General features: G+C 71.0%; 48 protein-coding genes and 1 tRNA gene (2 of these 49 running past the window's edge). 13 read left to right on the forward strand and 36 right to left on the reverse strand.

Annotation, left to right across the window (positions count from 1 at the left end):
* The 3 genes in view from QUG92_RS09115 to QUG92_RS09125 are tightly spaced (each overlapping or abutting the next) and all read left to right on the forward strand, a layout consistent with a single transcriptional unit that may run on beyond the window.
* Window positions 1–60: the end of a DUF3099 domain-containing protein gene (locus QUG92_RS09115; RefSeq protein ID WP_182047415.1), read on the forward strand. 432 nt of this gene lie to the left of the window's left edge; the window shows 60 of its 492 coding nt (coding positions 433–492); its start codon lies beyond the left edge, outside the window; its stop codon occupies window positions 58–60.
* Window positions 60–368, forward strand: a complete 309-nt coding sequence (locus QUG92_RS09120) for a hypothetical protein (protein ID WP_069710845.1) — start codon at window positions 60–62, stop codon at window positions 366–368. Before QUG92_RS09115 ends, QUG92_RS09120 begins: the two co-directional genes overlap by 1 nt.
* Window positions 365–1,357 (forward strand): SURF1 family cytochrome oxidase biogenesis protein, encoded by a 993-nt coding sequence (locus QUG92_RS09125; protein ID WP_289458797.1) that lies wholly within the window; start codon window positions 365–367, stop codon window positions 1,355–1,357. Before QUG92_RS09120 ends, QUG92_RS09125 begins: the two co-directional genes overlap by 4 nt.
* Before the next feature lie 71 nt (window positions 1,358–1,428).
* On the opposite strand, the gene QUG92_RS09130 is transcribed toward QUG92_RS09125, so the two are convergent.
* Window positions 1,429–3,027 (reverse strand): ABC-F family ATP-binding cassette domain-containing protein, encoded by a 1,599-nt coding sequence (locus QUG92_RS09130; RefSeq protein WP_182047417.1) that lies wholly within the window; start codon window positions 3,025–3,027, stop codon window positions 1,429–1,431.
* A 116-nt stretch (window positions 3,028–3,143) separates the two neighbouring features.
* Here QUG92_RS09130 and QUG92_RS09135 point away from each other — a divergent pair, with 116 nt between their 5' ends.
* Window positions 3,144–3,743 (forward strand): biotin transporter BioY, encoded by a 600-nt coding sequence (locus tag QUG92_RS09135; protein WP_069710843.1) that lies wholly within the window; start codon window positions 3,144–3,146, stop codon window positions 3,741–3,743.
* A 292-nt stretch (window positions 3,744–4,035) separates the two neighbouring features.
* Here QUG92_RS09135 and QUG92_RS09140 read toward each other — a convergent pair whose 3' ends face one another.
* The 5 genes from QUG92_RS09140 to sufB all read right to left on the reverse strand — a co-directional run bounded on the left by QUG92_RS09140 (window position 4,036) and on the right by sufB (window position 8,240).
* Window positions 4,036–4,365 carry a metal-sulfur cluster assembly factor gene (locus QUG92_RS09140; RefSeq protein ID WP_069710842.1) on the reverse strand — a complete coding sequence of 110 codons (330 nt, stop codon included), beginning with the start codon at window positions 4,363–4,365 and terminating at the stop codon, window positions 4,036–4,038.
* On the reverse strand, window positions 4,365–5,132 hold the full coding sequence (gene sufC / locus QUG92_RS09145; RefSeq protein WP_182047419.1) for a Fe-S cluster assembly ATPase SufC: 768 nt from the start codon (window positions 5,130–5,132) through the stop codon (window positions 4,365–4,367). The genes QUG92_RS09140 and sufC overlap by 1 nt, the downstream gene beginning before the upstream one ends.
* Before the next feature lie 61 nt (window positions 5,133–5,193).
* Entirely contained in the window at window positions 5,194–5,520 is a 327-nt protein-coding gene (locus QUG92_RS09150) for a non-heme iron oxygenase ferredoxin subunit (protein WP_083263608.1), read from the reverse strand.
* Complete coding sequence (sufD, locus tag QUG92_RS09155) at window positions 5,520–6,821, reverse strand: Fe-S cluster assembly protein SufD (protein WP_182047420.1); 1,302 nt, start codon at window positions 6,819–6,821, stop codon at window positions 5,520–5,522. The genes QUG92_RS09150 and sufD overlap by 1 nt, the downstream gene beginning before the upstream one ends.
* Window positions 6,822–8,240: a Fe-S cluster assembly protein SufB gene (sufB, locus tag QUG92_RS09160; protein ID WP_289458799.1), complete on the reverse strand. Its 1,419-nt coding sequence runs from the start codon at window positions 8,238–8,240 to the stop codon at window positions 6,822–6,824. It abuts the gene before it with no gap.
* A 255-nt stretch (window positions 8,241–8,495) separates the two neighbouring features.
* On the opposite strand from sufB, the gene QUG92_RS09165 reads away from it, so the two are divergent.
* The gene (locus QUG92_RS09165) at window positions 8,496–9,482 is read left to right on the forward strand and encodes a COX15/CtaA family protein (RefSeq protein ID WP_182047421.1); all 987 of its coding nucleotides are present in this window, start codon (window positions 8,496–8,498) and stop codon (window positions 9,480–9,482) included.
* A 276-nt stretch (window positions 9,483–9,758) separates the two neighbouring features.
* Here QUG92_RS09165 and QUG92_RS09170 read toward each other — a convergent pair whose 3' ends face one another.
* A complete protein-coding gene (locus QUG92_RS09170; RefSeq protein WP_069710838.1) occupies window positions 9,759–10,703 on the reverse strand; it encodes a heme o synthase in 945 nt (314 codons plus the stop codon).
* Between the two features lie 371 nt (window positions 10,704–11,074).
* Here QUG92_RS09170 and tkt point away from each other — a divergent pair, with 371 nt between their 5' ends.
* The 5 genes from tkt (at window position 11,075) to pgl (ending at window position 17,950) form a co-directional block, all read left to right on the forward strand.
* Complete coding sequence (gene tkt / locus QUG92_RS09175) at window positions 11,075–13,168, forward strand: transketolase (protein ID WP_182047422.1); 2,094 nt, start codon at window positions 11,075–11,077, stop codon at window positions 13,166–13,168.
* A 156-nt stretch (window positions 13,169–13,324) separates the two neighbouring features.
* Window positions 13,325–14,437, forward strand: coding sequence for a transaldolase (tal, locus tag QUG92_RS09180; RefSeq protein WP_289458800.1), 1,113 nt, complete (start codon window positions 13,325–13,327; stop codon window positions 14,435–14,437).
* Between the two features lie 196 nt (window positions 14,438–14,633).
* Complete coding sequence (zwf, locus tag QUG92_RS09185) at window positions 14,634–16,172, forward strand: glucose-6-phosphate dehydrogenase (protein WP_182047424.1); 1,539 nt, start codon at window positions 14,634–14,636, stop codon at window positions 16,170–16,172.
* The gene (locus tag QUG92_RS09190) at window positions 16,169–17,113 is read left to right on the forward strand and encodes a glucose-6-phosphate dehydrogenase assembly protein OpcA (protein ID WP_069710834.1); all 945 of its coding nucleotides are present in this window, start codon (window positions 16,169–16,171) and stop codon (window positions 17,111–17,113) included. The genes zwf and QUG92_RS09190 overlap by 4 nt, the downstream gene beginning before the upstream one ends.
* Before the next feature lie 66 nt (window positions 17,114–17,179).
* Entirely contained in the window at window positions 17,180–17,950 is a 771-nt protein-coding gene (gene pgl / locus QUG92_RS09195) for a 6-phosphogluconolactonase (RefSeq protein ID WP_289458801.1), read from the forward strand.
* 289 nt (window positions 17,951–18,239) lie between these two features.
* Here the strand turns inward: pgl and QUG92_RS09200 are convergent, their stop codons facing one another.
* From QUG92_RS09200 to polA, 15 genes are all read right to left on the reverse strand, one after another.
* Window positions 18,240–18,599: an RNA polymerase-binding protein RbpA gene (locus QUG92_RS09200; protein WP_069710832.1), complete on the reverse strand. Its 360-nt coding sequence runs from the start codon at window positions 18,597–18,599 to the stop codon at window positions 18,240–18,242.
* 2 nt (window positions 18,600–18,601) lie between these two features.
* Complete coding sequence (secG, locus tag QUG92_RS09205) at window positions 18,602–18,853, reverse strand: preprotein translocase subunit SecG (protein ID WP_058727797.1); 252 nt, start codon at window positions 18,851–18,853, stop codon at window positions 18,602–18,604.
* A 147-nt stretch (window positions 18,854–19,000) separates the two neighbouring features.
* Window positions 19,001–19,780, reverse strand: coding sequence for a triose-phosphate isomerase (gene tpiA / locus QUG92_RS09210; protein WP_289458802.1), 780 nt, complete (start codon window positions 19,778–19,780; stop codon window positions 19,001–19,003).
* A complete protein-coding gene (locus QUG92_RS09215) occupies window positions 19,777–20,994 on the reverse strand; it encodes a phosphoglycerate kinase (RefSeq protein ID WP_289458803.1) in 1,218 nt (405 codons plus the stop codon). Before QUG92_RS09215 ends, tpiA begins: the two co-directional genes overlap by 4 nt.
* A complete protein-coding gene (gap, locus tag QUG92_RS09220) occupies window positions 20,991–22,001 on the reverse strand; it encodes a type I glyceraldehyde-3-phosphate dehydrogenase (RefSeq protein ID WP_289458804.1) in 1,011 nt (336 codons plus the stop codon). Before gap ends, QUG92_RS09215 begins: the two co-directional genes overlap by 4 nt.
* 211 nt (window positions 22,002–22,212) lie before the next feature.
* On the reverse strand, window positions 22,213–23,193 hold the full coding sequence (gene whiA / locus QUG92_RS09225) for a DNA-binding protein WhiA (protein ID WP_069710828.1): 981 nt from the start codon (window positions 23,191–23,193) through the stop codon (window positions 22,213–22,215).
* Between the two features lie 76 nt (window positions 23,194–23,269).
* The gene (gene rapZ / locus QUG92_RS09230) at window positions 23,270–24,187 is read right to left on the reverse strand and encodes an RNase adapter RapZ (RefSeq protein WP_069710827.1); all 918 of its coding nucleotides are present in this window, start codon (window positions 24,185–24,187) and stop codon (window positions 23,270–23,272) included.
* Between the two features lie 116 nt (window positions 24,188–24,303).
* Window positions 24,304–26,439: an excinuclease ABC subunit UvrC gene (gene uvrC, locus QUG92_RS09235; RefSeq protein ID WP_289458805.1), complete on the reverse strand. Its 2,136-nt coding sequence runs from the start codon at window positions 26,437–26,439 to the stop codon at window positions 24,304–24,306.
* The gene (gene uvrA, locus QUG92_RS09240; RefSeq protein ID WP_289458806.1) at window positions 26,440–29,451 is read right to left on the reverse strand and encodes an excinuclease ABC subunit UvrA; all 3,012 of its coding nucleotides are present in this window, start codon (window positions 29,449–29,451) and stop codon (window positions 26,440–26,442) included. It abuts the gene before it with no gap.
* A 59-nt stretch (window positions 29,452–29,510) separates the two neighbouring features.
* The gene (locus QUG92_RS09245) at window positions 29,511–30,425 is read right to left on the reverse strand and encodes an SDR family NAD(P)-dependent oxidoreductase (RefSeq protein ID WP_289458807.1); all 915 of its coding nucleotides are present in this window, start codon (window positions 30,423–30,425) and stop codon (window positions 29,511–29,513) included.
* On the reverse strand, window positions 30,415–32,499 hold the full coding sequence (uvrB, locus tag QUG92_RS09250) for an excinuclease ABC subunit UvrB (RefSeq protein WP_182047875.1): 2,085 nt from the start codon (window positions 32,497–32,499) through the stop codon (window positions 30,415–30,417). The genes QUG92_RS09245 and uvrB overlap by 11 nt, the downstream gene beginning before the upstream one ends.
* A 55-nt stretch (window positions 32,500–32,554) precedes the next feature.
* Window positions 32,555–33,157 (reverse strand): dephospho-CoA kinase, encoded by a 603-nt coding sequence (coaE, locus tag QUG92_RS09255; RefSeq protein WP_289458808.1) that lies wholly within the window; start codon window positions 33,155–33,157, stop codon window positions 32,555–32,557.
* Window positions 33,158–33,247: 90 nt separating this feature from the next.
* Entirely contained in the window at window positions 33,248–34,717 is a 1,470-nt protein-coding gene (rpsA, locus tag QUG92_RS09260) for a 30S ribosomal protein S1 (RefSeq protein WP_069710823.1), read from the reverse strand.
* A 187-nt stretch (window positions 34,718–34,904) separates the two neighbouring features.
* Entirely contained in the window at window positions 34,905–36,584 is a 1,680-nt protein-coding gene (locus QUG92_RS09265; protein ID WP_289458809.1) for a DUF885 domain-containing protein, read from the reverse strand.
* A gap of 49 nt (window positions 36,585–36,633) precedes the next feature.
* Entirely contained in the window at window positions 36,634–39,306 is a 2,673-nt protein-coding gene (gene polA / locus QUG92_RS09270; protein ID WP_289458810.1) for a DNA polymerase I, read from the reverse strand.
* 43 nt (window positions 39,307–39,349) lie between these two features.
* Here polA and QUG92_RS09275 point away from each other — a divergent pair, with 43 nt between their 5' ends.
* Window positions 39,350–39,775 carry a PaaI family thioesterase gene (locus tag QUG92_RS09275; protein WP_069710820.1) on the forward strand — a complete coding sequence of 142 codons (426 nt, stop codon included), beginning with the start codon at window positions 39,350–39,352 and terminating at the stop codon, window positions 39,773–39,775.
* 4 nt (window positions 39,776–39,779) lie between these two features.
* Here the strand turns inward: QUG92_RS09275 and QUG92_RS09280 are convergent, their stop codons facing one another.
* The 7 genes from QUG92_RS09280 to QUG92_RS09310 all read right to left on the reverse strand — a co-directional run bounded on the left by QUG92_RS09280 (window position 39,780) and on the right by QUG92_RS09310 (window position 44,339).
* Window positions 39,780–40,250 carry a GNAT family N-acetyltransferase gene (locus QUG92_RS09280; RefSeq protein WP_289458812.1) on the reverse strand — a complete coding sequence of 157 codons (471 nt, stop codon included), beginning with the start codon at window positions 40,248–40,250 and terminating at the stop codon, window positions 39,780–39,782.
* 226 nt (window positions 40,251–40,476) lie between these two features.
* A complete protein-coding gene (locus tag QUG92_RS09285; protein ID WP_289458813.1) occupies window positions 40,477–41,082 on the reverse strand; it encodes an ANTAR domain-containing response regulator in 606 nt (201 codons plus the stop codon).
* A gap of 99 nt (window positions 41,083–41,181) precedes the next feature.
* A tRNA-Leu gene (locus QUG92_RS09290) sits at window positions 41,182–41,262 on the reverse strand.
* 41 nt (window positions 41,263–41,303) lie between these two features.
* A complete protein-coding gene (locus QUG92_RS09295) occupies window positions 41,304–41,861 on the reverse strand; it encodes an MOSC domain-containing protein (protein ID WP_182047350.1) in 558 nt (185 codons plus the stop codon).
* A complete protein-coding gene (locus tag QUG92_RS09300; RefSeq protein WP_182047349.1) occupies window positions 41,845–42,051 on the reverse strand; it encodes a hypothetical protein in 207 nt (68 codons plus the stop codon). The genes QUG92_RS09295 and QUG92_RS09300 overlap by 17 nt, the downstream gene beginning before the upstream one ends.
* A 60-nt stretch (window positions 42,052–42,111) precedes the next feature.
* A complete protein-coding gene (locus tag QUG92_RS09305; RefSeq protein ID WP_182047348.1) occupies window positions 42,112–43,659 on the reverse strand; it encodes a sensor histidine kinase in 1,548 nt (515 codons plus the stop codon).
* Window positions 43,656–44,339: a response regulator transcription factor gene (locus QUG92_RS09310; protein ID WP_289458814.1), complete on the reverse strand. Its 684-nt coding sequence runs from the start codon at window positions 44,337–44,339 to the stop codon at window positions 43,656–43,658. The genes QUG92_RS09305 and QUG92_RS09310 overlap by 4 nt, the downstream gene beginning before the upstream one ends.
* Before the next feature lie 146 nt (window positions 44,340–44,485).
* Between QUG92_RS09310 and QUG92_RS09315 the strand changes: the two genes are divergently transcribed.
* Both QUG92_RS09315 and QUG92_RS09320 read left to right on the forward strand, forming a co-directional pair.
* Window positions 44,486–45,034, forward strand: a complete 549-nt coding sequence (locus QUG92_RS09315) for a hypothetical protein (protein WP_289458815.1) — start codon at window positions 44,486–44,488, stop codon at window positions 45,032–45,034.
* Window positions 45,035–45,186: 152 nt separating this feature from the next.
* Complete coding sequence (locus QUG92_RS09320) at window positions 45,187–45,738, forward strand: HdeD family acid-resistance protein (RefSeq protein ID WP_289458816.1); 552 nt, start codon at window positions 45,187–45,189, stop codon at window positions 45,736–45,738.
* On the opposite strand, the gene QUG92_RS09325 is transcribed toward QUG92_RS09320, so the two are convergent.
* The 7 genes from QUG92_RS09325 to trpB all read right to left on the reverse strand — a co-directional run.
* Window positions 45,735–46,811 carry a VIT1/CCC1 transporter family protein gene (locus tag QUG92_RS09325; protein ID WP_289458817.1) on the reverse strand — a complete coding sequence of 359 codons (1,077 nt, stop codon included), beginning with the start codon at window positions 46,809–46,811 and terminating at the stop codon, window positions 45,735–45,737. The two genes, QUG92_RS09320 and QUG92_RS09325, sit on opposite strands and share 4 nt — an antisense overlap.
* Before the next feature lie 325 nt (window positions 46,812–47,136).
* The gene (pyk, locus tag QUG92_RS09330) at window positions 47,137–48,582 is read right to left on the reverse strand and encodes a pyruvate kinase (protein ID WP_069710813.1); all 1,446 of its coding nucleotides are present in this window, start codon (window positions 48,580–48,582) and stop codon (window positions 47,137–47,139) included.
* 141 nt (window positions 48,583–48,723) lie between these two features.
* A complete protein-coding gene (locus QUG92_RS09335) occupies window positions 48,724–50,181 on the reverse strand; it encodes a glutamate synthase subunit beta (protein WP_289458819.1) in 1,458 nt (485 codons plus the stop codon).
* Window positions 50,182–50,243: 62 nt separating this feature from the next.
* On the reverse strand, window positions 50,244–54,851 hold the full coding sequence (gene gltB, locus QUG92_RS09340; RefSeq protein ID WP_259346220.1) for a glutamate synthase large subunit: 4,608 nt from the start codon (window positions 54,849–54,851) through the stop codon (window positions 50,244–50,246).
* 268 nt (window positions 54,852–55,119) lie between these two features.
* A complete protein-coding gene (gene lgt, locus QUG92_RS09345) occupies window positions 55,120–56,115 on the reverse strand; it encodes a prolipoprotein diacylglyceryl transferase (protein WP_289458820.1) in 996 nt (331 codons plus the stop codon).
* Between the two features lie 202 nt (window positions 56,116–56,317).
* Window positions 56,318–57,121 carry a tryptophan synthase subunit alpha gene (gene trpA, locus QUG92_RS09350; protein WP_434533044.1) on the reverse strand — a complete coding sequence of 268 codons (804 nt, stop codon included), beginning with the start codon at window positions 57,119–57,121 and terminating at the stop codon, window positions 56,318–56,320.
* Window positions 57,118–57,671, reverse strand: partial view of a tryptophan synthase subunit beta gene (trpB, locus tag QUG92_RS09355; RefSeq protein WP_289458821.1) — the 3' end only. 661 nt of this gene lie beyond the right edge of the window; 554 of the gene's 1,215 nt are visible here — the last part of the coding sequence; the start codon falls outside the window, past its right edge — the gene reads right to left on this strand; the stop codon is at window positions 57,118–57,120. The genes trpA and trpB overlap by 4 nt, the downstream gene beginning before the upstream one ends.

The raw sequence follows: 57,671 nt of genomic DNA on the forward strand, positions 1-57,671 counted from the left end.
TGGCAGCGGAACGGTGACCGCTCCCGCGTCTGGTCCGCCAAGCCCCGGGCACGCCGCTGATGGGGGCGACGTTCGACCTGTTCACCGAGCCCGGTTCGACGCCGGTCTGCTCGCGCGCCGGCTGCACCAACACCGCTGAGTGGCGTGTCAACTGGCGCAACCCGCGCATCCACGCCATCGACCGCGTGAAGATCTGGGCCGCGTGCGAGGAGCACTGCGACTTCCTCGCCGACTACCTGCGTTCCCGCTCGTTCCCGGTCCGCGTGACCGGCATGCACGAGGACGTCGACCACCTCGACGACGTCCGTGCCCGCGAGGACGCCCCGAAGAACGACGTCGGGGTGCGCTCCAGCGGCACCGGACGATGACGGAGCAGTTCGACCCGAGCGCCCGCTACGGCCGGAAGCACGCCGCGAAGATCCAGCGTGCGGCGGCCGGCGACCGTGGTCCGACGGCGGTGCTCGACCGCGACGACGCTCCGGCTCCCGGAGGCGCCTCGGACCCGTTCGTCGGCTGGGGCTTCGTCCGCAGCCGTCGCTGGCTCGGCTACTTCGCGATCGCGGTCGCCTTCGCGATCGTCTGCACCCTGTTCGGCATGTGGCAGTGGGACCGCCGGAACGAGGCCGTCCGCCAGAACGAGCAGATCGCGCAGAACTACGACCACACCCCCGTACCCGTCGACCAGGCGCTCCCCCGGGCATCGAGCTGGAACGACGACCAGCAGTGGCTGCGGGTCGAGGTGACGGGCCGCTACGACGTCGCCGACCAGCTCCTCGTGCGCAACCGTGTGCACAACGGCCAGCCGGGCTTCGAGGTCCTCACCCCGCTCGTCACCGCCGACGGTCGGGCGTTCGTCGTGGACCGCGGCTGGGTGCCGACGGGCAACCGGCAGGACGCCCCGGACCACGTGCCCGCCCCGCCGAGCGGCGAGGTGACGGTCACGGCTCGCCTGCAGCAGAGCGAGCCCCGCATCCCCGGCCGCACCGATCCCGCCCACACCGACCAGGTGCAGTCCGTGACGCTCGCCGACGTCGCGGCCAAGGTCGACACCCCGATCTGGACGGGCGCCTACGGGCAGCTCGCCGCGGAGTCCCCCGCGCCGGACGAATCCCGCCCGCTGGGGTGGGACCGCCCGAGTGCCGACACCGGGCTCCACCTCAGCTACTTCATCCAGTGGTTCCTGTTCGCGGCCGGCGGCTTCGGCTTCCTGGCGTACCTGATGGTGCAGGAGTACCGGAACCTCAACCAGGACGACCCCGAGGAGCGCGAGCGCGCGCTGGAGCGGCAGCGGCGCAAGGACGCCAAGCCCCGTTCCGACGACGAGGTCGAGGACGAACTGCTGGGCGCGGGTCGCTGACCGCACGGCGACCGCCGGACGGACGGGAGGCCCGTGGCGGACTCCGCCACGGGCCTCCCGTCCGTCTCCGGCTACGCCAGCTCGATGAGCTCCGCGTAGTCCTTGTTCCAGTGGTCCTCGGTGCCGTCCGGCAGCAGGAGCACGCGCTCCGGGTTCAGCGCCTCGACCGCGCCGGCGTCGTGCGACACGAGGACGACCGCGCCCTCGTACCCGGCCAGCGCGCCGAGGATCTCCTCGCGCGACGCGGGGTCCAGGTTGTTCGTGGGCTCGTCGAGGAGCAGCACGTTCGCACCCGAGACGACGATCATCGCGAGCGACAGACGCGTCTTCTCACCGCCGGAGAGGACGCCGGCCTTCTTGTAGCCGTCGTCGCCGGTGAAGAGGAACGACCCGAGCACCCGTCGTGCCTCGGTCTCGGTGAGGTTCGGCGACGCCGAGACCATGTTCTCGATGACCGAGCGGTTCACGTCGATGTTCTCGTGCTCCTGCGCGTAGTACCCGATGCGCAGGCCGTGCCCGGGCAGGATCTCGCCCGTGTCCGGCTGGTCGGCACCCGCGAGGATCCGGAGCAGCGTCGTCTTGCCGGCGCCGTTGAAGCCGAGGATGACGACGCGCGAGCCGCGGTCGATCGCCAGGTCGAGGCCGGCGAAGATCTCGAGCGAGCCGTAGGACTTCGACAGCCCCTCGGCCATGAGCGGGGTGCGACCGCACGCCGCGGGCGTCGGGAACCGCAGCTTCGCGACGCGGTCGACTGCGCGCTCGTCCTCGAGGCCCGCGAGCAGCTTCTCGGCGCGTGCGACCATCTGGTGCGCCGCCGCGGCCTTCGTGGCCTTCGCGCCGAACCGGGCGGCCTGGTCCTTGAGCGTGGCGGCCTTCTTCTCGGCGTTCGCGCGCTCCTTGCGGCGGCGCTCCTCGTCGGCGGCACGCTGCCGCTGGTAGAGCTTCCACCCCATGTTGTAGACGTCGATGGTCTGCCGGTTGGCGTCGAGGTAGAACACGCGGTTGACGACCTCGTCGACGAGCTCGACGTCGTGGGAGATGACGATGACGCCGCCCGGGTAGGTCTTGAGGTGCTCCCGCAGCCAGACGATCGAGTCGGCGTCGAGGTGGTTGGTCGGCTCGTCGAGGATCATCGTCTCGGCGTCCGAGAACAGGATGCGCGCGAGCTCGATGCGGCGGCGCTGACCACCGGAGAGCGTCTTGAGCGGCTGGTCGAGGATGCGGTCCGGGAGCTTGAGGTTCGACGCGATGGAGGCGGCCTCGGCCTCGGCTGCGTAGCCGCCGAGCGCGTTGAACTGGTCGTCGAGCCGGCTGTAGCGGCGCATGGCCTTCTCGGCGACGTCGGCGTCCTCGCTCGCCATGTCGAGCGTCGCCTGGCGGATGCCCTCGACGAGCTCGCCGAGACCGCGGGCGTCGAGGATGCGCTTCCGCGCGGTGTCCTCCGGGTTGCCCGACCGGGGGTCCTGCGGCAGGTAGCCGATCTCGCCGGAGCGGTCGATCTTGCCGTCGGTCGGCTGCGACTCACCCGCCAGCGCCTTGGTCATCGTGGTCTTGCCGGCGCCGTTGCGCCCGACGAGGCCGATCTTGTCACCCTTCTCGACACGGAAGGACACGTTCTCCATGAGGAGGCGGGCCCCGACACGGATCTCGAGGTCGTGCACGGCAAGCACTAGAGGACGTCCAATCAGTTGGTGATGTGCACAACGACGTGTGCGGGAGGTGCACCGCTACGCTGACGGGACCGATGGTCCTCGAACGGGACCAGCAGTCCATTCTAGGAGAATCCATGACGAACGCCACCGGGTTCGCTCGCCGCGCAGTCCTCGCCGACCGCATCCGCACCTCGGGCCTCGCCACCGACGCCGCCCTCGTGGCCGGCGGTGCCCTCTTCACCGCGGCGCTCGCGCAGCTCGAGGTCCCGATGTGGCCGGTGCCGGTCACGGGCCAGACCCTGGCGGTCGTGCTCGTCGGCGCGACGCTCGGCGCCCGCCGCGGCATGCTCGCGCTGCTCGTCTACGCGGTCGCCGGCCTCGCCGGTGCCCCGTTCTTCGCCGACATGCAGGGCGGCCTGCAGGCCCTCGCGCTCCCGAGCTTCGGCTACGTGATCGGCTTCGTCCCCGCGGCCGGCGTGATCGGCTGGCTCGCCCGCCGCAACTGGGACCGGAAGGTCGGCCGTGCCACCGTCGCGATGCTGCTCGCCAGCGCGATCCCGTTCGTGACCGGTCTGCCGTACCTCGCCGTCGCCCTCGGCGCACTCGGTCTGCCGAACGACCTGCAGTCGGTGCTCGCCGCCGGCCTGTACCCGTTCATCGTCGGCGGGGTCGCCAAGGCGCTCATCGCCGCCGGCGTCCTGCCCCTGGCGTGGAAGCTGGTCGGACGCCGCTGACGCGACCGACACGAGGGGCCCCGCACCGTCCGGTGCGGGGCCCCTCGTCGTCCGTGCCCGCACGTTCCGGCTCGCCCCGACTTGCGACGGCTCGCCATGCGTCGCCACGCGTCGCCACGCGAGCGTGCAGGACACGCCGCGCGTCGCTCGCCGGACGCGCACTTGCTGTCGCCGGGAACGGTCGACCGTGACGGATCCCGCCCGCTCGGGCCGCGACCGACTCCCCCACCGACGACGGACGGGAGGCGCGGTGCCAGCCGGCACCGCGCCTCCCGTCCGTCCGTGGTGGCGTCTAGATCGAGAAGCCGAGCGCGCGCATCATCTCGCGTCCGTCGTCCGTGATCCGCTCGGGACCCCACGGCGGCATCCAGACCCAGTTGATCCGGAACGCGTCGACGATGCCGTCGAGCGCGTTGGCCGTGTCGCCCTCGATGACGTCGGTGAGGGGGCAGCCCGCGCTCGTCAGCGTCATGCTGATGACGAGTGCGTTCGCCTCGTCGTCCATCGCGAGGTCGTAGATCAGGCCGAGGTCGACGATGTTGACGCCGAGCTCCGGGTCCTGGACCTCCTTGAGGCCCTCGACGACCTCGTCGAACTTCTCCGGGGTGAGTGCGGCGATCATCAGTTGCCCGCCGCCGCGGCCTGCACGTAGCGGTCGTAGCCCTCGTTCTCGAGGCGCTCGGCGAGCTCCGGGCCGCCCTGCTCGGCGACCTTGCCCGCCACGAACACGTGCACGAAGTCCGGCTTGATGTAGCGGAGGATGCGCGTGTAGTGCGTGATGAGCAGCACGCCCAGGCCGGTGGCGGCCTTGGCACGGTTGACGCCCTCGGAGACGATCTTGAGCGCGTCGACGTCGAGACCGGAGTCGGTCTCGTCGAGCACGGCAAACTTCGGCTTGAGCAGCTCGAGCTGCATGATCTCGTGGCGCTTCTTCTCGCCGCCCGAGAAGCCCTCGTTGACGTTGCGCTCGGCGAACGACGAGTCCATCTTGAGGTCGGCCATCGACTGGCGGAGGTCCTTGACCCAGCCGCGCAGCGCCGGTGCCTCGCCGTCGATCGCCGTCTTGGCGGTGCGGAGGAAGTTCGACACCGTCACGCCGGGGATCTCGACCGGGTACTGCATCGCGAGGAACATGCCGGCGCGGGCGCGCTCGTCGACGCTCATCGCGAGGACGTCCTCGCCGTCGAGCGTGATCGAGCCGCCGACGACGTTGTACCGGGGGTGCCCGGCGATCGTGTAGGCCAGGGTCGACTTGCCGGAGCCGTTCGGGCCCATGATCGCGTGGATCTCGCCCTCGTTGATCGTCAGGTCGACGCCCTTGAGGATCTCCTTGACACCCTGGTCGGTGTCGATCGAGACCTGCAGGTCACGGATTTCGAGAGTGGACATTCACGTTCCTTCGGTTGAAGCGTCAGGTGCGGCGTCAGCCGCGGAAGCAGTGGGGCGCTGGTCAGTCGACCGGGACCGGGTCGTGCACGTCGACGTAGACGTCGCCGTCGCGGACCTCGACCCGGAAGACCGGCACGGGCTCGTACGCGGGGAAGTTCTGCGGCTTGCCGGTGGCGAGCGAGAACCGCGACCCGTGGGCCCAGCACTCGAGCGTGTCGCCCTCGACGAAGCCCTCGGCCAGCGAGATGTCGCCGTGGGTGCAGGTGTCCCCGATGGCGTGCACCGTGCCCGCGGAGTCCTTCACGATCGCGACGGCCGTGCCGTCGACGACGGCACGCATCGGGCTGTCGACGGCGATCTCGGACTCGGCGCAGACCTTCTCGGCCATCAGGCGTCCGCCTGCTCGGCCTCGGGCTCGGCCGCCGCGACCGCGGTGCGGCCGTCGGCGAGCTCCTGCTCCACCGCGGCGATGAGGCGCTCCTCGAGCTCGGGCGCGCCGATCTTCTGGATGACCTCGACGAGGAAGCCGAGCACGACGAGACGACGGGCCTCCTCCTCCGGGATGCCGCGGGCCTGCAGGTAGAACAGCTGCTCGTCGTCGAAGCGACCGGTCGCACTCGCGTGGCCGGCGCCCTCGATGTTGCCCGTCTCGATCTCGAGGTTCGGGATGCTGTCCGCACGCGTGCCGTCGGTGAGGACGAGGTTGCGGTTCTGCTCGTACGAGTCGGTGCCGTCACCGGCGCGGCCGATGAGGACGTCGCCGATCCACACGGTGTGCGCGCCCTCGCCCTGCAGCGCGCCCTTGTAGTTGACGCGGCCGCGGGTGTTCGGTGCGTCGTGGTTCACGTACACCTGCTGCTCGATGTACTGCCCCGCGTCGGCGAAGTACACGCCGTACATCTCGGTGTCCGCGCCCTGCGCGCCGAGGTGCGTCGAGGGGTTGACCCGGACGACGTCGCCGCCGAGCGAGACCACCACGTGCTTGAGGAAGGCGTCACGGCCGACCTCGGCGAACTGCGTCGACACGTGCACGGCGTCGTCGTCCCAGTCCTGCAGGCTGACGACCGTGAGCCGAGCACCGTCGCGGACGACGATCTCGACGTTCTCGCTGAGGAGCGCCGAGCCGCGGTTGTCGATCACGACGATGCCCTGCGCGTGCTGCTCGGCCGTGATGACCGTGTGCGCCGCGCGGGGCTGTGTGCCGAAGTCCGAGCGGGTGATCGAGATCGACTCGTGCGCCTCGGTCGCCTTGACGGTGACCTTGAGGACCGCGTCACGAGCGGTCCACGCCGCGGCCGCAGCGCGGTCCTCGGGCAGCCCGGCGGAGCCGACGGCCGGGTCGTCGCTGCGACCCCACTCGACGTCCGCGCCCTCGGTCTGCCGGGCGAGGAACGGGTACGCCGAGCCGTCCAGGCCACCGTCGAGCAGCGGCTGGAGCTTCGCCAGCGGTGCGAACTTCCAGTTCACCTCGCGGCCGGTCACCGGCGGGAAGGCGTCGAGCTCACCGGACTGCGGGCGCTCCGAGCGGGTCTGCACGGGGACCTTCGCGTCCCAGCCGCCGTCGGAGTGCGCGCGAGCGCCGTGCTGCTCGGTGCCCTGCGCCGCTGCCGAGGGCTCGACCGGCTGGTCGATGCGGGGCGCGGGGGTGGTCCCGTCGGTCGGTGTCGGGTTGGTGCTGGTGTTCGACATCTAGCCGACGGATCCTTCCATGCTCATCTCGATGAGCTTGTTGAGTTCGAGCGCGTACTCCATCGGGAGCTCGCGGGCGATCGGCTCGATGAAGCCACGGACGATCATCGCCATCGCCTCGTCCTCCGGCATGCCGCGGGACATCAGGTAGAAGAGCTGCTCCTCGCTCACACGCGAGACCGTGGCCTCGTGCCCGAGCTGGACGTCGTCGACGCGGATGTCGATCGCCGGGTAGGTGTCGCTGCGGCTGATGGTGTCGACGAGCAGCGCGTCACAGCGGACCGTGTTCGCGGCGTGGTGCGCCGCCGGGTCCACGCGGACCTCGCCGCGGTACCCGGCGCGGCCGCCTCCACGGGCGATCGACTTCGAGACGATCGACGACGTCGTGTAGGGCGCCATGTGGACCATCTTCGCGCCGGCGTCCTGGTGCTGGCCGGGGCCGGCGAACGCGACGGAGAGCGTCTCGCCCTTGGCGTGCTCGCCGGCGAGGTAGATCGACGGGTACTTCATCGTCACCTTGGAGCCGATGTTGCCGTCGATCCACTCCATCGTCGCGCCCTCGTGCGCGATCGCACGCTTGGTGACGAGGTTGTAGACGTTGCTCGACCAGTTCTGGATCGTCGTGTAGCGCACGCGGGCGTTCTTCTTCACGATGATCTCGACCACGGCCGAGTGCAGCGAGTCCGACTTGTAGATCGGAGCGGTGCAGCCCTCGATGTAGTGGACGTAGGAGTCCTCGTCCGCGATGATCAGCGTCCGCTCGAACTGGCCCATGTTCTCGGTGTTGATCCGGAAGTACGCCTGCAGCGGGATCTCGACGTGCACGCCCTTCGGGACGTAGACGAACGAGCCGCCGGACCAGACGGCGGTGTTCAGCGCGGCGAACTTGTTGTCGCCGGCCGGGATCACGGAGCCGAAGTACTCCTCGAAGAACTCGGGGTGCTCGCGCAGCGCCGTGTCGGTGTCCATGAAGATGACGCCCTGCTCCTCCAGGTCCTCGCGGATCTGTTGGTAGACGACCTCGGACTCGTACTGCGCGGCGACGCCGGCGACGAGGCGCTGGCGCTCGGCCTCGGGGATGCCGAGACGCTCGTAGGTGTTGCGGATGTCCTCGGGCAGCTCTTCCCAGGTCTGGGCCTGCTTCTCCGTGGACTTCACGAAGTACTTGATGTTGTCGAAGTCGATGTCCGACAGGTCCGCGCCCCACGAGGGCATCGGCTTGCGGTCGAACAGCGTCAGCGCCTTGAGGCGGAGCTTGCGCATCCACTCCGGCTCGTCCTTGCGGGCGGAGATGTCACTGACCACCTCGTCGGAGATGCCGCGTCGAGCGGAGGCACCGGCACTGTCGGAGTCGGACCAGCCGAACTCGTACTGGCCGAGCCCTTCGAGTTCGGGACGGTCGATGAGCACGTCGGACATGGTCTCCTCGTTTCCTTCTCGCAGAAGCAGCGTCTCCGGGTGACAACCCGGGACGTCCGGACGCCATTCCACCGCGGACCTCCGACAGGAGGAGCCACGGCGCTGCTGCCCCGCAACGTCGATGGTTCCACGGAGTCTCGGGTTGCACCGGCGAACACGGCCCATTCGGAGCCGGCGCCTGCCTAGACTTGACTGCCGCTGAACCCTCGAATCCTACAGGTTCACCGCACGGAACAACAGGAAGGCACCACCCTCGTGACTCGCGTCGGACCCACCGTCGAGCAGGGCGTCCAGCCGGACACCCGCAACCCGCGGTGGTGGTCGCTCCCCCGCGCCGTCGACCGTCGCGTGATCTGGCTGGCCTGGGCCTCGTTCGTGGTCGAGGTCGTGCTCATCGGCACGGGCGGCCTCGTCCGGCTGACGGCGTCGGGCCTCGGCTGCCCGACCTGGCCGAAGTGCACCGCCGAGTCGCTCGTGTCGACGCCCGAGATGGGCGTCCACGGCGTCATCGAGTTCGGGAACCGGCTCCTCACCTTCGTGCTCGTCGTGGTCGCGATCGCGATGTTCCTCGCGGTCGTCCGGATGCGCCGGACGCGTCCCGAGCTGTTCTGGCTCGCGTTCGCCCAGGGCATCGCCATCCCGGTGCAGGCCGTCATCGGCGGCCTGAGCGTGCTGACGAACCTCAACCCCTTCGTCGTCGGCCTGCACTTCGTCGTCTCGACGACGCTCGTCGCGGTCACCGCGACCCTCGTCTACCGTTCGATGAACGGTCCGCGTGCCGCCGCCCGACTGGTGCCGGCCTGGTACACCGGCGTCGTCCGGGGCACCGTCGCCGCCACCGCGGTCACGGTGCTCGTCGGCATCCTCACCACGGGGTCCGGGCCGCACGCCGGGGCCGACGAGGCCGTCGACGGCGGCCGACTGCACCGCACGGGCTTCGACCCGCAGCTCATGGAGCACCTGCACGCGGTGCCCGCCTACGTCCTGTTCGGCCTCACGCTGGTCCTCGTCGTCGGGGCGGTGCTGCTGCGGACGTCGAGCCGGTGGGCGCTCCTGCTGCTGGTCGTCGAGTTCGTCCAGATCGCCGTCGGGCTGACCCAGGCGCGCACGGGCCTGCCGGTGGGCCTCGTGGGCACGCACATGGTGCTCGCGGGGCTGCTCGTCGGCGCCGTCACCGTCCTGGTGCTCTCGACGCGCGCGAGCGCCGGCCGCTCGGCCCACCGGGAGCCCGTCGCCGCCTGAGCCGCGCCGACGGCACCGCTCCACCGACATCCCACGCGTCGATCGACGCGTGGGATGTCGTCGTTCCGGGCCTTCCGGGGCGGCGTCCGAAGCGTAGCGCGGCCACGTTACGGACGGGAAGCGCTCCACCCGCCCGCGCCGCGCCTCCCGTCCGGTGCTCGGGCACCTGCACGCCCCACGCGCACCAGCGACAGCGCCACCGCACCCCGAGCGCGCCCGGACGCACGAGACGCCGCCGGGGACCGGCGGCGTCTCGTGCGCTGGGGCGGACCCGCCCTACAGCGAGAAGGTGAAGACCTGCGGCAGCAGCGGGTCGATGCCCACCGCGATGAAGAGCAGCGTCAGGTACGTGATCGAGCTGTGGAACACGCGCATCGGGTGGACCTGCTCGACGTGCTGGATCGCCCGCGAGTACAGGCGGTGCGACTCGACGACGAACCAGATCCCGCCGGCCAGCGCGACCACCGTGTAGAGCGGCCCCATGTTCGCGACCGGGATGAGCAGCAGCGAGCAGACGAGCGTCGCCCAGGCGTACAGAACGACCTGGAGCCCGACCACCGTGCGGCCGCGGACCACCGCGAGCATCGGGACGTCGGCGGCGTCGTAGTCGTCGCGGTACTTCATCGACAGCGGCCAGTAGTGCGGCGGCGTCCAGAGGAAGATCACCATGAACAGGATGACGGGCGCCCAGGTCAGCGACCCGGTGACGCCGGCCCACCCGATGAGCACGGGCATGCAGCCGGCCGACCCGCCCCACACGATGTTCTGCGGCGTGCGGCGCTTGAGCCACAGCGTGTAGACGCACACGTAGATGAGGATCGCGATGACGCTGAGCGCCGCGGCGAGCCAGTTCACGAGGAACCCGAGCACCGCGGTGGAGAGCACGGCGAGCACCCACGAGAACACCAGGGCCTCGCGGTCGGAGAGCTCCCCGGTGACGAGGGGGCGCGTGCTCGTCCGCTTCATCAGCCGGTCGATGTCGCGGTCGATGTAGCAGTTGAAGGCCGAGGCGGACCCGGCGGACATGGCGCCGCCGAGCATCGTCCAGAACACGAGCCACAGGTCCGGCACGCCGCGCTCCGCCAGGAACATCGTCGGCGCCGTGGTCACGAGCAGCAGCTCCATGACCCGGGGCTTCGTCAGCGAGACGTACGCCCGGACCTTGCGGGACAGCGACGAGCGGGGTCGATCGGTGTCGGGCCGGGTCGCGGTGGCAGTCAACAGGGGAACCTCAGTCCGTTCGCGTCAGCTCGCACGCTCGGTGGGCGGCTCCGTCACCGTCGGGGCGTGCGTCGACCCGGAATGCACACGGGCCGTCCCTAGTTTAGGCCATCGAGGCGCCGCGATGCTGCCCCGCCCCGCCGCCCGGGCCCACGCCCGACACGGCACCGTCGTCACCTGGACACCTTCTGTGTGCGTGGTCACTATGCTGGAGGGGCCTCCCGCAGTGCGCGCCCCGATGACGTCGGCCGCATCGAGCCGGTCGGCCGCCGTCGTACGGCGACACGACATCCGGCCCCGGGACGGCGATCATGTCCGTGCGATGGCACGAGCCCTCGCACATGTCGCAACAACGAAGGGTCAACATCCAAGTGGCTGAATTCACCTGGGACGCCATCGACAGGAAGGCCGTCGACACGGCGCGCGTCCTCGCCGCCGATTCGGTCGAGGCCGCCGGCAACGGTCACCCCGGCACCGCGATGAGCCTCGCGCCCGTCGCCCACCTGCTCTTCCAGAAGGTGATGCGTCGCGACCCCAGCGACTCCACCTGGATCGGCCGCGACCGCTTCATCCTCTCCGCGGGCCACGCCTCGATCCTCCAGTACGTGCAGTTCTACCTGCACGGCTACGGCCTCGAGCTCGAGGACCTGCAGCACCTGCGCAAGTGGGGCTCGAAGACCCCGGGTCACCCGGAGTACGGCCACACCGACGGTGTCGAGATCACCACGGGCCCGCTCGGCCAGGGCCTCGCCTCGGCCGTCGGCTTCGGCTACGCGCAGCGCTTCGAGCGCGGCCTGTTCGACCCGGAGACCGCCGACGGCGAGTCGCCGTTCGACCACTTCACCTACGTGATCGCCGGTGACGGTGACATGCAGGAGGGCGTCACCAACGAGGCCGCGAGCCTCGCCGGTCGCCAGCAGCTCGGCCGCCTGGTCGTCTTCTACGACTCGAACCAGATCTCGATCGAGGACGACACCGACATCGCGTTCTCGGAGGACGTCGCCGCCCGCTACGAGGCGCTCGGCTGGCACGTCCAGCACGTCGACTGGAAGAAGACCGGCGAGTACTCCGAGGACGTCGAGGAGCTGTACCGCGCCGTCGAGGCCGCCAAGGCCGAGACGACCAAGCCGTCCCTCATCGTCCTCAAGACGATCATCGGCTGGCCGTCGCCGACCAAGCAGAACTCCGGCAAGATCCACGGCTCCGCCCTCGGCGGCGAGGAGCTCAAGGGCCTCAAGGAGGTCCTCGGCTTCGACCCCGAGCAGACCTTCCACGTCGACCCCGAGGTCCTCGAGTACACCCGCGGTGCGATCACCAAGGGCCAGGCCGAGCACGCCGAGTGGACGAAGACCTTCGACGCGTGGGCTGCTGCCAACCCGGAGAAGAAGGCCATGCTCGACCGCATCAACGCGGGCGAGCTCCCCGAGGGCCTCGAGGAGGCGCTGCCGGTCTTCCCGACCGAGAAGGCCGTCTCGACCCGCGCCGCCTCCGGCAAGGTCATCAACGCCATCGCGCCGCTCATGCCCGAGTTCTGGGGCGGTTCGGCGGACCTCGCCGAGTCGAACCTGACCACGATCGAGGGCGCGAAGTCCTTCGGTCCGGCCGAGGCGTCGACGAAGACCTGGAGCACCGACCCGTACGGCCGCGTGCTGCACTTCGGCATCCGCGAGCACGCGATGGGTTCGATCCTGTCCGGCATCGTCCTGCACGGGAACACCCGCCCCTTCGGCGGCACCTTCCTGATCTTCAGCGACTACATGCGTCCGGCGGTCCGTCTCGCCGCGCTCATGAAGGCGCCGGCGATCTACGTCTGGACCCACGACTCCATCGCCCTCGGCGAGGACGGCCCGACGCACCAGCCGATCGAGCAGATCACCGCGCTCCGCGCGATCCCGGGTCTCGACGTCGTCCGTCCGGCCGACGCGAACGAGGTCTCGTACGCCTGGCTCGAGATGCTCAAGCACAAGGACCGCCCGGCCGGCATCGCGCTGAGCCGCCAGAACCTCCCCGTCTTCGAGCGCGGCGAGGGCGAGGCGTCCGGCGACACCTTCGCCTCGGCGAAGAACGTCGGCAAGGGTGCGTACGTGCTGGCCGAGGCGCCGAACGGCACCCCGGACGTGATCCTCATCGCGACCGGCTCCGAGGTCCAGATCGCCGTCGACGCCCGCGAGCAGCTCAAGGGCGAGGGCATCAACGCCCGCGTCGTGAGCGCCCCGTCGCTCGAGTGGTTCTTCGAGCAGTCGGAGAACTACCGCGAGCAGGTCCTGCCGAAGGCCGTCACCGCACGCGTCTCGGTCGAGGCCGGCATCGCGATGAGCTGGCGCGACATCGTCGGCGACAAGGGCCGCAGCGTGTCGATCGAGCACTTCGGTGCATCGGCCGACTACCAGCGACTCTTCGCCGAGTTCGGCTTCACCACGGAGCACGTGGTCGCAGCCGCCAAGGAATCGATCGCAGCGTCCTGACCCACGAGGGGCCGGATCCGGTACGCCGGGTCCGGCCCCTCTGCCGGGAGGCACGCAGCGGGCCCGCCCCGCGCCTCCCGGCCTCCAGACCACGACACCACGGCCCCGGTCGCGTCACGCAGACCGGGCCGGTCGACGAAAGAAGAAGAGATACCCATGGCTGAGAACACCCCCACCGCCGCCCTCTCCGAGGTCGGCGTCAGCATCTGGCTCGACGACCTGTCGCGCGAGCTCCTCGAGACCGGCAAGCTCACCGAGCTCATCGAGCAGAAGAACGTCGTGGGCGTCACCACGAACCCGACGATCTTCGCGTCGGCCCTCGCCAAGGGCGAGCGCTACGACTCGCAGGTCAAGGAGCTCGCGGCGAAGGGCACCGACGTCACCGAGGCGATCTTCGAGATCACCACGCAGGACGTCGCGAACGCCTCCGACGTCTTCAAGCCGATCTACGACGAGACCAAGGGCTTCGACGGCCGCGTCTCGATCGAGGTCGAGCCGGGCCTGGCACACGACACGCAGAAGACCATCGAGCAGGCGAAGTTCCTGTTCGACAAGGTCGGCCGCGAGAACGTCCTCATCAAGATCCCCGCGACCCTCGAGGGCCTCGAGGCCATCACCGAGGTCATCGGTGCCGGCATCTCGGTCAACGTCACGCTGATCTTCTCGCTCGAGCGCTACCGCGCCGTCATCGACGCCTACCTCGGTGGCCTCGAGAAGGCCAAGGCCGCCGGCCACGACCTCTCGAAGATCCACTCGGTCGCCTCGTTCTTCGTGTCGCGCGTCGACTCCGAGATCGACAAGCGCCTCGACGCCGTCGGCACCGACGAGGCGAAGGCCCTCAAGTCGAAGGCCGGCATCGCCAACGCGCAGCTCGCGTACCAGGTCTGGACCGAGCAGTTCGCCACCGAGCGCGCCCTGGGCCTGCTCGAGTCGGGTGCCAACACGCAGCGTCCGCTCTGGGCGTCGACCGGCGTCAAGGACCCGTCGCTGCCCGACACGCTCTACGTGACCGAGCTCGCCGCGCCGAACACGGTCAACACCATGCCGGGCAAGACGCTCGACGCCACGTTCGACCACGGCGAGATCCACGGTGACGCCATCGCCGGCTCGTTCGAGGGCGCCCAGCAGGTCATGGACCAGATCGCCGCCCAGGGCGTCGACTACGACGACGTCGTGGCGCTGCTCGAGAAGGAGGGCGTGGACAAGTTCAACGTCTCCTGGGGCGAGCTCGTCGACACGGTGAAGACCGCGCTCGAGAACGCGAAGTAAGCAGGAACCGGAGCCGAAGCGTCGCGGGGACGGTACCACCGTCCCCGTGACGCGGGCACCCTCGGTCAGGACCTGCCCGCCGGGCGCGATGCGCGCCTCCCGGCCGGATCCGACCACCACGACGGCGGAGTCGCCGCTGCCACAGCAGCGCAGCGCTCCGCCGTCTCCGTTCGACCTACAAGGAGTTCACCGACTCATGTCACCGGTGGCTGTCACCCCGGAGCACAACCCGCTCCGACTGCCGACCGATCGCCGTCTGAACCGGATCGCGGGACCCAGCACCCTCATCATCTTCGGCGTGACGGGCGACCTGTCCCGCAAGAAGCTGATGCCCGCGGTCTACGACCTGGCGAACCGGGGGCTCCTGCCGCCCGGGTTCGCACTCGTCGGGTTCGCCCGCCGCGACTGGGAGGACCAGGACTTCTCCCAGCTCGTGCACGACGCGGTCCAGGAGCACTCCCGCACCCCGTTCGACGAGGCCGTCTGGAAGCAGCTCGAACAGGGCATCCGCTTCGTCCAGGGCTCGTTCGACGACCCCGAGGCGTTCCTCGAGCTGAAGCGCACCGTCGACGAGCTCGACGCGCAGCGCGGCACGCTCGGGAACCACGCGTTCTACCTGTCGATCCCGCCGAAGATGTTCCCGGTCGTCACCGAGCAGCTCAAGCTGTCCGGGCTGACCGAGAAGCGCGAGGGCTCGTGGAGCCGTGTGGTCGTCGAGAAGCCGTTCGGCTCCGACCTCCGCACCGCGCGCGAGCTGAACGCGATCGTCGAGAGCGTCTTCGCGCCCGACGACGTCTTCCGCATCGACCACTACCTCGGCAAGGAGACCGTCCAGAACCTCCTGACGCTCCGCTTCGCCAACCAGATGTACGAACCCATCTGGAACTCGAACTACGTCGACCACGTGCAGATCACGATGGCCGAGGACATCGGCGTCGCCGGACGTGCCGCCTACTACGACGGCATCGGCGCGGCGCGCGACGTCATCCAGAACCACCTGCTGCAGCTCCTCGCCCTCACGGCGATGGAGGAGCCCGTCTCGTTCAAGGCCGCGGACCTCCGCGCCGAGAAGGAGAAGGTGCTCTCGGCCGTGCGACTGCCGGAGGACCTCGCCACGGCGACGGCCCGCGGCCAGTACGCCGGTGGGTGGCAGGGCGGCGAGAAGGTGCTCGGCTTCCTCGACGAGGCGGGGATGAACCCCGAGTCGACGACCGAGACCTACGCGGCGATCAAGCTCGACATCGCGACCCGACGCTGGCAGGGCGTGCCGTTCTACCTGCGCGCCGGCAAGCGCCTGGGCCGTCGTGTCACCGAGATCGCGATCGTTTTCAAGCGCGTCCCCGAGGACGTCTACGGCAACACGCAGGCGCCGCTCGGGCAGAACGCGCTCGTCATCCGCGTGCAGCCGGACGAGGGCGTCACGCTCCGGTTCGGCTCGAAGGTCCCTGGCGTCGGCACGCAGGTGCGCGACGTGACGATGGACTTCGGCTACGGCCACGCGTTCACCGAGGCATCGCCGGAGGCGTACGAGCGACTCATCCTCGACGTGCTCCTCGGCGACCCGCCCCTGTTCCCCCGTCACCAAGAGGTGGAACTGTCGTGGAAGATCCTCGACCCGATCGAGGAGTTCTGGGCCACACAGGGCCAGCCCGAGCAGTACCGTCCCGGCACGTGGGGGCCGTCGTCCGCCGACGACCTCCTCGCCCGCGACGGCCGGACCTGGAGGCGTCCATGAAGATCGACCTGCCGAACACCACGGTCTCGAAGATCCAGAAGAAGCTCGTCCACATCCGCGAGGAGGGCGGCGCCGTCGCCCTCGGTCGCGTCCTGACGCTGATCATCTCGACCGGCCTCGGCCACGAGGAAGAGGCGATCTCGGCGGCGAACGAGGCCTCGCGCGAGCACCCGATGCGCGTGATCATCGTGTCGAAGAACGACGGCGACACGAAGTCCCCGGGTCGCCTCGACGCGCAGATCCGCGTCGGCAGCGACGCGGGCGCCAGCGAGGTCATCGTCCTCCGCGCCTACGGCGAGACCGCCACGGACGAGGAGAGCCTGGTCACCGGCCTGCTCCTCCCCGACGCGCCCGTCGTCGCGTGGTGGCCGCAGACCGCGCCCGAGCAGCCCGCGGCGTCCGCGTTGGGCCGGATCGCGCAGCGCCGGATCACCGACGCAGCCGCGCAGAAGGACCCGAACGGCGCGATCGAGGCGCTCGGCCGCTCGTACGTCCCCGGCGACACCGACTTCGCGTGGACCCGTCTGACGCTCTGGCGGAACCAGCTCGCCGCGGCGCTCGACCAGCCGCCGTACGAGTCGATCACGTCCGTCGAGGTCTCGGGGGCGAGCGACAGCCCGTCCACGATCCTCCTCGCCGCGTGGCTCCGGCTGCAGCTGCAGGTCCCCGTCGCCGTCGTCACGTCGCCCCGTGCGACGGGCTCGAGCGGCATCCACGGCGTGAAGCTCGAGCGGGCGTCGGGTCCGATCGACCTCGAGCGCTCGCTCGTCGACGTCGCCACGCTGTCGATGCCGGGGCAGCCCACGCACGACCTGTCGCTCCCGCGGCGCAACCTGCGTGACTGCCTCGCAGAGGAACTCCGTAGACTCGACCCGGACGTCCTCTTCGGAGACGTCGTCAAGCACGGGGTGCCCCAGATCCGCGAGTCGATCGCGGGCTGACCACCCTCCCGGCCGGTCGGACGTCACCCGGCGTCCGACCAGCCGGCCCACCAACACGGGAGTCACGTGACCAACGAACGACGGGTGCTCGTACACCCGGACAAGCAGGCCCTCGGCGCATCGGTCGCCGCTCGCTTCATCACGAAGATCATCGACGTGCTCGACGAGCAGGAACGTGCCGACATCGCGATCAGCGGTGGCTCGGTGTCGTCCCTGGTGCTCGCCGCCATCGGTCAGTCGCCGGCTCGCGAGAGCGTCGACTGGTCGAAGGTCCACGTCTGGTGGGTCGACGAGCGCTGGGTCGCCGAGGGCGACGCGGACCGCAACGTCACGGGCACGCAGACCGACTTCTTCGACCACGTCGACATCCCGCAGGCCAACATCCACCCGATGGCGCCGTCGGACGCCGGCCTCACCATCGACGAGGCCGCCGCCCAGTACGAGCGTGAGCTGCAGGAGGCGGCCCCCGAGGGTGCCGTCGCCCCGCGCTTCGACATCTCGCTGCTCGGTGTCGGGCCGGACGGGCACACGGCGTCGCTCTTCCCGGAGTTCCCGCAGCTGTCCGTCACCGACCGCGCCGTCCTGACGGTCGACGACTCCCCCAAGCCGCCGCCGCAGCGCCTGACGCTCTCGTTCCCGGTGATCAACGCCTCGCAGCGCGTCTGGGTGATCCTGTCCGGCGCCGAGAAGGCCTCCGTCCTCGGGCTCGCCCTGGCCGGCGCCGCGGTGGACGAGGTCCCCGTCGGCGGTGTGCAGGGCCGTAAGCGCACGGTCTTCTTCGTCGACCAGGACGCCGCACGCGAGGTCCCCGAGAACCTCATCGCGTCGACCTACTGACGGCGACCCCCTGACGGACGGGAGGCGCGGTGCCGGCTGGCACCGCGCCTCCCGTCCGTCTTCGGTGCCGGTAGCGCCTGCCCGCCGAGGTCCCTCCACCTCTGTCCCCGTGCCTGAGGTTCCGCAATCGTGCGCTCTCGCTGCGCAGACTCGCTTGCCGCGGAACCGCGACGTCATCCGCGCGGCGAGTCGCGGAACCCGAGTGAGCAGCGCCGGGCGCGGCGCCGCCTCCCGCAGACGACGAAGGCCCCCGCACCGATCGGTGCGGGGGCCTTCGTGACGTCTGGTGCTACTTCGCGGTACCGCGACGCTGGCGGAGCTGCTGCAGCGCGTCCTCGAGGAGCTGCGCTGCCTCTTCCTCGGTGCGGCGCTCCTTCACGTACGCGAGGTGCGTCTTGTAGGGCTCGGTCTTCGCGACGACGGGAGGGTTCTCCTTGTCGCGACCGGCCGGGAGTCCCGTGGACGGCGAGTCCACCGTCTCCGGGATCTCGTCGTCGGGCAGGTTCGCGGCGAAGTACCGCACGACCTCGTTGCCGAGGGCGTCCCAGTACGAGACCGCCACACGCTCTGCCTGGACCCCGCGGTCCTGCTCCCCCATGGGGCCTGCGCCGACGCGCGACCCTCGGATTGCACTGCCTCCGGATGCCATGTTCAGCTCCCCGCTGTGAACTTGTTGATGAGACCGAGCACGATGATCGAGACGATCCAGACCAGACCGAGGATCACCGTGATGCGGTTGAGGTTGCGCTCGGCGACGCCGGACGCCCCGAGGTTGCTCGTCACGCCGCCGCCGAACATGTCGGAGAGGCCGCCACCGCGGCCCTTGTGCAGGAGGATGAGGAGCGTGAGCAGGAGGCTCGTGATCGCGAGCAGGACCTGCAGCACGACGGAGAGAATCGCCACGACGTACCTTTCGTGTCAGTCAGCCTTGCAAGTGTACCGGGCCGCCGGAGCGACCGGGGCCACCGGCACGGGTGTGGCCCGCGGTCGACGCGGGCCGGACGTGGTCCAGGCCGGTCACGCGGACGCGACCGGCCTGGACTGGGTGGATCAGAGTCCGACGTGCTGCCGGAAGCGCGCGATGGCCGCGAACTCCTGCACGTCGAGCGAAGCGCCACCGACGAGCGCGCCGTCGATGTCGGGCTCGCGGAGGAAGCCGGCGATGTTGCCCGACTTCACCGAACCGCCGTAGAGCACCCGCGTGGCCGCAGCGGCCTCGTCGCCCCACGCCGCGGCGACGGCCCGACGGAGGGCGGCGCAGTCGTCCTGCGCCTGCTCGGGCGTGGCGGCCTGGCCGGAGCCGATGGCCCAGACGGGCTCGTACGCCACGACGATCTCGGACGGCTGCACGGCGCCGAGGACCACGTTCAGCTGCTCGACCGGGACGACGCCCGCCCCGCGCTGCTCGCGCTCCTCGCCGGTCTCCCCGACGCAGACGACCGGCACGATGCCGTGCTTGACGGCGGCGGCGGTCTTCGCGGCGACGACCTCGTCGGTCTCCCCGTGCATCGTGCGACGCTCGGAGTGCCCGACGATGACGTACTGCGCGTCGAGCGCGGCGAGGAAGGCTCCCGAGACGTCACCGGTGTAGGCACCGGAGTCGTACTGCGAGAGGTCCTGCGCGCCGAACCGGATCGACAGCTTGTCCGCCGAGATGAGCGTCTGCACGCTGCGGAGGTCGGTGAAGGGCGGGAACACCGCGACCTCGACGTCGTCGTGGTCGTGGCGGGCGTCCTTCAACGTCCACGCGAGCTTCTGCACGGTCGCGATCGCCTGGAGGTGGTCGAGATTCATCTTCCAGTTGCCGGCGATGAAGGGCGTGCGGCTCATCGGGACCACCCCAGTGCTTCGAGACCGGGCAGCGACTTGCCCTCGAGGAACTCGAGGCTGGCACCGCCACCGGTCGAGATGTGCCCGAACCGGTCGTCGGAGAACCCGAGCGACCGGACGGCCGCCGCGGAGTCACCGCCGCCGACCACGCCGAGGCCGTCGACCTCGGTCAGGGCCTGCGCGACGGTCTTCGTACCGGCCGCGAACGCCGGGAACTCGAACACGCCCATCGGGCCGTTCCAGAACACCGTCTTCGAACCGGACACCGCCGACGCGAAGCGCGTCGCCGTCTCCGGGCCGATGTCGAGACCGATGCCGTCCGTGCCGAACGACGAGGACTCGATCGCGTCGGCCGCCACCGTCTCGTGCTGCGCGTCCGCGGCGAACCCGGAGGCCACCACGACGTCCGTCGGCAGGTCGATCGTGACGCCGAGCTCGTCGGCCTTCGACAGGTAGGCACGCACGGTGTCGAGCTGGTCCTGCTCGAGCAGCGACTTCGCCACCCCGTGGCCCTGGGCCGCGAGGAAGGTGAAGAGCATGCCGCCGCCGATGCAGAGCGTGTCGACCTGCGGGAGCAGGTGCTCGATGACGCCGAGCTTGTCGCTGACCTTCGACCCGCCGAGCACGACCGTGTACGGCCGCTGCGGGTCCTTCGTCAGGCGCTCGAGCACCGTCAGCTCGGACTCGATGAGCGAGCCGGCGGCGCTGGGGAGCGCCGCGGCGAGCTCGTAGACCGAGGCCTGCTTGCGGTGCACGACACCGAAGCCGTCGGACACGAACGCATCGCCCAGCGCTGCGATGCGCTCCGCGAACGCCTGGCGTTCGGATGCGTCCTTCGAGGTCTCCTCCGGGTTGAACCGGAGGTTCTCGAGCAGCAGGACGTCGCCGTCCCCGAGGGCCTCGGCAGCGGCGGCGGCCTCGTCGCCGACGGTCTCGCCGACGAAGGTGACCTCCTTGCCCAGCAGCTCGGAGAGGCGCTGCGCCACGGGGGCGAGCGAGTACTCCGGTGCCGGCGACCCGTCGGGCCGGCCGAGGTGCGAGATCACGATGACCCGCGCGCCGGCGTTCACCAGGGTGTTCAGCGTGCCGAGCGACGCCCGCACGCGGCCGTCGTCCGTGATCCGGCCGTCCTTGAGCGGGACGTTCAGGTCGCAGCGGACGACGACGCGCTTGCCGGCGAGGTCGCCGAGGTCCTCGAGGGTGCGGAGGCTCATGCCGAGAGTCGCTCGCCCACGTACTCGGTGAGGTCGACGAGGCGGTTCGAGTAGCCCCACTCGTTGTCGTACCACGAGGTGATCTTCACGAGGCCACCGATGACCTTGGTGAGACCGGAGTCGTAGATCGAGGAGTGCGGGTCCGTCGTGATGTCGGTCGACACCAGCGGGTCCTCGCTGTAGAGCAGGATGCCCTTGAGCGGGCCCTCGGCGGCCTCCTTGTAGGCGGCGTTGATCTCGTCGACCGTCACCGGGGACTTCGTCTCCAGGGTGAGGTCGGTGATCGAACCGGTCGGGACCGGGACGCGGAGGGCGTAGCCGTCGAGCTTGCCGGCGAGCTCCGGCATGACCTGGCCGATGGCCTTCGCGGCGCCGGTCGAGGTCGGGACGATGTTCAGCGCGGCGGCACGGGCACGACGCGGGTCCTTGTGCGGGCCGTCCTGCAGGTTCTGGTCGGCGGTGTAGGCGTGCACCGTCGTCATGAGACCGCGCTCGATGCCGAACTTGTCGTGGAACACCTTGGCGAGCGGCGCGAGGCTGTTCGTGGTGCACGAGGCGTTCGAGATGATGTTGTGGTTTGCCGGGTCGTACTCGCCCTCGTTCACGCCGAGGACGATGGTGACGTCGTCGCCGGTGGCGGGGGCCGAGATGATGACCTTCTTGGCGCCGGCGTCGATGTGCTTCTGCGCGTCGGCGGCCTTGGTGAAGAAGCCGGTCGACTCGATGACGATGTCGACGCCCAGCTCGCCCCAGGGGAGGTCGGCGGGGTCGCGCTCCGCGAGGACCTTGATCGGCTTGCCGTCGACGACGATGCTGTCGCCGTCGAGCTCGACGGAGACACCGAGACGACCGGTGACGGAGTCGAACTTCAGGAGGTTCGCGAGGGCCGCGTTGTCGGTGAGGTCGTTCACCGCCACGATCTCGAGGTCGGAGCCCTTCGCGAGGGCGGCCCGGAAGAAGTTACGGCCGATGCGGCCGAAGCCGTTGATGCCGATCTTGACGGTCAATGGATCTCCTGGTGGGTGTGGAGCGCCCCAGGGGCGCTGCTTTCGGAGGTCGTGGGCCCGTCGGGCCCACGTGTGGTGGACGATACGCCCCGTAACGTCGCCGTAACGACCCTAGCAGTCGGACGCTGCGGACCACCGCCGTGTGACGGACGGGAGGCGCGGTGCCAGCTGGCACCGCGCCTCCCGTCCGCACCGGTCGTCAGAGCCGCGATCAGACGCCCTCGAGCTCCTCCGGCACGCTCGCCTCGGTACCCGGGATGCCGTCGTCGACGGCCTTCTTGTCGGCCATCGCGAGCAGTCGGCGGATGCGACCGGCGATGGCGTCCTTCGTCATGGGCGGGTCAGCGTGCTGCCCGAGCTCGTCGAGCGACGCGTCGCGGTGCTCGAGGCGCAGGGAGCCGGCGTACTTCAGGTGGTCCGGGACCTCGTCGCCGAGGATCTCGAGCGCGCGCTCGACCCGGGCGCACGCGGCGACGGCGGCCTGCGCCGAACGACGGAGGTTCGCGTCGTCGAAGTTCACGAGGCGGTTGGCGGTGGCGCGGACCTCGCGGCGCTGGCGCATCTCCTCCCACTCGGCGGTGGTGCGGGCGGCACCCATCACGGTGAGCATCTGCCCGATCGCCTCGCCGTCGCGGATGACGACGCGGTGGACGCCCCGGACCTCGCGACCCTTCGCCGCGATGCCGAGACGCGACGCGGCGCCGACGAGTGCCATGGCGGCCTCGTTCCCGGGGCACGTGACCTCGAGGGCCGCGGCACGGCCCGGGTCGGTCAGCGTGCCGGAGGCGAGGAAGGCGCCGCGCCAGATGGCGGCGAGGTCCTCGCGGTTGCCCGTGGTGAGCCGGTTCGGCAGCCCGCGGACGGGACGACGACGGGCGTCCATGAGACCGGTCTGGCGGGCGAGCGTCTCCCCTGCCTCGAGCACGCGGACCAGGTAGCGGGTGCCGCGACGGGAGGAGGCGGACGACCCCACCGACGCCTCGCTCCGCACGCCGTACAGCTCCGCCAGGTCCTTGCGCACGCGGTGGACGATGATCCGGGTGTCGAGTTCGACCTCGACCGCGATCCTGCCCGAGATGACGTGCAGGCCGCCCGCGAACCGCAGGATGGTCGCGAGTTCGGCGGCGCGGACCGTGTTGCGGTTCACGACGACCCTGGCCAGTTCGTCCTTGACCTCGGCAGTCAACGGCACAGCATCATTCCTAACGTTTCTTCTGGTGGGGTCCGCGGCTCCGGCGCACGTCCGTGTGGAGCGGCCGGAGGGACGGTCACTCCCGGCCGAGATCTCGGTTCTTCACACGCACGGCGACGTCGGGCATCCCGCGGAGGAGGTTCGCCAACTCGGCGACGACGGCGACCGAGCGGTGCTTGCCGCCGGTACAGCCGATGGCGATCGTAGCGTGTCTTTTGTTCTCGCGCTGGTAGCCGGCCAGCACCGGCTCGAGCACGGCGGCGTACCGCTCGACGAACGACCGGGCTCCCGGCTGCGCCAGGACGTACTCCGAGACGGGCGCGTCGAGGCCGGTGTGCGGGCGGAGTTCCGGCACCCAGTAGGGGTTCGGGATGAAGCGGACGTCGGCCACCATGTCGGCGTCGGCCGGCAGTCCGTACTTGAAGCCGAAGCTCATCAGCGTGACCTGGACGCCGACGAAGTGGTCGTCGGCGAACCGGTCGGTCACGGTGTTCGCGAGCTGGTGGATGTTGAGGTCCGAGGTGTCGATGACGACGTCGGCGGCCTCGCGGAGCCCGGACAGCCGCGACCGCTCGAGCCCGATGCCGTCGAGGAGCGTGCCGTCCCCCTGCAGCGGGTGCGGTCGCCGGACCTGCTCGAAGCGGCGGACGAGCACGGCGTCGGTCGCCTCGAGGAAGAGCACCCGGACCCGCGCCGACGCACTCGTCCGGACCTGCTCGACGGCCTGCTCGGGGTCGGTGAAGAACCGGCCGCCACGGACGTCGACCACCGTGGCGATCTTCGGGATCTTCTCACCCGCGCGGTCGGCGAGCTCGGTGAGCGGTCCGAGCATCTGCGTCGGCAGGTTGTCGACGACGTACCAGCCGAGGTCCTCGAGCGCCTTGCCGACCGTCGACCGGCCGGCGCCGGACATGCCGGTGACGATGAGGATGTCGTGCTGCTGCTGCGCGCGGGCCGTCTCGGTCGGGGTGCTCGTGTCGCTCGTGTCGCTCATGTGTGGGAGGGCTCCGTCGTGGCGGCCCGGGCGTCGGCCCGGGGAGGTCTCGGCTGCTGGTCCAGGCTATCGCCCGCGGCGCGGGCCGGGCCGGGGCCCGGTCGTCCCGGAGGAGGTCACAGCGGGCGGTGCGGGCCGTCCGCCGTGACGTCGGGGACGCGGACGGGACCGGTCGGACGGGAGGCACCGGTCGGGTCCGTCCCGCCGGTCACGTCGGTCGGCGGGGTCGCCTCGGTCCGCGCGGTCGCGTCGGTCGGTGCGGTCTCGTCGGTCGGGGCGCTGGCGGTCGGTGCGCTGGCGGTCGGTGCGCTCCCGGTCGGTGCGCTCCCGGTCGGTGCGCTCCCGGTCGGGGTGCTCTGCGGCGTCTGCGCCAGCTTCGTGACGACCGCGGCGGCCGTCGCCGGTCCGACGCCGTTCACCTCGGCGATCTGGTCGGCCGTCGCCTCGCGGAGGCGCGCCACCGACCCGAAGTGCTTCAGCAGCGCGTTGACCCGCGTCGGGCCGAGGCCCGGGATCTCCGACAGCTGCGACCGCACGTCGCGCTTCCGTCGCGTCCGCTGGTGCGTGATCGCGAAGCGGTGCGCCTCGTCGCGGATCCGCTGGATCAGGAACAGTGCCTCCGAGTTCCGCGGCATGATCACCGGGAAGTCGTCGTCGGGCAGCCAGAGCTCCTCGAGGCGCTTCGCGATCCCGACGAGCGCGATGTCGTGCACGCCGGCCTCGTCCATCGCCCGCTTCGCCGCCTGCACCTGCGGTTGCCCGCCGTCGACGATGAGCAGCTGCGGACGGTAGGCGAACCGCTTCGTCGGCTTCGTCCCCTCGACGACCTCGTCGCTCGTCGCGTCCGGGACGTCCGGTGCGGCGGCGTCCTCGTCGAGACGCGCCAGCCGCCGCGAGAGCACCTGGTACATGCTGTCGGTGTCGTCGGTCGTCTCGGCGATCGTGTACCGCCGGTACTGGTCCTTGCGCGGGAGCCCGTCCTCGAACACCACCATCGAGGCGACGACGTTCGTGCCCTGGAGGTGCGAGATGTCGTAGCACTCCATGCGCAGGGGTGCCTCGGTCATGCCGAGGGCGTCCTGGATGTCGGCCAACGCCGCCGAGCGGGTCGTGTAGTCGGCACTCCGCTTCGTCTTGTAGAGCATCAGCGCCTGCGCCGCGTTCTGGGCGGCGGTCCGGGCGAGTCCGGCACGGTCCCCGCGCTGCGCGGTGCTGAGCTTCGTCCCGCGGCCGCCCCGGCGTTCGCTGAGCCACTGCTGCAGCGCCTCGGCGTCCTCCGGGAGCTCCGGCACGACGACCTCGCGCGGGACGTCGTCGCTCGTGGCGTACTGGCCCTGCACGATCTGCTCGACGAGGTCGCCGGTGCTGATGTCGAGCTCCTTGTCCACCACCCAGCCCCGCACACCGCGGATGCGGCCGCCCCGCACGGAGAACAGCTGCACCGCGGCCGCGAGCTCGTCCTCCGCGACACCGAACAGGTCGAGGTCGACCGAGTCGCGCAGCACGACCGCGGACTTCTCGAGGACCGCCTCGAGCGCACCGACCTGGTCGCGGTACTTCGCGGCCTGCTCGTAGTCCATGGCGTCGGCCGCGGCCCCCATGCGCTGCCGCAGCGTGGTGATGACGCGCCGGTCGTAGCTGCCCATGAACCGCACGAACTCCTCGACCACCGCACGGTGCTCGGCGATCGTGACCTTCTGCGAGCAGGGGCCGCCGCACTTGCCGATCTGCCCCGGGAAGCACGGCTTGCCGGTCTGCATGGCCTTCTTGTACGACGAGTCCGAGCAGGTCCGGATCGGGAAGACCTTGATCATCAGGTCGATGGTGTCGTGCACCGCCCAGATCTTCGGGTACGGCCCGAAGTACTTGGCGCCCTTGATCTTCCGGTTCCGCGTCACCATCACCCGGGGCGACTCCTCGCCCAGGGTGATCGCCATGTACGGGTAGGACTTGTCGTCGCGGAACTTGACGTTGAAGGGCGGGTCGAACTCCTTGATCCACGTGTACTCGAGCTGGAGGGCCTCGATCTCAGAGCCGACCGTGGTCCACTCGACGCTGCGCGCCGTCAGGACCATGCGGCGCGTGCGCTCGTGCAGCGTCGGCAGCGGTGCGAAGTAGTTGCTCAGCCGCGCGCGGAGGTTCTTCGCCTTGCCGACGTAGAGCACCCGACCGGCCTCGTCACGCCACCGGTACACACCGGGGTCGGTCGGGATCTCCCCCGCCTTCGGCCGCCAGGAGACGGTGTCCGCCACCTACCGAGCACCCGCCTTCTGCTTCTGCGTCGCCTGGCGCGCACCGACGGCCTGCTGCTTGCCGACGCGGGCGTCCTGGGCGTCGAAGATCTCGCGCAGGAACACGCCCGTGTGGCTCTCCGGGACGTCGGCGACGTGCTCCGGGGTGCCGACCGCCAGGACCGTGCCACCGCCCGCGCCACCCTCGGGACCCATGTCGACGAGCCAGTCGGCCGACTTGATGACGTCGAGGTTGTGCTCGATGGTGATGACGGTGTTGCCCTTGTCGACCAGGCTCTGCAGGACGAGCAGGAGCTTCCGGACGTCCTCGAAGTGCAGACCCGTCGTCGGCTCGTCGAGCACGTAGACCGTGCGGCCGTTCGACCGACGCTGGAGCTCGGTCGCGAGCTTGACGCGCTGCGCCTCGCCTCCGGAGAGCGTGGTGGCGCTCTGCCCGAGCCGGACGTAGCCGAGCCCGACGTCGACGAGCGTCGCCATGTAGCGGTGGATGGCGGAGATCGGCTCGAAGAACTCGGCCGCCTCACTGATGGGCATGTCGAGGACCTCGGAGATGTCCTTGCCCTTGTAGTGCACCTGCAGCGTCTCGCGGTTGTACCGGGCACCACCGCAGACCTCGCACGCCACGTAGACGTCGGGCAGGAAGTTCATCTCGATCTTGATCGTGCCGTCGCCCGAGCAGTTCTCGCAGCGGCCGCCCTTGACGTTGAAGCTGAAGCGCCCGGGCTGGTAGCCGCGTGCCTTCGCCTCGGGCGTCTCGGCGAAGAGCTGCCGGATGCGGTCGAACACGCCCGTGTAGGTCGCCGGGTTGGACCGCGGGGTGCGGCCGATCGGCGCCTGGTCGACGTGCACGACCTTGTCGAGCTGGTCGAGGCCCTTCACACGCGTGTGCTTGCCCGCGATGTGCCGGGCGCCGTTGAGCTGGTTCGCGAGCACCTTGTAGAGGATGTCGTTGACCAGCGTCGACTTGCCCGACCCGCTGACGCCGGTGACCGCGGTGAAGACGCCGAGCGGGAAGTCGACGTCCACCTGCTTGAGGTTGTTCGCGCGGGCACCCTGCACGCTGATGACGCGCTTCGGGTTGATCTTCCGACGCTCGGACGGCACCTCGATCGCACGGCGGCCGGCGAGGTAGTCACCGGTCACGGACTCGCGGTTGGCGATGATCCCCTCGTACGACCCGGAGTGCACGACCTTGCCGCCGTTCACGCCGGCGCCCGGTCCGATGTCGACGACCCAGTCGGCCGTGCGGATGGTGTCCTCGTCGTGCTCGACGACGATGAGCGTGTTGCCGAGGTCCTTCAGCTTGACGAGCGTGTCGATGAGCCGACGGTTGTCCCGCTGGTGCAGACCGATGCTCGGCTCGTCGAGGACGTAGAGCACGCCGGTCAGACCCGAGCCGATCTGCGTCGCGAGCCGGATGCGCTGGGCCTCGCCGCCGGAGAGGCCGCCCGCGCCGCGGGCCAGCGTCAGGTAGTTGAGCCCGACCTCGAGCAGGAACTCGAGGCGGGCGCGGATCTCGCGGAGCACCGCGGCGGCGATGTGGGCCTCGCGGTCGGTGAGCGTCAGCTCGTCCATGAACCCGTAGGCCTGGTCGAGCGACATGTCGGTGACGTCGGCGATGCTGCGGCCGTCGACCGTCACGGCCAGGACCTCGGGCTTCAGCCGCGTGCCGTCGCACACCGGGCACGGGACCTCACGCAGGTAGCCCTGGAAGCGCTGTCGCTGCGAGTCCGACTCGGCCTCGGCGAACTTGCGCTCGATGTAGGGCATGACGCCCTCGAACCCGCTCGTGTAGCGCATCTCGCGTCCGAAGCGGTTCTTCCACGAGACCGACACCTGGAAGTCCTTGCCGGTCAGGATCGCGGCCTGCACGGTCGGGTCGAGCCGGTTCCACGGGGTGTCCAGGTCGAACCCGAGGTCCTTGCCCAGACCGGAGAGGAGCTTCTCGAAGTACGAGTACAGCCCGCTCGTGCCCGTCCACGGCAGCAGCACACCGTCGCGGAGCGATGCCTCGGGGTCGCCGAGCACGAGGTCCGGGTCGACGGACATCCGCGTCCCGAGGCCCGAGCACTCGGGGCACGCGCCGAAGGGCGCGTTGAACGAGAAGGTGCGGGGCTCGATCTCGGTCAGCGCGAGCGGATGGTTGTTCGGGCAGGACAGGTTCTCGGAGTACGTCCGGACCGCGCCGGGGCCCTCGTGGTCGACGAGGTCGATCGCCACCGTGCCGTTCGTCAGGCGCAGCGCGGTCTCGAGCGAGTCCGTCAGCCGGCCGAGGATGTCGTCGCTCGCCACGAGCCGGTCGACGATCACCGCGATGTCGTGCTTGACCTGCTTCTTGAGCTTGGGCGGGTCGCTCAGCTGCACGCGCTCCCCGTCGACGATCGCGCGGGCGTAGCCGGACGCGGCGAGCTCCTGGAAGAGGTCGACGAACTCGCCCTTCTTCTTCGAGACGACGGGCGCCAGGACCTGGAACCGCGTGCCCGACTCGAACGCCATGAGCTGGTCGGCGATCTGCTGCACGCTCTGCTTGCTGATCACCTCGCCGCAGACGGGGCAGTGCGGGACACCGATGCGCGCCCACAGCAGGCGCATGTAGTCGTAGACCTCGGTGATCGTGCCCACGGTCGACCGCGGGTTGCGGTTCGTCGACTTCTGGTCGATCGACACCGCGGGCGACAGGCCCTCGATGAAGTCGACGTCCGGACGGTCAACCTGACCGAGGAACTGCCGCGCGTACGCGGACAGCGACTCGACGTAGCGGCGCTGGCCCTCGGCGAAGATCGTGTCGAACGCGAGCGAGGACTTGCCGGAGCCCGAGAGCCCGGTGAAGACCACGAGCGAGTCACGGGGGATCTCGAGGTCGACGTCGCGGAGGTTGTGGACACGGGCACCGCGCACGCTGAGCGTCGAGGTGCTGTGCGGCGCGGTCCCGCCGGGGAGGTGGAGGTCGGCGGGCTCGCCGAAGGCGCTCCCGCCCGGGGTCGCGGTTCCGCGGTCAGAAGTGATGGTCATCGCAGACGATTGTACGAAGCCCGACCGACATCCGTCCCGGCGTGGCGGACCGGATCGACTCAGACGAGTGCGTCGAGAGCGAACGCGACGCCCGTGGCCCGCTCGCTCGCGGTCCAGAGCCGTGCCGCCGCCGTGCGGTCGTGCGCCCGCGACCGCGCCGGCACGATCGCCGGCGCACCGGCGAGCTGCAGCGGGCCGTCCGGTCCCCAGTACTCCCCCGACCGGACCCCGTCGCCGACGGCCGCGTGCACGAGCGGGCGGGCACCGGCGTCCTTGCCCTGGGCGATCCACCCGGATCCGGCGCGCATCCAGGCGGGCTCCGACCGGGTCGGCGCGACGTCCGGACGCGCGGGCCCGAGGGCGTCGAGCGCGAGCCCCGGGTGCGCGACGACGCTCCGGACCGCCGAACCCGCGTCGCCGAGCCGCTGCGCGAGCTCGAAGCCGAACAGCATCACGGCGAGCTTGCTCCGGGCGTACTGCCGGTGGCCGTCGTAGCGACCGACCGCCAGGGGGTCGCGCCGGTCGAGGGTGACGAAGCGGTGCGCGATCGACCCGAGGTGCACCACGCGGCCGTCGTCCTGGTCGAGCAGGGGCAGCACCAGCGCGGTCCAGGCGAAGTGCCCGAGGTGGTTCGTGCCGACCTGCAGTTCGAGTCCCTGGGCGGTGGACCGCTGTTCGGACGACCCCACGACACCCGCGTTGTTGAGCAGCGCGTGCACCGGTCCGAGTTCCGCGAGGGTCGCGGCGGCGCCGTGGACGCTGTCCAGGTCGGCGAGGTCGAGGTGGAGGTGCACCAGGTCGGCGTCGTCCACGTGCGCCCGGATGCTCCGCTCGGCCGCGAGACCGCGGTCGGGGTTCCGGGTCGCCAGCACGACGCGGTGGCCCTGCGCCGCGAGCTGCTCCGCGGCGTGGTACCCCAGGCCCGCACTGGCGCCGGTGACGACGACGGTGCGACGGCCGGCGTCACCGGACATGGCCGGCCGACTCCATCTGCCGCAGGGCCTTCTTGAGGTCCTGGACCTCGTCGCGCAGGCGGGCCGCGAGCTCGAACTTCAGCTCCGCCGCCGCCTGGAGCATCTGGTCGTTGAGGTCGCCGATGGTCGCCTCGAGCTGGGTCGCGCCCTCGCCGGCGATGCCCTCGCGTCGCAGGTTCGGCGTCGGCGAGCGACGTCCGTCGGCACCCGGGCGACCCTGGAGCAGCGCCTTGGTGTCGTCGCTCTCGCGCTGCAGGACCTCGGTGATGTCCGCGATCTTCTTGCGGAGCGGCTGCGGGTCGATGCCGTGCTCCAGGTTGTACGCGACCTGCTTCTCGCGACGCCGGTCGGTCTCGTCGATCGCCTGCCGCATCGAGTCCGTGATCTTGTCCGCGTACATGAGCACCTGCCCGGACACGTTTCGGGCGGCGCGACCGATGGTCTGGATGAGCGACGTCGAGGACCGCAGGAAGCCCTCCTTGTCGGCGTCGAGGATCGCCACGAGCGAGACCTCGGGCAGGTCGAGCCCCTCGCGGAGCAGGTTGATGCCGATCAGCACGTCGTACACGCCCTGCCGCAGCTCGGTGAGGAGCTCGACGCGCTTGAGGGTGTCGACGTCGGAGTGGAGGTACCGGACCCGCACCCCCGCGTTGCCGAGGAAGTCGGTGAGCTCCTCGGCCATGCGCTTCGTGAGCGTCGTGACGAGTACGCGCTCGTCACGCTCGGAGCGCAGCTTGATCTCCTCGAGCAGGTCGTCGATCTGGCCGTCGCTCGGCTTGACGACGATCTCGGGGTCGACCAGGCCGGTCGGGCGGATGATCTGCTCGACGACACTGTCCGTGACCCCGAGCTCGTACTTGCCGGGGGTGGCGGACAGGTACACCTTCTGCCCGACGCGCTCGAGGAACTCCTCCCACGTCAGCGGGCGGTTGTCGAGAGCGCTCGGCAGGCGGAACCCGTGCTCGACGAGCGTGCGCTTGCGCGAGGCGTCGCCCTCGTACATGGCGCCGATCTGCGGCACCGTGACGTGCGACTCGTCGATGACGATGAGGAAGTCGTCCGGGAAGTAGTCGATGAGGCAGTGTGGGGCCTCGCCGGCGTCGCGGCCGTCCATGTGGCGCGAGTAGTTCTCGATGCCCGAGCAGAACCCGATCTGCTCCATCATCTCGATGTCGAAGGTCGTGCGCATCCGGAGCCGCTGGGCCTCGAGCAGCTTGCCCTGGCCCTCCAGTTCGGCGAGACGGTCGGCCAGTTCGTCCTTGATGCGCTCGATCGCGCGGTGCATGACGTCGGTGTCGGCCACGTAGTGCGACGCCGGGAAGATCGAGACGCCCGGGAGGTCGGCGATCACGTTGCCGGTCAGCGGGTGCAGCGACGAGAGGGCCTCGATTTCGTCACCGAACATCTCGATGCGGATCGCGTGCTCCTCGTACATCGGGATGATCTCGATGGTGTCGCCGCGCACCCGGAAGGTGCCGCGCGCGAAGTCGACGTCGTTGCGCTGGTACTGCATCCCGACGAACTTGCGGACGAGCTGGTCGCGCGAGATGGTCTGGCCGACGTGCAGGGCGATCGACGCGTTCATGTACTGCTCCGGCGTCCCGAGGCCGTAGATGCAGGACACGGTCGAGACCACGACGACGTCGCGGCGACTCAGCAGCGAGTTGGTCGTCGAGTGGCGGAGGCGCTCGACCTCGGCGTTGACCGAGGAGTCCTTCTCGATGAACGTGTCCGTCTGCGGGACGTACGCCTCGGGCTGGTAGTAGTCGTAGTACGAGACGAAGTACTCGACGGCGTTGTTCGGCAGCAGACCCCGGAACTCGTTCGCGAGCTGCGCGGCGAGCGTCTTGTTGTGGGCGAGGACGAGCGTCGGCCGCTGGACCTGCTCGATGAGCCAGGCCGTCGTGGCGGACTTGCCGGTACCGGTGGCGCCGAGCAGCACGACGTCGGTCTCACCGGCGTTGATGCGGCCGGCGAGTTCGGCGATCGCCGCTGGCTGGTCGCCGCTCGGCGAGTACTCGCTGATGACCTCGAACGGACGGATCGCCCGCGTGGGCTCGATCGACACTGCCATGCCTGCAACGGTAGTCCGCGCCGCCGACACCGGACGGCCCTGATCGCCCACAGCGTCAGCGGGTCAGGCGTGCCCAGACGTCGTCGGCGGACCGGATCGTCTCGTCGACCGTCCCCGTGGCGTCGACGACGTGGTCGGCGAGGGCGAGCCGCTCGGCGTCGGACGCCTGTGCCCCGACCCGCCGCTCGGCCTCGTCCCGCGTGGCGCCGCGGAACGCCACCAGGCGCTCGACCCGCTGCGCGGCCGGTGCGTCCACCACGACGACGGCGTCGAAGGCGATCGGACGCCGACCGCGGGCCTCGGCCAGCAGCGGGACGTCGTACACGACGAGCGCCTCCGGGTCGGCGGCCTCGGCGGCGTCGAAGGCCTGCTGCGCGAGCCGCCAGACCTCCGGGTGCGTGATCGCCTCGAGGTCCCTCCGAGCGTCGGCGTCTGCGAACACGATGCTGCCGAGGGCGGGGCGGTCGAGCGAGCCGTCGGCTGCGAGCACGCCCGGCCCGAACCGCTCCGCCACACGGGCGAGCCCGGGGCTGCCGGGTGCGACCGCCTCCCGCGCCAGCCGGTCCGCGTCGACCACGACGGCACCGTGCTCCGCCCAACGACGGGAGACGGTGGACTTGCCCGCGGCGATGCCGCCTGTCAGACCGATGATGCGCACCGCCCCAGGCTACCCAGCACGCCGTGGAACGCCGGAAGCCCGGCACCCCGTGAGGGGTGCCGGGCTTCCGGGACGGTGCGACCCGCTCGATCAGTTGTTCGAGCTGAGCTTCTCGCGGAGCGCCGCGAGCGAAGCGTCGTCGGCCAGGGTGCCCTGACCGTTCGTCTCGCTCGTGAACGACGACGACGAGGAGGTCGACGCGCTGGCCGGCAGGTCGAAGTTGCCCTGCGCCTCGTCGGCGATGGTCTTCGCGACCTGCGCCTTGTGGGCCTCCCAGCGCGACTGGGCGGCCGCGTACTGGCCCTCCCACTCGGTGCGCTGGGTGTCGTAGCCCTCGAGCCACTCGTTCGTCTCCGGGTCGAAGCCGTCCGGGTACTTGTAGTTGCCCTGGTCGTCGTACTCGGTCGGCATGCCGTACAGCGCCGGGTCGAACTCGGTGCCCTCCGGGTCCACGCCCTCGTTCGCCTGCTTGAGGCTGAGCGAGATGCGGCGACGGTCGAGGTCGATGTCGATGATCTTGACGAAGACCTCGTCACCGACGGAGACGACCTGCTCGGCGAGCTCGACGTGCTTGTTCGAGAGCTCCGAGATGTGGACGAGACCCTCGATGCCGTCCGCGACGCGGACGAAGGCACCGAACGGCACGAGCTTCGTGACCTTGCCCGGCGCGATCTGACCGATCGCGTGGGTGCGGGCGAAGACCTGCCACGGGTCCTCCTGCGTGGCCTTGAGCGAGAGCGACACGCGCTCGCGGTCCAGGTCCACCTCGAGGATCTCGACGGTGACTTCCTGACCGACCTCGACGACCTCGCTGGCGTGCTCGATGTGCTTCCAGGAGAGCTCGGAGACGTGGACGAGACCGTCGACGCCACCCAGGTCGACGAACGCACCGAAGTTGACGATCGACGACACGATGCCCTTGCGGACCTGGCCCTTGTGGAGGTTGTTGAGGAAGGTGGTGCGCGACTCGGACTGCGTCTGCTCGAGCAGGGCGCGGCGCGAGAGGACCACGTTGTTGCGGTTCTTGTCGAGCTCGAGGATCTTCGCCTCGAGCTCCTGGCCCAGGTACGGGGTCAGGTCGCGGACGCGACGCAGCTCGATGAGCGAGGCGGGGAGGAAGCCGCGGAGACCGATGTCGACGATCAGGCCGCCCTTGACGACCTCGATGACCGTGCCGGTCACGACGCCGTCGGACTCCTTGATCTTCTCGACGTCGCCCCACGCGCGCTCGTACTGCGCACGCTTCTTCGACAGGATGAGGCGACCTTCCTTGTCCTCCTTCTGGAGGACCAGGGCCTCGACCTCGTCGCCGACCTCGACGACCTCGTTGGGGTCGACGTCGTGCTTGATCGAGAGTTCGCGCGAGGGGATGACACCCTCGGTCTTGTAGCCGACGTCGAGGAGGACCTCGTCGCGGTCGATCTTCACGACGGTTCCGGAGATCAGATCGCCGTCGTTGAAGAACTTGAGGGTCTTCTCGACCTCGGCCAGGAAGTCATCAGCCGAGCCGATGTCGTTGATGGCGACCTGCTTGGGAGCCTTGGTCGTGGTGGTTGTCATGTAGAGATTGCTCCGAACGGACATGAGTCGGGCCGTGACGGCGAGGGAGCGACCCCCTGGTCCGCACCGAACGTCGGTGCGAGCCGTCATGGCAGTGGTTGGTTGGCGCGGATTGCGCCGATTGAGTCTAGCCGCAGGGCCGTGGGCCCCACAACCGGGCGTGTCGCGCGTGTCGCGGGTCCCCCGGTCAGTCGAGCAGCGCACTCCGCAGCGTGTCGAGTCCGACGCCGCCGAGCGCGAGTGCGCGGTGGTGGAAGGCCTTGAGGTCGAACGCCGCACCCTCGCGGGCGGCGAGCTCGTCGCGGATCGACTCCCAGACGCGCTGCCCGACCTTGTAGGACGGTGCCTGCCCCGGCCACCCGAAGTACCGGGCGACCTCGAACTGCACGAACTCCGGCGCCATGTTGACGTTCTGCCCCATGAAGTCGAGCGCGTACTCCCACGTCCAGCCGCCGCCGTCGGGGTTCGTCTTCTGCAGGTGCACGCCGATGTCGAGCACGACACGGGCGGCTCGCATGCGCTGTCCGTCGAGCATGCCGAGCCGGTCGCCGTCGTCGTCGAGGAACCCGAGCTGCTCCATGAGCCGCTCGGCGTAGAGCGCCCAGCCCTCCACGTGACCGGACGGTCCGGCGAGCTGACGCCGCCAGGTGTTGAGCTCCCCGCGGTTGTGCACCGCCTGGCTGATCTGCAGGTGGTGACCCGGGACGCCCTCGTGGTAGACCGTGGTCTTCTCGCGCCAGGTCCCGAACTCGGTCACGCCCTGCGGCACCGACCACCACATCCGGCCGGCCCGCGAGAAGTCGTCGGACGGGCCGGTGTAGTAGATGCCGCCCTCCTGGGTGGGGGCGATCCGGCACTCCAGTCGCTTGATCGGGTCGGCGATGTCGAAGTAGGTGCCGTCCATCGCGCGGATGGAGGCGTCGCTCGTCTCCTGCATCCACCGCTGCAGGGCGTCCGTGCCGTGCAGGATGCGGGCCGGGTCGGCGTCGAGGACCTCGATCGCCCGGGCCACCGACGCGCCGGGTTCGATGCGGTCGGCGATGCGCTCCTGCTCCTCGCGCATCCGGGCGAGCTCCTCGATCCCCCACTCGTACGTCTCGTCGAGGTCCACGACCGCCCCGAGGAAGCGGCGGGAGTGCAGCTCGTAGTCCTCGCGCCCGACGGCGTCGACCGGCGTGGCCAGGGGTAGGAGCTCGTGCTCGAGGAACCCGCCGAACGAGCGGTACGCGGCCGCCGCGACCTCGGCGCCCCGGGCGAGCTCGGAGCGGAGCGACTCGGGCAGCGGACCACCGCCCTCGAGCGTCGCGCCGTCGACGAGCTGCCGGAAGAAGCCGTCCTCGGCGCCGTTGCGGGCGGCCTGCTCGGCGACGAGCGCGACCTGGCGACGTGCCGGCGTGACCTGCTCGCGGGTGCCCTGCAGCAGGGTCTCGCGGTGTCCCTCCAACGCCTCGGGCAGCGCGTGCAGCCGTCCGGCGACGTCCTGCCAGTCGTCCGTCGTCGCCGTCGGCATGAGGTCGAGCACGTCGCGGAGCTCCTGGGCGGGGCTCTGGATGACGTTGAGGTCGCGCAGGTGCAGTCGACGGTCGTGCGACTCCACGACGAGGTCGAGCTCGGCACCGAGGTCGGTCTTCGTCACGCGGTCGACGGCGTCCACGGCGTCCGTCGCGTCGAGCGTCCGGCGCGCTGCACGGGCCGCGTCGGCGAGGGCGTCGGCACCCGCGGGGGACGTGTCGCCGTACCCGTCGGTGCGACCCGGAGCCCCGATGTACGTCGCGACGGTCGGGTCGAGGTCGACGAGGGTGGTGACCCAGTCCTCGGCGACGCGGTCGACGGCGGAGGGCTGGCGGACGGGTCGGTTGTCGCTCATGCCCCGACCCTACCCACGGGTCGGGGGCGCGCTGGTGCGGTCCCGCGCGTCAGTGCGCCGCGGCCTCCCAGTTCGGACCGACGCCGACGGACACGTCGAGCGGCACGCTCAGCTCGGCGGCTCCGCCCATGCGGGTCCGCAGGACCTCCTCGACCCGCTCCTGTTCGCCGGGCGCGACCTCGAGGATGAGCTCGTCGTGCACCTGGAGCAGCAGGCGGGAGGCCATGCCGCCCTCGCGGAGGTCCTCGTCGACACCGAGCATCGCGATCTTCATGATGTCCGCCGCAGAGCCCTGGATCGGCGCGTTCAGCGCCGCGCGCTCGGCGTTCTCGCGGAGCACGCGGTTCGGGCTCTTGAGGTCCGGGAAGGGACGACGACGACCGAAGATCGTCTCGGTGTAGCCGTCCTCACGCGCCTGCTCGACGACACCGCGCAGGTAGTCGCGGACGGAGCCGAAGCGGGCGAAGTACTCGTTCATCAGCGTGCGGGCCTCGGACTGCTCGATCCGGAGCTGCTTCGACAGCCCGAACGGGCTCAGGCCGTACGCCAGGCCGTAGGACATGGCCTTGACCTTCGTGCGCATCTCCGGGCTGACGTCCGCCGGCTCGACACCGAAGACGCGCGCGCCGACGAAGCGGTGCAGGTCCTCGCCCTCGTTGAACGCCTGGATGAGCCCCGGGTCGCCGGACAGGTGCGCCATGATGCGCATCTCGATCTGCGAGTAGTCGGCGGTGACGAGCGTCGTGAACGGCTCCGCGACCGCGAAGGCCGAGCGGACCCGCCGCCCGACCGCGGTCTTGACGGGGATGTTCTGCAGGTTCGGGTCGTTCGACGAGATGCGGCCCGTGCTGCTGCCGGTCTGCTCGTAGCTCGTGTGGATGCGGCCCTCGACGACCGCGGCGTCGAGGGTGTCGACGATCTGCCGGAGCTTCGTGGCGTCGCGGTGCTGCAGCAGCAGACCGAGGAACGGGTGCGGGTGCTGCTCCTGCAGGTCCGCCAGGCTCGCGGCGTCGGTGGAGAAGCCCGTCTTCGTCTTGCGGGTCTTCGGCATCGCGAGCTCGGTGAACAGGACCTCCTGCAGCTGCTTCGGCGACCCCAGGTTCACCTCGTGCCCGATCTCCGCGAAGGCCTGCTGGGCGAGCTCGGCGGCACGCTCCCCCAGGTCGTGCGACAGCCCGGTGAGCACCGGCCGGTCGATGCCGACGCCGACGGTCTCCATGCCTGCGAGGACCGGGACCAGCGGGAGCTCGATGGTGTCGAGCACCCGGAGCGAGGACTCGTCGACCCGGGCGCGCAGCGCGGTGTCGACCCGGAGCACGTACCAGGCGTGCACGCCGATGTTCACCGGGTCGGTCTCGGGGACGAGCTGGTTCGGGTCGGCGGTGGGGAGTTCTTCGCCGAGCTCCTGGTAGACGAGGTCGGCGAGGGGCTGGCCCTGCTTGCCGGGCTGCGCGAGCCATCCGGTGAGCCGGGCGTCGCCCGCGATCCCGCGTACCGTGATGCCGACGGTGGCGAGTGCCTTGATCGCGGTCTTGGCGTCGTGGAAGTGCTTCGGGGCGTCGGAGGCGAACCACGCGGCGAGCTGCTCGTAGTCCTTCGCGCCGCTCCCGCCCGGCACGAGCACGGCGTCGTCGTGGGTGGCGATGCCGATCGCGCTGAGCCGACCGTCGATGACCTCGACCGCGACCCCGAAGCCGTTCTCGGCGTCGTTCGCGCCCTTGCGCTCGAGCCAGTGGCCGAGCTCCTCGTCGATGATCGTCGTGACCTTCGGCGGGGTCGGGGCGCCGCTGTCGACCGTGCCGGGAGCGTCGCCCGCCTCGCTCGGCTCACCGGTGCCCGCCACCTTGAACACGCGGTCGAGCAGGGTGCGGAACTGCAGCTTCGCGAAGAGGTCGCGCACGGCCTGCTCGTCGAGCGGTCGCAGGGCGACGTCGCCCGGGCCGACCGGCAGCTCGACGTCGTTCACGAGACGGTTCAGCTTCCGGTTCCGGATGGCGCGGTCTCGCTGCTCGCGGAGGTTGTTGCCGACGACGCCCTTGATCTCGTCGGCGTGCTCGAGCACCCCGTCGAGCGAGCCGTACGCGGTGATCCACTTGACGGCGGTCTTCTCGCCGACCTTGTCGATGCCGACCAGGTTGTCGCTCGTCTCCCCCACGAGCGCCGCGATGTCCGGGTACTGGTGCGGCTCGATGCCGTACCGCTCGTACACCTTGTCGCGGTCGTAGCGGGTGAGCTCGGAGACGCCGCGGACCGACGGGTAGAGCAGCGTGACGTCGTCGTTCACGAGCTGGATCGAGTCACGGTCGCCGGACACCACGTACACCTGGTAGCCCTGCTCGGAACCCTGCCGGGCGAGGGTCGCGAGGATGTCGTCGGCCTCGTAGTCCTCCTTGGTCACCGTCGTGATGCCCATCGCCTCGAGCGCCTGCTGCAGGAGCGGGATCTGGCCCTTGAACTCCGCAGGGGTCTCGGACCGGGTGCCCTTGTAGTCCTCGTACTCCCGCGTGCGGAAGGAGAACCGGGAGATGTCGAACGCGACCGCGAGGTGGGTCGGCTTCTCGCGCTGGAGGAGCATGAGCAGCATCGAGATGAAGCCGTGGATGGCGTTCGTGTGCTGCCCCTCGCGGTTCACGAAGCTGTCGACCGGGAGCGCGTAGAACGCCCGGAAGGCGAGCGAGTGGCCGTCGATGACCATGAGGGTAGGCTTTGCGGTGTCCGACACCAGGACAGCCTACCGACGCGATCCGACACGGGAGTTCTCGAGCGTGACCGACGAAGCGACCACGACCGACGCCGTCGACCCCCGCCTCGCGGACCGGGGTCTCGGGGAGCTCGCCGAGAAGATGGGCATGGTCGTCACCGAGCTCACGGCCGAGCGTGCCGTCGGGTCGATCCCCGTCGAGGGCAACCGCCAGCCGGTCGGACTCCTGCACGGCGGCGCCTACGTGGTCCTCGCCGAGAGCCTCGGGTCCATGGCCGCGAACGTGCACGCCGGCCCGGGCCGCTACGCCGTCGGCATCGAGCTCAGCGCCTCGCACTCGCGCAGCGCGACGAGCGGCCGGGTCACCGGCACCTGCACCGCGATCCACCTGGGCGGCACGCTCACGACGCACGAGATCGTGCTGACCGACGACGAGGGCCGTCGCTGCTCGACCGTCCGCATCACGAACATGATCCGCGAGCGGCGCTAGCGGTTCAGTCCTCGGGCGGTCGCTGCAGCAGCAGGCGCGCGTCCCCGAAGCCGAGCCGTCGGTAGAGCGTCTCGCCCACGACGCTCGAGTGCACCGCGGTGCGCTCCGCGCCGAGCTCGTCGGCGAGGTCGAGCAGGGCCGTGACGAGGCGTCCGGCGACCCCTCCGCCGCGCAGGTCGGGGTGCACGTAGACGGTCTGCAACTCGGCGGTCACGCGTCCGCGCGGCCGGTGCGGCGCCGGCGGCCGAGGGTGCACGGCGAGCCACGCCATCCCCAGCACGACCCCGTCGCGCTCGGCGACTACGCACCGGTGCGAGTCCGCGTGCTCCGCGGCGAAGGCCGTCATCGCGTCGCGGTACTCGTCGGGGGTCACCGTCGGGACGGCGCCGTCCTCCTCGACGCTCCACCGCCACCGCAGGTCGGCCACCGCCCGCATGTCCTCCGGCCGGGAGGAACGGATCACCACGTCGTCCATGCCCCCACCCTGCCAGGTGGCGGGCTCGGCGGCGGGGCCGACCCGCGCCTCCCGTCCGGCTCCTGCCGCGGCACTGCCGCCGCGCGCAGTCTGCGACACGACACGCGACGATCGATCGGTGCGATGTCGCACGATGCGTGTGCATCCGATGCCGTCCGCGGCCGGGACGCAACAGCGCCGCCGGACCAGGTCCGACGGCGCTGCCGCGTGAGCGAGCGGGTACTCGTTACTTCTTGGAGCTGAGCTGCTCGATGATCGCCTTCGCGACGTCGTGCATGGTGAGGCGGCGGTCCATCGAGGCCTTCTGGATCCAGCGGAACGCCTCGGGCTCGGTCAGGCCCATCTTCTCGTTGAGCAGGCCCTTGGCACGGTCGACGAGCTTGCGGGTCTCGAAGCGCTCGACCAGGTCGGCGACCTCGGCCTCGAGCGTGATGATCTGCTGGTGCCGCGAGAGGGCGATCTCGATCGCGGGCAGCAGGTCGTTCGGGGTGAACGGCTTGACGACGTAGGCGAGGGCGCCGGCCTCGGTCGCACGCTCGACGAGGTCCTTCTGGCTGAACGCCGTGAGGAGGACCACCGGAGCGATGTGGTTCTTGGAGAGCTTCTCGGCCGCGGAGATGCCGTCGAGCTGCGGCATCTTGACGTCCATGACGACGAGGTCCGGGCGGAGGTCGGTCGCGAGCTGGACGGCGGTCTCGCCGTCGCCGGCCTCGCCGACCACGTCGAACCCGTTGTCGCGGAGGATCTCGACGATGTCGAGACGGATGAGCGACTCGTCCTCGGCGACGACGACGCGACGCGGTGCTGCTGGGGTTGCTTCTGTGTCACTCACGAGCGAGAGCCTACTAGACGGAGCGGGACTGGTTCGTCAGATGCACAGCAGGAGTGCCGAGATCCAGCGCCGTGAGCGTCGGGCCGTGAGCATCGTTCGTACGAGTGGCGGGACTCGAACCCGCACGCCGTGAGGCAGAGCATTTTGAGTGCCCCGTGTCTACCGTTCCACCACACTCGCGAGGACACCAGGCTAGCAGGGACGCACCCCGGCCCGGGTCGTCACACCGGCACGAGCGGCTGCGGCTCGCCCGCCGGGAGCTCGACGCGGATCCGGTCGCCGGCGCGCACCACACCGCCCGTCACCACGACCGCCATCACCCCGCCCTTCCGCTCGACCGAGCCGTCCTCGGCCCGTCCCAGCACGGCACGGAGCAGCCCGGGTTCGAAGTCGTTGATCTGCTGGCAGGGATTCCGCAGACCGGTGACCCGGACGCAGGCGTCATCGCCGAGGTGCAGCAGCGTGCCGGTCGGCAGCCCGAGCAGGTCGACGCCGCGGGTGGTGACGTTCTCGCCCATGTCGCCCGGGGCGACGCGGTGTCCCGACCGGGCGACCTCGTCGAACACCTCGGCGTGCAGCAGGTGCACCTGTCGGAGGTTCGGCTGCGACGGGTCCCGTGCGACCCGGGAGCGGTGCTGCACGGTGGTCCCGGCGTGCGCGTCGCCCTCGATCCCCCACCCCGCGACCAGGGTGACCTCGTCGACCACCGGCTTGCTGAACCGGTGCTCGTCGTCGCGACCGACGGCGACGACCCGCGCTGCCTCAACCGTGGTGCCCACCCCCGAGGTCGGAACCGGAGTGGTGCCCGTGCGTCGTGCCGTCCGACGGGGTCGTGCTCCCCTGCATCGTGCCGCTCGGGTCCGGGACGTCGTGCCGACGACCAACGGACGTCCAGCCGAGGAAGCGCGCGGTCCACCCGAGCACCGCGACGACGATGCCGGCGATCGTGAGGAGGAGGACGGGGTCCATGGTCCGACGCTAGCGACCTCGGCGGCCGGGCACCAGGGGGCCGGTCGCCGGGATCCGGCGTCAGGCGGGTCGCCCGGCCACGACCTCGCGCAGGTCGACCTCCGACGGTCCGGCGTCGACGGCGGCACACCGCGGGACCACGAGGACGAACACCGCACCACCGAGGTCCCCCTCTGCGCCGTGGACGAGCGTGCCGCCGTGCGCGACGGCGATGCCCCGTGCGATGGGGAGCCCGAGGCCCGCCCCGCCGGAGCGCACGTCCCGGGCGTCCTCGAGTCGCACGAGCCGGTCGAAGACCCGCTCGCGCTCGGTGGACGGGATGCCGGGCCCGTCGTCCTCGACGGTCAGCACCGCCGACCCGGACGCGGTCGACAGGGCGACCCGGACGGTGCCGGTGCCCGCGGTCGCCCGGGCGGCGTTGTCGACGAGGTTGCCGAGGACCTGCGCCAGGCGGTCGGGGTCGACCTCGGCGGGCACCGGCCCGTCGGGCAGGACGGGCAGCAGGGCGATCCCCGGCAGCCGCAGCTCGAGCCGGTCGACCTCCGTCCGGAGCCACGCGACCAGGTCGGTCCGGTGCCGGTCGAGTGCGATGCCCCGGTCGAGTCGCGCCATGGTGAGCATGTCGTCGACGAGCCGTGCCGCCCGGTCGGCCTGCCGCACGACGTGCACGGCGAGGACCTCGTCGGTCGCCCGGTCGTCGCCGCCGCTCCGGACCAGCGTGTCCGCCGCCGCCCGCACCCCGGCGACGGGGGTCCGCAGTTCGTGCGCCGCGTCGGAGAGGAAGGTGCGGACGCGCTCCTCCGCGGCCACCGCCTGGGCCTCGGCACCCTCGACCGCGTCGAGCATCTCGTCGAACGCGGCGGCCACCCGACCGATCTCGGTGTCGGTGCGCGACGGCCGGAGGCGGCGCCCGCGGTCCCCGTCGGCGATGGAACGCGCCGTCGCCGTGACCTCGTCGAGCGGGCGGAGCGCGCGGCGGACGACCAGCACGACACCGACGACGGCCACGCCGAGGAACGCCGCCGACGCTCCACCCATCACCCATCCGAGCTGCGTCAGGGTCTCCTGCACGTCACGCGTGCCGGCGGTGAGCGTGATCCGCGTGCCGTCGTCGAGCTCGGACCGCAGCGTCAGCACCCCGTCGTCCTCCTGCGTGCTCGAGGACACGACGGTCGCGCCGGACCCCGTGCCACCGGACAGCGTCCCCGTCGCGTCCGACGTGCCCGACGATCCCCCGCGCGCGGCACCGTCGCGGTCCCGTGCCGCCGGGCCGGGCAACCCGGCCGGGTCGGGCGGACCGGACCGCAGCTGGTCCGGTGTCGGACCGGCCTCGACCGCGGCTCCGTCGGGCTGGACGATGCGCACCGAGAGCCCCTGCGCCGACAGCCGGTCGGCCAGGTCGTCCGCGTCGAGCACGCCGACGAGCGCTGCCGCGGCCGCCGCCCGGTCGCGCAGCCGGTCCTCGACCTGGGCGCGCAGTCGTGCTCCGAGCACCGCCTCGACCGCGACGACGAGCGCGGCGAGCAGGACGGCGAGCAGGACGAGCACCGCGACGACCGTCCGGAGCCGGAGGGACGTCGTGCGGAGTCGACCCGTCGCGGCGCTCACGCGGCACCCCGGTCGACAGCGAGCCGGTAGCCCAGCCCGCGGACCGTGTGGACGAGGCGCGGGCCGTGCGCCTCCATCTTGCGGCGCAGGGCGCTGAGGTGCACCTCGACGAGGTTCGGCGCGATGTCCTCGTAGCCCCACACCTGCGTGGTGATCTGCCCCTTCGACACCGTCCGCCCACGGCTCTCGGCGAGGAAGCGCAGCAACCGGAACTCGGTCGCGGTCAGGTCGAGCAGCACGCCGGCACGTCGGACGGTCGCCGCGTCCGGGTCGAGGACCAGGTCGGCGACCTCGATCACCGACGGCACCCGACCGCGTCGGCGGAGCACCGCGGTGGCCCGCGCCACGAGCTCGGCCATCGCGAACGGCTTCACGACGTAGTCGTCGGCGCCCTCGGCGAACCCGCGCAGGCGGTCGTCGAGCTCGTCGCGCGCGGTCATCATGACCACGGCGGCGTCGGAACGCGTGCGGATGCGAGCGGCGAGCAGGATGCCGCTCGGACCGGGCAGCATCCAGTCGAGCAGGACGAGGTCGGGGGCGGCCCGGTCGAGGTCCTCGACGATCGCCCGGCCGTCGGGGGCCTCGGCGACGAGGAACCCCTCGGCGCGGAGGGTCGCCGCGACGGAGGTGCGGAGGGAGTCGTCGTCCTCGACCACGAGGATGCGTGCGGGAGCGGTCACGGCGGACACCGTAGGTCGGCGGTGCATGCACGGAGCAGGGAGCGTGCTGGGAGACCGCTGTGCTTCAGTCCTGCTTCAGGTACGGATCCGAGCGTCGTCCACGTCGCGGGAGCAGACGGCTCCGCGACCGACCGAGGAGGACCACCATGCAGGACGAACGACACGACGAGACGACCACGAGCCGCACGGGCGACCGCCGCCGCACCCTCCGCCGGGTGGGGATCGGCTCCGCGGCGGCGGCCGCGCTGCTGCTCGGCGGCATCGGGGTGACCGCCGCGGTCGCCGACGGGTCCGGCACGCCGAACACGCCGACGAGCGCACCGACCAGCGCCCCGTCCGGTGCTCCGAGCGGCGCACCCTCGGGTGCGCCGAGCGGAGCACCCTCCGGCGGACCCGCGGACGGGCCCGCTGCCGGCGGCTCCGGACCGGGTGCGGCGCCCGCGCCCGGCTGCGTCGCGATGCCCCCGGCCGACGGCGTGCAGCCCCCGCAGCCGAAGGACGGCGCGAAGCCCACCCCGCCGGAGGACGGCACCAAGCCCATTCCGCCGAAGGACGGCGCGAAGCCCACCCCGCCGAAGGACGGCGCCAAGCCCACGCCGCCGGCCGACGGTGCGAAGCCCACGCCGCCGGCGGACGGCGGTGCCGACGGGACCGCCTCGCCGACCCCGGCCCCGGCCCCGACCTCGGGATCCTGAACCGCGGGGTGGTGCGCGGGAGGCGCGCGTCCGTCGGCCGACCGGTCGACGGGTGTCGCGCCTCCCGGCCGCTGCCCGGTGCGACACCGGACACCGGCCCGGCCCGCCGGGTACCGTCGGTGTCCTCGCGGGACCGAGTGGGAGGAGCGCCCGTGGACTCTCGTGCCGTGCGCACGTTCCGCGCGTTCGTCGTGGTGACGGCCGTGGTCGCGATCGGCCTCGGCATCGTCGCGGTCGTCTGGCCACGACCGTCCCTGGTCCTCGTCGCCCTGGTGTTCGGTGTCTACCTCGTCGTCGCCGGGGTGCTGCGCGTCGTGGCCTCGGTTCGGGGGCACGGCACGGCACCGGCGTGGCGGTGGACCTCCGGCGTCGTCGGCGCGCTCGTCGGCCTCGCGGGACTCGTCACACTGCTCGACCCGGCGGTCCCGCTGCTCGTCTACGCGGTGCTCGCCGGGGTGGCCTTCCTCCTCGAGGGCGTCGCCGCCCTGGTGGGAGCGTTCGTCGGGCACCCGGGGTCCTCGCGACTGCCGTCGGCGGTGAGCGGCGTCCTCTCGCTCATCGGCGGCGTGGTGGTGCTCACGGCTCCCGGCCTCGCCCTGACGGTCTTCACCGTCTTCTCCGGCATCGCGCTCGTCGTGGTCGGGTCCGCGACGCTGCTGCTCCTGCCGCCGCGGGCCGCGCTGCGCCGCGGTCGGGCGCGCTAGGCCGAACCCGTCCCGAACAGCAGTCCGAGCCCGTAGGTCACGACCGCGGCGCCGAACCCGATCCCGAGCTGCCGGAGCGCGCGCCGGAGCGGGGACGCCCCGCTGAGCACGCCGACGACGGCGCCGGTACCGAGGAGCGCGATGCCGACGAGCACCGCGGCCAGGACGATCGCCGGCCACCCCTCGAGTCCGAACAGGTACGGCAGCACCGGGATGATCGCGCCCGAGGCGAAGAACAGGAAGCTCGAGACCGCCGCACTCGTGCCGTTGCCGACCGCCTCGTGGTCGTCGACCGCCGTGGCCGCGGTGATCGTCCGACCGCCGAGGACCTCGTCCGCGTGCGCCTGCGCGTCCGCCTCGGTCATCCCACGCGCCCGGTAGACCAGCGCGAGCTCGTTCGCGTCGACGTCGAGGTCGGCGACCGCCCGACCGGCCTCGGGGTGCGGGGCGGAGGCGTCGAGCAGCTCGCGCTGCGACCGCACCGACACGTACTCCCCCGCCCCCATCGAGAGTGCGCCGGCGAGCAGGCCCGCGACGCCGCTCAGCAGGACGAAGTGGCGGTCCGCCCCGGACGCGCTGATGCCGATGATGAGGGCGAGGTTCGACACGAGGCCGTCGTTCGCCCCGAAGACCGCGGCCCGGAAGGTGCCCGACAGCCGCATGCGCCCGCGGTTCGCGAGCCCGCGCACGACCTCACCGTGGATGCGCTCGTCTGCCGCCATGCGGGCCGTCGCGTCGTCGTCGTCGGCGTAGGGCGAGCGGTCCTCGGCGCGCTGCATGAGCGCGAGCACGAAGACCGAGCCGAACCGCTTCGCCAGGGTGGCGAGCACGCGCGTGCGGAGGCTCCCGCGGAGCGGTCGTCCCACGTCGTCGCCGAGCAGGTCGAGCCAGTGCTGCTCGTGGCGCCCCTCGGCCTCGGCGAGGGACGCGAGGATCGCGCGCTCCTCGCCGGTCCGACGCGCGGCGAGGTTCCGGTAGACCGCCGCTTCCGCGCGCTCGTCGGCCAGGTAGCGGCGCCAGCGACGGACGTCGGCTGCGGTCGGGGCGGTGCGGGGGTCGTCCTGGAGGCTCACACCGGCAATCCTGCCCGTTCCGTCCGACGGCCGGTCACCGGCACGGCGCGGTGGCCGGTACGCGTCGAGCGGCTGGCCGGGCCCGGACCCGCAGGTCCCGAAACGGGGGCGTCCGCGCGAGACGCCCCGGCGCGCACGAGACGCACCCGGATCCGGGTGCGTCTCGCGGAGCGAGCGGCGTTCCGCGAAGCCGGCGCCGTCTCGCGGCCCGAACGGCTGGCCGGGTGAGCGGCGGGGGCGCGACGAGACGGGGCGCGGACCGGAGGCGGCGCGCGGTGCTGCGCCGTGCCTCCCGTCCGCGCCCCGTCGGCGTGGTGACCGGGTGTCAGTCCCGCACGTACGCGGGTGCTGCCTCGGCGTGCGCGTCACCGACGCGGTGCACGCGGAGGTCGTTCGTCGACCCCTCGATGCCGGGAGGGGAACCCGCCGTGACGATCACCCGGTCGCCGGGAGCGGCGAGGCCGTTGGCGAGCAGCACGTCGTCGACCTGCGAGAACAGCTCGTCGGTGTGCGTCTTCCGGTCGACCAGGAACGAGCGGACGCCCCAGGTGAGCGCCATGCGGCGACGGGTCGCCTCGTTCGGCGTGAAGGCGATGATCGGCAGGCCGTGGCGCAGGCGCGACATGCGGCGGGCGGAGTCGCCGGACTCGGTGAACACGCAGAGGTACGAGGCCTCGGTGAACTCCGCGATCTCGACCGCGGCGAGCGTGATGGCGCCGCCGAGGGTGCGCGGCTTCGTCCCGAGCGGCGCGATGCGCTCCAGGCCGTGGTCCTCGGTGGACTCCACGATGCGGGCCATCGTGCGGACGGTCTGCACCGGGTACTCTCCGACGCTGGTCTCACCCGAGAGCATGACCGCGTCCGCGCCGTCGAGGACGGCGTTCGCGACGTCGGAGGTCTCCGCGCGGGTCGGGATCGGCGACGAGATCATCGACTCGAGCATCTGCGTCGCGACGATGACGGGCTTCGCCATCCGACGGGAGAGCTCGACGGCACGCTTCTGCACGATCGGCACGGCCTCGAGCGGGAGCTCGACGCCGAGGTCACCGCGGGCGACCATGATGCTGTCGAACGCGTCGATGATCTCCTCGAGCGCGTCGACCGCCTGCGGCTTCTCGACCTTGGCGATGACGGGGAGGCGCTTGCCCTCCTCGTCCATGATCTCGTGCGCGCGCTCGACGTCCTTCGCGTTGCGCACGAACGACAGTGCGATGAGGTCGGCACCCTGGCGGATCGCCCAGCGCAGGTCGGCCTCGTCCTTCTCGCTTAGCGCGGGGACGTTCACGGCGACGCCGGGCAGGTTGATGCCCTTGTTGTTCGAGACGGTGCCGGCGACGACGACCTCGGTGCGGACGCGCACGCCGTCGGTGTCGAGCACGCGGAGCCGGACGCGGCCGTCGTCGATGAGCAGCGGGTCGCCGGGCTTGACGTCCTGCGGGAGGCCCTTGAAGGTCGTGCCGCAGATCTCCTTCGAGCCGGGGACGTCCTCGGTGGTGATGGTGAAGACGTCGCCGACGTCGAGGTGGTGGGGGCCGTCGGCGAACTTCGCCAGGCGGATCTTCGGGCCCTGCAGGTCGACCAGGATCGCGACCGGCTTGCCGAGGTCCTCGGCCGCGCGGCGGACGTTCTCGTAGTTGGCCTCGTGGACGCTGTAGTCACCGTGGCTGAGGTTGAGGCGGGCGACGTCGACGCCCGCTTCGATGATCTCCTTGACGGTCTCGTAGTCCGACGTAGCCGGACCGAGCGTCGAAACGATCTTTGCGCGTCTCAATGGATTCCTTCGTGTGGTGGGTGGTGCCGGGGTTCCGCGCTGTGGGGCCGCGCGGAACGGGAGCAGGCCACCAGCACCCTATCGAGTGCCGGTGGCCTGCTGGTCACTGTCGGTCCGGTGTTCCGTACGGGTTCACGCTGGTCACACCGTGAGCGCGCGGTCGGTGGCCTTGACCGGTGCCGGGAGGATCGTCGAGCCCTCGAGGTACTCGTCGACCTTCGACGCCGCGGCACGGCCCTCGGCGATCGCCCACACGATGAGCGATTGGCCACGGCCGGCGTCCCCGGCGACGAACACGCCCGGCTCGTTCGTCGAGTAGTCGGCCTGACGGGCGACCGCGCCCGAGACCGTCACCGGCAGGCCCAGCTGCGGCTCGAGCGTCTCGGTCTCCGGGCCGGTGAAGCCCATCGCGACGAGGACGAGGTCCGCCGGGATCTCCCGCTCGGTCCCGGCCTTCGGCACCCGACGACCGTCGAGGTACTCGGTCTCCGCGACCCGCAGCGCACGGACCTCGCCCGCGGCGTTGCCGAGGAACTCGACGGTGGACGCGAGGAAGTGCCGCTCGCCGCCCTCCTCGTGCGCGCTCGTGACCTCGAACACGGTCGGGAACATCGGCCACGGCTGCTCGGACGGACGCTCGAGCGGCGGCTGCTTGCCGATCGCCAAGTTCGTCACGCTGAGCGCGCCCTGGCGGTGCGCCGTGCCGATGCAGTCCGCGCCGGTGTCGCCGCCGCCGATGACGACGACGTGCTTGCCCTCGGCGGTGACCTGGTTGTCCACCGTCGTGCCGGCGTTCGCCTTGTTCTGCTGGACGAGGTACTCCATGGCGTAGTGCACGCCCGCGAGGTCGCGTCCCGGGATCGGCAGGTCGCGCGGCACCGTGGCACCGGTCGCGACGACGACCGCGTCGTAGCGGGACTTCAGGTCGTCCCAGGTGATGTCGACCCCGATCTCGACGCCCGCGCGGAAGCGGGTGCCCTCGGCCTGCATCTGGGCGAGTCGCGCGTCGATCTGGCGCTTCTCCATCTTGAAGTCCGGGATGCCGTAGCGGAGCAGGCCGCCGATCCGGTCGTCGCGCTCGTACACCGCGACGGTGTGGCCGGCACGGGTGAGCTGCTGCGCGACCGCGAGACCCGCGGGGCCCGAGCCGACGACCGCGACCGTCTTGCCGGTCAGGCGCTCCGGCGGGTGGGGGGTGACCCAGCCGTTCTTGTACGCCTCGTCGATGATCGAGACCTCGACCTGCTTGATGGTGACCGGCGGCTGGTTGATGCCGAGCACGCAGGACGCCTCGCACGGGGCGGGGCAGAGCTTCCCGGTGAACTCCGGGAAGTTGTTCGTCGCGTGCAGGCGCTCGATGGCCTGGCGGCCCTCACCGCGCCACGTCAGGTCGTTCCACTCGGGGATGAGGTTGCCGAGCGGGCACCCCTGGTGGCAGAACGGGACGCCGCAGTCCATGCAGCGACCGGCCTGCCGCTTCAGCGCGCCGGACTCCTGCTGCTCGTAGACCTCCTTCCAGTCCATGAGCCGCAGCGGGACGGGACGGCGGGGCGGGAGCTCGCGCTCCTGCACCTTGAGGAAGCCCTTCGGGTCAGCCATGGTGCGCCTCCTGTTCGAACCGGGTCGTGGTCGTGGTCGTGTGCGTGGTGTGCGCGTGCCGGTCAGCCACCGGTCACCTCCAGGATGCGGTTCCAGACGACGGTGCCGTCGGGGTCGAGGCCCTCGTCGACCGCCTGCCGACGGGTCTCGAGCACGGCCGCGTAGTCGCGCGGGAGCACCTTCACGAAGTCGCCGAGGTCACCCGACGCGAGCAGGTCGGCCGCGAGGGTCGACCCCGTCTCGGCCTCGTGCTGCCGCAGCAGGTCGGTGACGATCTCGACGTCGGCGCTGTCGAGCTCCTCGAGCCGGAGCTCACCGCTCGCCAGGGCCTCCGCGTTGACGTGCTCGCGACGCAGACCCCGGACGTACGCGGTGCCACCGGACATTCCGGCGCCGAGGTTGCGGCCGGTCTCCCCGAGGACGAGGGCGAGCCCGCCCGTCATGTACTCGAGCGCGTGGTCGCCCACCCCCTCGACCACCGCGGTGGCCCCGGAGTTGCGCACGAGGAAGCGCTCGCCCACGATGCCGCGGATGAACATGCTGCCCTGGGTCGCGCCGTAGCCGATGACGTTGCCGGCGATGACGTTCTCCGACGCGTCGAAGGCCGACTCGGAGTCCGGCCGGACGACGATCGAACCACCGGACAGGCCCTTGCCGACGTAGTCGTTGCTGTCGCCGACCAGCCGGAGCGTGATCCCGGCGGGCAGGAACGCGCCGAGCGACTGCCCGGCCGACCCGCGCAGCGTGATGTCGATCGACCCGGCCGGCAGGCCGTGCTCGCCGTGCCGGAGCGTGACCTCGTGCCCGAGCATGGTGCCGACGGCGCGCTCGGTGTTGCGGATCGGCAGGTCGAGCGCGACGGTGCCGCCGTGCTCGAGGACGTCGGCGGTCCGCTGGACGAGCTGGACGTCGAAGTGCTCGTCGAGCTCGTGGTCCTGCTCACGCAGGTGCCGGCGGGGCTCGTCGCGGTCGAACCGCGGGCCGTGCAGCACCGGCGCGAGGTCGAGCCCGGACGCCTTCCAGTGCTCGACAGCACGGTCGGTGTCGAGCGCGTCGACCTGGCCGATCGCCTCGTCGAGCGAGCGGAAGCCGAGCTCGGCGAGGAGCTCACGGACCTCCTGCGCGATGAACTCGAAGAAGTTCACGACGAACTCGGGCTTGCCCGTGAAGCGCTTGCGAAGCTCCGGGTTCTGCGTCGCGACGCCCACCGGGCACGTGTCGAGGTGGCAGACGCGCATGAGGATGCAGCCCTCGACGACGAGCGGTGCCGTCGCGAAGCCGTACTCCTCGGCACCGAGCAGCGCCGCCACGACGACGTCGCGGCCCGTCTTCATCTGCCCGTCGACCTGCACGACCACACGGTCGCGCATGCCGTTGAGCATGAGGGTCTGCTGCGTCTCCGCCAGCCCGATCTCCCACGGCGTGCCCGCGTGCTTGAGCGAGTTGAGCGGCGACGCCCCGGTCCCCCCGTCGTGGCCCGACACGAGGACGACGTCGGCCAGCGCCTTCGTCACGCCCGCGGCGACCGCGCCGATGCCGGACTGGCTGACGAGCTTCACGTGGACGCGAGCGGACGGGTTCGCCCGCTTCACGTCGAAGATCAGCTGCTTGAGGTCCTCGATCGAGTAGATGTCGTGGTGCGGCGGCGGCGAGATGAGCCCGACGCCCGCGGTCGCGTGCCGGGTGCGCGCCACCCACGGGTACACCTTGGTCGGGGGCAGCTGCCCGCCCTCGCCCGGCTTCGCGCCCTGCGCCATCTTGAGCTGGATGTCGGTCGCGTGGGTCAGGTACATGCTCGTCACGCCGAAGCGGCCGGACGCGACCTGCTTGATCGCGCTCCGCCGCTCGGGGTCGAGCAGGCGCTCGACGTCCTCGCCGCCCTCGCCGGTGTTCGACCGACCGCCGAGGCGGTTCATCGCGATGGCCAGGGTCTCGTGGGCCTCCTGCGAGATCGACCCGTACGACATCGCGCCGGTGTTGAACCGCTTCACGATCGACTCGATCGGCTCGACCTCGTCGAGGGCGATCGGCTCCCGCTGGCCGGTACGGAACCGGAACAGCCCGCGGAGCGTCATGAGGTCCTCGGACTGGTCGTCGACGGCCTGCGAGTACTCGCGGAAGATGTCGTACCGCCGCGCACGGGTGGCGTGCTGCAGCCGGAACACCGTGTCGGGGTTGAACAGGTGCGGCGGTCCCTCGCGACGCCACTGGTACTCACCGCCCGTCTGCAGGCGCTCGTGCGAGAGCACCGCGCCGTCCTGCGGGTACGCCTGGGCGTGCCGCTCGGCGTTCTCCTTCGCGATGACGTCGATGCCGACGCCGCCGAGGATCGACGAGGTGCCCGTGAAGTACTTGTCGACGAGCTCCTGGCTGAGGCCCACGGCCTCGAACGCCTGGGCGCCCGCGTAGCTGGACACCGTCGAGATGCCCATCTTCGACATGATCTTCAGGACGCCCTTGCCGAGCGCCTTGATGACGTTCTTCACCGCCTGTTCGGGCGTGATCCCGGTGATCATCCCGGACCGCACGAGGTTCTCGCAGGTCTCCATCGCCAGGTACGGGTTGATCGCCGAGGCGCCGTAGCCGATGAGGGTCGCGACGTGGTGGACCTCCCGCACGTCGCCGGCCTCGACGATGAGCCCGACCTTCATGCGCTGCTCGGTGCGGATGAGGTGGTGGTGCACGGCGGCGAGCAGCAGCAGGCTCGGGACCGGCGCCTGCTCGGCGTTGCCGTCACGGTCGGACAGCACGATGAACTGCTTGCCCGACTCGATCGCCTGGTCGACCTCGTCGCAGACCGCCGCGATGCGCTTCTGCATCGCCTTCTTGCCCGCGTCGACCCGGTACAGGCCCTTGATCGTGACCGTCAGGTGCCGACCGGACGTGGTCTCGAAGTGCTGGATCTTCGCGAGCTCGTCGTTGTCGATGACCGGGAAGTCGAGCACGATCTGCTTCGCGTGCTCGGGACCGGCGCTCAGGAGGTTCCGCTCCGGGCCGAGCCCCATGCCCATCGAGGTGACGACCTGCTCGCGGATCGAGTCGAGCGGCGGGTTCGTGACCTGCGCGAACTGCTGCGTGAAGTAGTCGAACAGCAGCCGCGGGCGCTCGGAGAGCACGGCGATCGGGGTGTCGGACCCCATCGCACCGAGCGGCTCCGCACCGGTCTGCGCCATCGGACGCAGCAGGATGCGGACCTCCTCCTCGGTGTAGCCGAAGGCGCGCTGACGACGGGTGACCGACGCCGGGGTGTGCACGATGTGCTCGCGGTCCGGCAGGTCGGCGAGGTTGATGCGGCCCTCGTCGAGCCACTGCGCCCACGGGCCCGACGCGGCCAGCTCGCGCTTGACCTCGTCGTCCTCGATGATCCGGCCGGCCTCGGTGTCGACGACGAACATCCGGCCCGGGCGCAGGCGGCCCTTGCGGACGACCTTCGCCGGCGGCACGTCGATGACGCCGGTCTCGGACCCCATCACGACGAGCCCGTCGTCGGTCACGAGGAAGCGACCCGGACGCAGGCCGTTGCGGTCGAGCGTCGCGCCGACGATCGCACCGTCGGTGAACGTGATCGCCGCCGGCCCGTCCCACGGCTCCATGAGCATCGAGTGGTACTCGTAGAACGCCCGCAGGTCGGCGTCCATCCCCACCTGGTTCTCCCAGGCCTCCGGCACCATCATCGACACCGCGTGCGGCAGGCTGCGCCCGGTGAGCGTGAGCAGCTCGAGGGTCTCGTCGAAGGACGCCGAGTCGCTCGCGCCGGGGCTGACGATCGGCAGCAGCGGGGCGAGGTCGCCGAGCAGCTCGCTCTCGAGCTGCGACTGCCGGGCGCGCATCCAGTTCCGGTTGCCGCGCACGGTGTTGATCTCGCCGTTGTGGGCGAGGGTGCGGAACGGCTGTGCGAGCGGCCACGACGGGAACGTGTTCGTCGAGTACCGCGAGTGCACGATCGCGAGCTTCGACGCGAACCGCTCGTCGCTGAGGTCCGGGTAGAACGGCTCGAGCTGCAGCGTCGTGACCATGCCCTTGTAGACCGTGGTCCGGCTCGACAGCGACATGAAGTAGACCTCGACGTCGTGCTCGGCGCGCTTGCGCAGCCGGAACGCCTGCCGGTCGAGGGCGATGCCGCTCCAGGCCGCGCCGTGCACGTCGTGGCGGGTGGAGGCGACGAAGAGCTGCTCGAAGGCGGGCATCGCCGCGCGGGCGAGCGTGCCGAGGACCTCCGGACGGACCGGCACGTCGCGCCACCCGAGGACCTTCAGGCCCTCCTCGCGCGCGATGCGCTCGACGGCGCCCTTGACCGCGTGCCGCTCGTCGTCGTCCAGCGGCAGGTAGGCCGTCCCGACGGCGTACTCCCCCGCGGCGGGCAGCGCGAAGTCGACCTCGTCGCGCAGGAACGCGTCCGGCACCTGGCAGAGGATGCCGGCGCCGTCACCCGTGCCCGCGTCGGAGCCGACCGCGCCGCGGTGCTCGAGGTTGCGCAGCGCGCCGAGCGCGGCGTCGACGATGTCGTGCCCGGCGGTGCCGCGGAGCGTCGCGACCATCGCGAGGCCGCACGCGTCCTTCTCGTTCGCGGGGTCGTAGGCACCCACGGCGTCGGGCACGGCCGAGAAGCGACGGTGCGCCGGCGGCAGGGGCCGCGACGAGCGGGGGGCAGGGACTGGCTGGAGCGCCATGGGGAACCGTCCTCACGAGGAAGTGGAACAGGGACGTCGGTGGCCCGGTGGTGCGTTCCGCCCGAACGGGCGGGACTGGTGCCCGTGCGCGTCGCCGATGCGGGTCCGCCGGCGTCGCGCGAGGTGGTGGGTCGCTCGTGGCGGCCCGACCGTGGTGCGGGTGCCCGTGCACGGTGGGTGCCGTGCGCGGTGTGTTGCGGTGTGCTGTGACCCGGTGCGGGTCGGTCCGGCGCCGGGGCCGGACCGGTGCGCACCGGAGGTCGGCGTGCTACCGAGCGCTGCCCGTCGCGGGCACCGGATCGGCCTCGGCGGCGGCCGCGGGAGCGTCGTCGTCGTGTTCCGACCAGGTGTCGTCCGAGTCTACATCGGTGCTCCGACGCGGCTCGCGACCGGGCACGTACGGGCTCGGCTCGGCGCCGGTGTGCCGTCGCGTCTGCACGAGGAAGATCACGATGCCGAGCAGGATCGCCGCGAAGGACATCCAGACGTTCGTGCGGACGCCGAAGAACGTCTCGCTCGTGTCGACGCGGATCGACTCGAGGACCGAGCGGCCGGTGCCGTACCAGATCAGGTAGAGGGCCATGACCTTGCCCCACTGGAGCCGGAAGCGCTTGTCGAGCAGCAGGATCACGACCACGCCGACGACGTTCCAGATGATCTCGTAGAGGAACGTCGGGTGGAACAGGGTGCCGTCGGGCAGGCCCTTCGGGAACGCCGGGTTCGTCGACTCGATCTGCAGGCCCCACGGCAGGCTCGTCGGCATGCCGAAGAGCTCGTGGTTGAAGTAGTTGCCGAGCCGTCCGAACGCCTGGGCGAGCAGGACGCCCGGCGCGATCGCGTCGATGAGCGTCGAGAAGCGCAGCCCCACCTGGCGGCAGCCGATCCAGGCGCCGAGGGAGCCGAGGATCAGGGCGCCGAAGATCGCGAGGCCGCCCTCCCAGATGTAGAGGAACGACCACGGGTCGCGCCCGGGCCCGAAGTAGTCGCTGACGTGCGTGAACACGTGGAACAGGCGGCCACCGATGATGCCGGCCGGCACCGCCCAGATGGCGATGTCGATGATGATCCAGCGTTCGACGCCCCGGGCGTTCAGGCGACGGTTCGCCAGCACGACCGCCGCGACGATGCCGAGCAGGATGCAGATGGCGTAGGCGTGGATGCGGAAGTCGAGCGGCAGCGACCACCCGAGGACGTCGCGCAGCCAGGCGGTCAGGTCGAAGTACTGCCACGCGGTGCTCGGGATCGGGATGCTCAGGAGGGGCATGGAGGTGCTGTCGCCTTTCGGTGCTGGACGGCCGCGGTGCCGCTGGAGGGTCGGCCCCGCTCACTGTAGCGCGGGAACCGCGCACGCCAGGAACGCGGACGCCCGTCCTGTGGGAACTGTGACGTGGATGCGACGGGAGGCGCGGTGCGGGTGACCGACCCCGGTCACCTGCACCGCGCCTCCCGTCCGGACGCCCGGTGCGTCAGCGGCGCCGGGCGCCGGCGGTCAGGTCGGCCGCGCGGTCCGCGACCCCCTGGACGCCGAGGTCGGCGAGGGCACGGACGAAGGCGGAGCCGATGATCGCGCCGTCGGCGTACTCGAGCACCTCGGCCACCTGATCGGCCGTCGAGATCCCGAGGCCGACGCAGGTGCGCTCCACGCCGGCGTCGCGCAGACGCGACACCACCGTGCGGGCCGCGGTGTCGACGCCGACGCGCGCGCCGGTGACGCCCATCGTCGAAACGGCGTAGACGAACCCGCGGCTCGACCGGACGGCCTGCTGCATCCGCGTGTCCGTCGAGGACGGCGCCGCGAGGAACACCCGGTCGAGACCGGTCCGCTCGGAGGCGTCGATCCAGGCACGCCCCTCGTCGGGGATGAGATCCGGGGTGATGAGGCCGGAGGCGCCGGCCGACACGAGGTCGTCGGCGAACCGGTCGACGCCGTAGCGGAGCACCGGGTTCCAGTACGTCATCACGAGGACCGGCACGTCGACCCGGTCGGTGATCCGGTCGACGGCGTCGAAGACCTGCGCGACCCGGAAGCCGTTCGCCAGGCTCTCCTCCGCAGCGCGCTGGATGACCGGACCGTCCATGACCGGGTCCGAGTAGGGCAGGCCGAGCTCGATGACGTCGACGCCGTTCTCGGCGAGGGCGACGGCCGCGTCGACGCTCGTCTGCAGGTCCGGGAAGCCGGCGGGCAGGTAGCCGACGACGGCGCCGGCGCGCTCGGCGTTGGCGGTGTCGATGGTCGCGGCGACCGATCGGGTCGATCCGGGGTTCGTCACAGCTGCACCGCGCTCTCGTCGAGGATCCCGAAGTAGCGGCTGGCGGACGCCACGTCCTTGTCGCCGCGTCCGGACAGGGACACGAGCACGACGCCGTCGGGTCCGAGCTCCTTGCCGAGCTTGATCGCGCCCGCGAGGGCGTGCGCCGACTCGATGGCGGGCAGGATGCCCTCGGTCCGACCGAGCAGACGGAAGGCCTCCATCGCCTCGGCGTCGGTGATCGGCTCGTACTGCGCACGGCCGATCGACGCCAGGTAGGCGTGCTCCGGGCCGACGCTCGGGTAGTCGAGCCCGGCGGAGATGCTGTGGCTCTCGATCGTCTGGCCGTCCTCGTCCTGCATGAGGTACGACATGGTGCCCTGCAGGACACCGGTGCGGCCGAGCGAGATGCTCGCGGCGTGACGACCGGTCTCGAGACCGTCCCCGCCGGCCTCGTAACCGTGCAGGCGGACGGACTCGTCGTCGAGGAACGCCTCGAAGATGCCCATCGCGTTCGACCCGCCGCCGACGCACGCGGCGACGGCGTCGGGCAGTCGACCGATGCGGTCGA

The organism is Curtobacterium citri (assembly GCF_030362955.1).
Taxonomy (GTDB): Bacteria; Actinomycetota; Actinomycetes; order Actinomycetales; family Microbacteriaceae; genus Curtobacterium; species Curtobacterium citri.

What these genes read in the sequence shown, in the direction of transcription:
- rpsA (WP_069710823.1), bottom strand. Translation starts at nt 34,717, where the DNA reads ATGACAACCACCACGACCAAGGCTCCCAAGCAGGTCGCCATCAACGAC.
- sufB (WP_289458799.1), bottom strand. Translation starts at nt 8,240, where the DNA reads ATGTCCGACGTGCTCATCGACCGTCCCGAACTCGAAGGGCTCGGCCAG.
- QUG92_RS09125 (WP_289458797.1), top strand. Translation starts at nt 365, where the DNA reads ATGACGGAGCAGTTCGACCCGAGCGCCCGCTACGGCCGGAAGCACGCC.
- lgt (WP_289458820.1), bottom strand. Translation starts at nt 56,115, where the DNA reads ATGCCCCTCCTGAGCATCCCGATCCCGAGCACCGCGTGGCAGTACTTC.
- QUG92_RS09190 (WP_069710834.1), top strand. Translation starts at nt 16,169, where the DNA reads ATGAAGATCGACCTGCCGAACACCACGGTCTCGAAGATCCAGAAGAAG.
- QUG92_RS09150 (WP_083263608.1), bottom strand. Translation starts at nt 5,520, where the DNA reads ATGGCCGAGAAGGTCTGCGCCGAGTCCGAGATCGCCGTCGACAGCCCG.
- QUG92_RS09140 (WP_069710842.1), bottom strand. Translation starts at nt 4,365, where the DNA reads ATGATCGCCGCACTCACCCCGGAGAAGTTCGACGAGGTCGTCGAGGGC.
- QUG92_RS09300 (WP_182047349.1), bottom strand. Translation starts at nt 42,051, where the DNA reads ATGGACCCCGTCCTCCTCCTCACGATCGCCGGCATCGTCGTCGCGGTG.
- QUG92_RS09335 (WP_289458819.1), bottom strand. Translation starts at nt 50,181, where the DNA reads ATGGCTGACCCGAAGGGCTTCCTCAAGGTGCAGGAGCGCGAGCTCCCG.
- gltB (WP_259346220.1), bottom strand. Translation starts at nt 54,851, where the DNA reads ATGGCGCTCCAGCCAGTCCCTGCCCCCCGCTCGTCGCGGCCCCTGCCG.
- sufD (WP_182047420.1), bottom strand. Translation starts at nt 6,821, where the DNA reads ATGTCGAACACCAGCACCAACCCGACACCGACCGACGGGACCACCCCC.
- rapZ (WP_069710827.1), bottom strand. Translation starts at nt 24,187, where the DNA reads ATGAGCGACACGAGCGACACGAGCACCCCGACCGAGACGGCCCGCGCG.
- QUG92_RS09265 (WP_289458809.1), bottom strand. Translation starts at nt 36,584, where the DNA reads ATGAGCGACAACCGACCCGTCCGCCAGCCCTCCGCCGTCGACCGCGTC.
- QUG92_RS09135 (WP_069710843.1), top strand. Translation starts at nt 3,144, where the DNA reads ATGACGAACGCCACCGGGTTCGCTCGCCGCGCAGTCCTCGCCGACCGC.
- tal (WP_289458800.1), top strand. Translation starts at nt 13,325, where the DNA reads ATGGCTGAGAACACCCCCACCGCCGCCCTCTCCGAGGTCGGCGTCAGC.
- zwf (WP_182047424.1), top strand. Translation starts at nt 14,634, where the DNA reads ATGTCACCGGTGGCTGTCACCCCGGAGCACAACCCGCTCCGACTGCCG.
- QUG92_RS09315 (WP_289458815.1), top strand. Translation starts at nt 44,486, where the DNA reads ATGCAGGACGAACGACACGACGAGACGACCACGAGCCGCACGGGCGAC.
- sufC (WP_182047419.1), bottom strand. Translation starts at nt 5,132, where the DNA reads ATGTCCACTCTCGAAATCCGTGACCTGCAGGTCTCGATCGACACCGAC.
- uvrA (WP_289458806.1), bottom strand. Translation starts at nt 29,451, where the DNA reads ATGACCATCACTTCTGACCGCGGAACCGCGACCCCGGGCGGGAGCGCC.
- QUG92_RS09245 (WP_289458807.1), bottom strand. Translation starts at nt 30,425, where the DNA reads ATGTCCGGTGACGCCGGCCGTCGCACCGTCGTCGTCACCGGCGCCAGT.
- QUG92_RS09215 (WP_289458803.1), bottom strand. Translation starts at nt 20,994, where the DNA reads ATGAGCCTCCGCACCCTCGAGGACCTCGGCGACCTCGCCGGCAAGCGC.
- QUG92_RS09120 (WP_069710845.1), top strand. Translation starts at nt 60, where the DNA reads ATGGGGGCGACGTTCGACCTGTTCACCGAGCCCGGTTCGACGCCGGTC.
- QUG92_RS09280 (WP_289458812.1), bottom strand. Translation starts at nt 40,250, where the DNA reads ATGGACGACGTGGTGATCCGTTCCTCCCGGCCGGAGGACATGCGGGCG.
- tpiA (WP_289458802.1), bottom strand. Translation starts at nt 19,780, where the DNA reads ATGAGCCGCACGCCCTTCATCGCCGGCAACTGGAAGATGAATCTCGAC.
- uvrB (WP_182047875.1), bottom strand. Translation starts at nt 32,499, where the DNA reads ATGGCAGTGTCGATCGAGCCCACGCGGGCGATCCGTCCGTTCGAGGTC.
- QUG92_RS09200 (WP_069710832.1), bottom strand. Translation starts at nt 18,599, where the DNA reads ATGGCATCCGGAGGCAGTGCAATCCGAGGGTCGCGCGTCGGCGCAGGC.